The sequence below is a fragment of the Streptomyces sp. LHD-70 genome (genome assembly GCF_031157275.1).
In the GTDB taxonomy this organism is placed as follows: domain Bacteria; phylum Actinomycetota; class Actinomycetes; order Streptomycetales; family Streptomycetaceae; genus Streptomyces.
On record NZ_JAVIFW010000015.1, the window covers coordinates 1 to 55455 of the forward strand.

The 55455-nt window shown below is 70.1% G+C and carries 54 protein-coding genes and 3 pseudogenes (1 of these 57 only partly in view); 20 read left to right on the forward strand and 37 right to left on the reverse strand.

The features are described 5' to 3' along the window. Nucleotides 1–345: 345 nt before the first annotated feature. Nucleotides 346–531, reverse strand: a complete 186-nt coding sequence (locus RCO28_RS26575) for a hypothetical protein (protein WP_308943799.1) — start codon at nt 529–531, stop codon at nt 346–348. Here RCO28_RS26575 and RCO28_RS26580 point away from each other — a divergent pair. Continuing rightward, nucleotides 530–901 (forward strand): hypothetical protein, encoded by a 372-nt coding sequence (locus tag RCO28_RS26580; protein WP_308943800.1) that lies wholly within the window; start codon nt 530–532, stop codon nt 899–901. The two genes, RCO28_RS26575 and RCO28_RS26580, sit on opposite strands and share 2 nt — an antisense overlap. A gap of 168 nt (nt 902–1069) precedes the next feature. Here the strand turns inward: RCO28_RS26580 and RCO28_RS26585 are convergent, their stop codons facing one another. After that, entirely contained in the window at nt 1070–1939 is an 870-nt protein-coding gene (locus RCO28_RS26585) for an alpha/beta fold hydrolase (protein ID WP_308943801.1), read from the reverse strand. A 366-nt stretch (nt 1940–2305) separates the two neighbouring features. Between RCO28_RS26585 and RCO28_RS26590 the strand changes: the two genes are divergently transcribed. The 3 genes from RCO28_RS26590 (at nt 2306) to RCO28_RS26600 (ending at nt 4555) form a co-directional block, all read left to right on the forward strand. Beyond that, nucleotides 2306–2803, forward strand: a complete 498-nt coding sequence (locus RCO28_RS26590) for a nuclear transport factor 2 family protein (RefSeq protein WP_308943802.1) — start codon at nt 2306–2308, stop codon at nt 2801–2803. A gap of 117 nt (nt 2804–2920) precedes the next feature. Continuing rightward, a complete protein-coding gene (locus tag RCO28_RS26595) occupies nt 2921–3289 on the forward strand; it encodes a hypothetical protein (RefSeq protein ID WP_308943803.1) in 369 nt (122 codons plus the stop codon). Nucleotides 3290–3373: 84 nt separating this feature from the next. Then, nucleotides 3374–4555, forward strand: coding sequence for an acyl-CoA dehydrogenase family protein (locus tag RCO28_RS26600; RefSeq protein ID WP_308943804.1), 1182 nt, complete (start codon nt 3374–3376; stop codon nt 4553–4555). 777 nt (nt 4556–5332) lie between these two features. Here the strand turns inward: RCO28_RS26600 and RCO28_RS26610 are convergent. From RCO28_RS26610 to RCO28_RS26620, 3 genes are all read right to left on the reverse strand, one after another. Then, a complete protein-coding gene (locus tag RCO28_RS26610; protein WP_308943805.1) occupies nt 5333–6925 on the reverse strand; it encodes a FadD3 family acyl-CoA ligase in 1593 nt (530 codons plus the stop codon). Between the two features lie 144 nt (nt 6926–7069). After that, a complete protein-coding gene (locus RCO28_RS26615; protein ID WP_308943806.1) occupies nt 7070–7336 on the reverse strand; it encodes a hypothetical protein in 267 nt (88 codons plus the stop codon). A gap of 227 nt (nt 7337–7563) precedes the next feature. Continuing rightward, nucleotides 7564–8484, reverse strand: a complete 921-nt coding sequence (locus tag RCO28_RS26620) for an NAD(P)-dependent oxidoreductase (RefSeq protein WP_308943807.1) — start codon at nt 8482–8484, stop codon at nt 7564–7566. 591 nt (nt 8485–9075) lie between these two features. Here RCO28_RS26620 and RCO28_RS26625 point away from each other — a divergent pair. Next, nucleotides 9076–9228, forward strand: a complete 153-nt coding sequence (locus RCO28_RS26625; RefSeq protein ID WP_308943808.1) for a hypothetical protein — start codon at nt 9076–9078, stop codon at nt 9226–9228. A gap of 1046 nt (nt 9229–10274) precedes the next feature. Here RCO28_RS26625 and RCO28_RS26630 read toward each other — a convergent pair. The 16 genes and pseudogenes from RCO28_RS26630 to RCO28_RS26705 form a co-directional block, all read right to left on the reverse strand. Beyond that, nucleotides 10275–11057 carry an SDR family NAD(P)-dependent oxidoreductase gene (locus tag RCO28_RS26630; RefSeq protein WP_308943809.1) on the reverse strand — a complete coding sequence of 261 codons (783 nt, stop codon included), beginning with the start codon at nt 11055–11057 and terminating at the stop codon, nt 10275–10277. 21 nt (nt 11058–11078) lie between these two features. Next, a complete protein-coding gene (locus RCO28_RS26635; protein ID WP_308943810.1) occupies nt 11079–12758 on the reverse strand; it encodes an FAD-dependent oxidoreductase in 1680 nt (559 codons plus the stop codon). Nucleotides 12759–12792: 34 nt separating this feature from the next. Continuing rightward, on the reverse strand, nt 12793–13668 hold the full coding sequence (locus RCO28_RS26640) for a MaoC/PaaZ C-terminal domain-containing protein (RefSeq protein WP_308943811.1): 876 nt from the start codon (nt 13666–13668) through the stop codon (nt 12793–12795). Between the two features lie 38 nt (nt 13669–13706). Continuing rightward, nucleotides 13707–14183, reverse strand: a complete 477-nt coding sequence (locus RCO28_RS26645; RefSeq protein ID WP_308943812.1) for a flavin reductase family protein — start codon at nt 14181–14183, stop codon at nt 13707–13709. A gap of 11 nt (nt 14184–14194) precedes the next feature. Beyond that, a complete protein-coding gene (locus tag RCO28_RS26650; RefSeq protein ID WP_308943813.1) occupies nt 14195–15088 on the reverse strand; it encodes a VOC family protein in 894 nt (297 codons plus the stop codon). 39 nt (nt 15089–15127) lie between these two features. After that, nucleotides 15128–16012, reverse strand: a complete 885-nt coding sequence (gene hsaD, locus RCO28_RS26655) for a 4,5:9,10-diseco-3-hydroxy-5,9,17-trioxoandrosta-1(10),2-diene-4-oate hydrolase (protein WP_308943814.1) — start codon at nt 16010–16012, stop codon at nt 15128–15130. 12 nt (nt 16013–16024) lie between these two features. After that, on the reverse strand, nt 16025–16198 hold the full coding sequence (locus tag RCO28_RS26660; RefSeq protein ID WP_308943815.1) for a hypothetical protein: 174 nt from the start codon (nt 16196–16198) through the stop codon (nt 16025–16027). A 32-nt stretch (nt 16199–16230) separates the two neighbouring features. Further along, nucleotides 16231–16359: a hypothetical protein gene (locus tag RCO28_RS26665; protein WP_308943816.1), complete on the reverse strand. Its 129-nt coding sequence runs from the start codon at nt 16357–16359 to the stop codon at nt 16231–16233. Nucleotides 16360–16655: 296 nt separating this feature from the next. Next, nucleotides 16656–17459, reverse strand: coding sequence for an SDR family oxidoreductase (locus RCO28_RS26670; RefSeq protein WP_308943817.1), 804 nt, complete (start codon nt 17457–17459; stop codon nt 16656–16658). Nucleotides 17460–17494: 35 nt separating this feature from the next. Further along, a complete protein-coding gene (locus tag RCO28_RS26675) occupies nt 17495–18961 on the reverse strand; it encodes an MFS transporter (protein ID WP_308943818.1) in 1467 nt (488 codons plus the stop codon). A 257-nt stretch (nt 18962–19218) separates the two neighbouring features. Beyond that, nucleotides 19219–20103: a glucose 1-dehydrogenase gene (locus RCO28_RS26680; RefSeq protein WP_308943819.1), complete on the reverse strand. Its 885-nt coding sequence runs from the start codon at nt 20101–20103 to the stop codon at nt 19219–19221. Further along, nucleotides 20100–20984 (reverse strand): LLM class F420-dependent oxidoreductase, encoded by an 885-nt coding sequence (locus RCO28_RS26685; protein WP_308943820.1) that lies wholly within the window; start codon nt 20982–20984, stop codon nt 20100–20102. Before RCO28_RS26685 ends, RCO28_RS26680 begins: the two co-directional genes overlap by 4 nt. A 10-nt stretch (nt 20985–20994) precedes the next feature. After that, a complete protein-coding gene (locus RCO28_RS26690) occupies nt 20995–21777 on the reverse strand; it encodes an SDR family oxidoreductase (RefSeq protein WP_308943821.1) in 783 nt (260 codons plus the stop codon). Continuing rightward, nucleotides 21774–23336, reverse strand: a complete 1563-nt coding sequence (locus RCO28_RS26695; RefSeq protein ID WP_308943822.1) for an FAD-dependent oxidoreductase — start codon at nt 23334–23336, stop codon at nt 21774–21776. The genes RCO28_RS26690 and RCO28_RS26695 overlap by 4 nt, the downstream gene beginning before the upstream one ends. A 126-nt stretch (nt 23337–23462) precedes the next feature. Further along, nucleotides 23463–23609, reverse strand: a pseudogene (locus RCO28_RS26700) (nuclear transport factor 2 family protein); the annotation flags it as partial. Between the two features lie 30 nt (nt 23610–23639). Then, the gene (locus tag RCO28_RS26705; protein WP_308943823.1) at nt 23640–23810 is read right to left on the reverse strand and encodes a hypothetical protein; all 171 of its coding nucleotides are present in this window, start codon (nt 23808–23810) and stop codon (nt 23640–23642) included. A 122-nt stretch (nt 23811–23932) separates the two neighbouring features. Between RCO28_RS26705 and RCO28_RS39430 the strand changes: the two are divergent. Together RCO28_RS39430 and RCO28_RS26715 are read left to right on the forward strand one after the other, a co-directional pair. After that, nucleotides 23933–24472: pseudogene (locus RCO28_RS39430) on the forward strand (IS5/IS1182 family transposase); the annotation flags it as partial. Nucleotides 24473–24890: 418 nt separating this feature from the next. Next, the gene (locus RCO28_RS26715) at nt 24891–26273 is read left to right on the forward strand and encodes a cation:dicarboxylate symporter family transporter (RefSeq protein WP_308943972.1); all 1383 of its coding nucleotides are present in this window, start codon (nt 24891–24893) and stop codon (nt 26271–26273) included. Between the two features lie 200 nt (nt 26274–26473). Here RCO28_RS26715 and RCO28_RS26725 read toward each other — a convergent pair whose 3' ends face one another. Then, nucleotides 26474–29278: a SpoIIE family protein phosphatase gene (locus RCO28_RS26725; protein ID WP_374991255.1), complete on the reverse strand. Its 2805-nt coding sequence runs from the start codon at nt 29276–29278 to the stop codon at nt 26474–26476. Between the two features lie 193 nt (nt 29279–29471). On the opposite strand from RCO28_RS26725, the pseudogene RCO28_RS39435 reads away from it, so the two are divergent. Further along, nucleotides 29472–29669: pseudogene (locus RCO28_RS39435) on the forward strand (transposase); the annotation flags it as partial. Between the two features lie 151 nt (nt 29670–29820). On the opposite strand, the gene hsaA reads toward RCO28_RS39435, so the two are convergent. Further along, nucleotides 29821–30990 carry a 3-hydroxy-9,10-secoandrosta-1,3,5(10)-triene-9,17-dione monooxygenase oxygenase subunit gene (hsaA, locus tag RCO28_RS26735; protein WP_308943825.1) on the reverse strand — a complete coding sequence of 390 codons (1170 nt, stop codon included), beginning with the start codon at nt 30988–30990 and terminating at the stop codon, nt 29821–29823. A gap of 184 nt (nt 30991–31174) precedes the next feature. Between hsaA and RCO28_RS26740 the strand changes: the two genes are divergently transcribed. Next, complete coding sequence (locus RCO28_RS26740; protein WP_308943826.1) at nt 31175–32044, forward strand: IclR family transcriptional regulator; 870 nt, start codon at nt 31175–31177, stop codon at nt 32042–32044. Nucleotides 32045–32213: 169 nt separating this feature from the next. Here the strand turns inward: RCO28_RS26740 and RCO28_RS26745 are convergent, their stop codons facing one another. The 10 genes from RCO28_RS26745 to RCO28_RS26790 all read right to left on the reverse strand — a co-directional run bounded on the left by RCO28_RS26745 (nt 32214) and on the right by RCO28_RS26790 (nt 40533). Continuing rightward, the gene (locus RCO28_RS26745) at nt 32214–32474 is read right to left on the reverse strand and encodes a hypothetical protein (RefSeq protein WP_308943827.1); all 261 of its coding nucleotides are present in this window, start codon (nt 32472–32474) and stop codon (nt 32214–32216) included. Further along, nucleotides 32471–33247: an SDR family oxidoreductase gene (locus tag RCO28_RS26750; protein ID WP_308943828.1), complete on the reverse strand. Its 777-nt coding sequence runs from the start codon at nt 33245–33247 to the stop codon at nt 32471–32473. The genes RCO28_RS26745 and RCO28_RS26750 overlap by 4 nt, the downstream gene beginning before the upstream one ends. Nucleotides 33248–33328: 81 nt before the next feature. Further along, a complete protein-coding gene (locus RCO28_RS26755; RefSeq protein WP_308943829.1) occupies nt 33329–34399 on the reverse strand; it encodes a ferredoxin--NADP reductase in 1071 nt (356 codons plus the stop codon). Continuing rightward, nucleotides 34392–34619: a hypothetical protein gene (locus RCO28_RS26760; RefSeq protein ID WP_308943830.1), complete on the reverse strand. Its 228-nt coding sequence runs from the start codon at nt 34617–34619 to the stop codon at nt 34392–34394. Before RCO28_RS26760 ends, RCO28_RS26755 begins: the two co-directional genes overlap by 8 nt. Before the next feature lies 1 nt (nt 34620). Next, a complete protein-coding gene (locus RCO28_RS26765) occupies nt 34621–35781 on the reverse strand; it encodes a Rieske 2Fe-2S domain-containing protein (RefSeq protein WP_308943831.1) in 1161 nt (386 codons plus the stop codon). Between the two features lie 38 nt (nt 35782–35819). Further along, the gene (gene dmpG, locus RCO28_RS26770; protein ID WP_308943832.1) at nt 35820–36842 is read right to left on the reverse strand and encodes a 4-hydroxy-2-oxovalerate aldolase; all 1023 of its coding nucleotides are present in this window, start codon (nt 36840–36842) and stop codon (nt 35820–35822) included. An 11-nt stretch (nt 36843–36853) separates the two neighbouring features. Beyond that, nucleotides 36854–37765, reverse strand: a complete 912-nt coding sequence (locus RCO28_RS26775) for an acetaldehyde dehydrogenase (acetylating) (protein ID WP_308943974.1) — start codon at nt 37763–37765, stop codon at nt 36854–36856. Nucleotides 37766–37772: 7 nt separating this feature from the next. Next, nucleotides 37773–38555 (reverse strand): 2-keto-4-pentenoate hydratase, encoded by a 783-nt coding sequence (locus RCO28_RS26780; protein WP_308943833.1) that lies wholly within the window; start codon nt 38553–38555, stop codon nt 37773–37775. Nucleotides 38556–38731: 176 nt separating this feature from the next. Continuing rightward, a complete protein-coding gene (locus RCO28_RS26785) occupies nt 38732–39646 on the reverse strand; it encodes an SDR family oxidoreductase (RefSeq protein WP_308943834.1) in 915 nt (304 codons plus the stop codon). Nucleotides 39647–39753: 107 nt separating this feature from the next. Next, the gene (locus tag RCO28_RS26790; RefSeq protein WP_308943835.1) at nt 39754–40533 is read right to left on the reverse strand and encodes an SDR family oxidoreductase; all 780 of its coding nucleotides are present in this window, start codon (nt 40531–40533) and stop codon (nt 39754–39756) included. A gap of 77 nt (nt 40534–40610) precedes the next feature. On the opposite strand from RCO28_RS26790, the gene RCO28_RS26795 reads away from it, so the two are divergent. The 6 genes from RCO28_RS26795 to RCO28_RS39440 all read left to right on the forward strand — a co-directional run bounded on the left by RCO28_RS26795 (nt 40611) and on the right by RCO28_RS39440 (nt 45915). Further along, nucleotides 40611–41375, forward strand: a complete 765-nt coding sequence (locus RCO28_RS26795; RefSeq protein WP_308943836.1) for an enoyl-CoA hydratase family protein — start codon at nt 40611–40613, stop codon at nt 41373–41375. After that, nucleotides 41372–42238: a CoA-transferase gene (locus RCO28_RS26800; RefSeq protein ID WP_308943837.1), complete on the forward strand. Its 867-nt coding sequence runs from the start codon at nt 41372–41374 to the stop codon at nt 42236–42238. The genes RCO28_RS26795 and RCO28_RS26800 overlap by 4 nt, the downstream gene beginning before the upstream one ends. Continuing rightward, nucleotides 42235–43005, forward strand: a complete 771-nt coding sequence (locus RCO28_RS26805; RefSeq protein WP_308943838.1) for a CoA-transferase — start codon at nt 42235–42237, stop codon at nt 43003–43005. Before RCO28_RS26800 ends, RCO28_RS26805 begins: the two co-directional genes overlap by 4 nt. Then, on the forward strand, nt 43002–44066 hold the full coding sequence (locus RCO28_RS26810; protein WP_308943839.1) for a nitronate monooxygenase: 1065 nt from the start codon (nt 43002–43004) through the stop codon (nt 44064–44066). Before RCO28_RS26805 ends, RCO28_RS26810 begins: the two co-directional genes overlap by 4 nt. Nucleotides 44067–44119: 53 nt before the next feature. Further along, complete coding sequence (locus RCO28_RS26815; protein ID WP_308943840.1) at nt 44120–45052, forward strand: tyrosine-protein phosphatase; 933 nt, start codon at nt 44120–44122, stop codon at nt 45050–45052. Nucleotides 45053–45345: 293 nt separating this feature from the next. Next, a complete protein-coding gene (locus RCO28_RS39440) occupies nt 45346–45915 on the forward strand; it encodes a VOC family protein (RefSeq protein WP_374991260.1) in 570 nt (189 codons plus the stop codon). A gap of 581 nt (nt 45916–46496) precedes the next feature. On the opposite strand, the gene RCO28_RS26825 is transcribed toward RCO28_RS39440, so the two are convergent. Genes RCO28_RS26825 through RCO28_RS26840 form a run of 4 tightly spaced genes read right to left on the reverse strand, consistent with a single transcriptional unit; the run spans nt 46497 to nt 50265 of the window. Then, the gene (locus RCO28_RS26825; protein ID WP_308943842.1) at nt 46497–47654 is read right to left on the reverse strand and encodes an acetyl-CoA C-acetyltransferase; all 1158 of its coding nucleotides are present in this window, start codon (nt 47652–47654) and stop codon (nt 46497–46499) included. A 29-nt stretch (nt 47655–47683) separates the two neighbouring features. Beyond that, entirely contained in the window at nt 47684–48271 is a 588-nt protein-coding gene (locus RCO28_RS26830; RefSeq protein WP_308943843.1) for a TetR/AcrR family transcriptional regulator, read from the reverse strand. Nucleotides 48272–48316: 45 nt separating this feature from the next. Then, on the reverse strand, nt 48317–49102 hold the full coding sequence (locus RCO28_RS26835; RefSeq protein WP_308943844.1) for an SDR family oxidoreductase: 786 nt from the start codon (nt 49100–49102) through the stop codon (nt 48317–48319). After that, complete coding sequence (locus tag RCO28_RS26840) at nt 49099–50265, reverse strand: acyl-CoA dehydrogenase family protein (protein ID WP_308943845.1); 1167 nt, start codon at nt 50263–50265, stop codon at nt 49099–49101. Before RCO28_RS26840 ends, RCO28_RS26835 begins: the two co-directional genes overlap by 4 nt. A gap of 101 nt (nt 50266–50366) precedes the next feature. Between RCO28_RS26840 and RCO28_RS26845 the strand changes: the two genes are divergently transcribed. The 5 genes from RCO28_RS26845 to RCO28_RS26865 all read left to right on the forward strand — a co-directional run. Beyond that, on the forward strand, nt 50367–51224 hold the full coding sequence (locus RCO28_RS26845) for an enoyl-CoA hydratase (RefSeq protein WP_308943846.1): 858 nt from the start codon (nt 50367–50369) through the stop codon (nt 51222–51224). Further along, nucleotides 51224–52393, forward strand: coding sequence for an acyl-CoA dehydrogenase family protein (locus RCO28_RS26850; protein WP_308943847.1), 1170 nt, complete (start codon nt 51224–51226; stop codon nt 52391–52393). The genes RCO28_RS26845 and RCO28_RS26850 overlap by 1 nt, the downstream gene beginning before the upstream one ends. Further along, a complete protein-coding gene (locus RCO28_RS26855; protein ID WP_308943848.1) occupies nt 52393–53382 on the forward strand; it encodes an acyl-CoA dehydrogenase family protein in 990 nt (329 codons plus the stop codon). Before RCO28_RS26850 ends, RCO28_RS26855 begins: the two co-directional genes overlap by 1 nt. A 127-nt stretch (nt 53383–53509) precedes the next feature. Next, on the forward strand, nt 53510–54940 hold the full coding sequence (locus RCO28_RS26860; protein WP_308943849.1) for an MFS transporter: 1431 nt from the start codon (nt 53510–53512) through the stop codon (nt 54938–54940). Continuing rightward, a protein-coding gene (locus RCO28_RS26865) for an acyl-CoA dehydrogenase family protein (protein WP_308943850.1) crosses the window boundary here: on the forward strand, nt 54937–55455 show its beginning. The gene runs 555 nt beyond the window's last position; only the first 519 of its 1074 coding nucleotides appear in the window; the start codon lies at nt 54937–54939; its stop codon lies off the right edge, out of view. Before RCO28_RS26860 ends, RCO28_RS26865 begins: the two co-directional genes overlap by 4 nt.

Consider the following 55455-nt stretch of genomic DNA (forward strand, 5'->3'; position numbering starts at 1 on the left):
TCGATGAACACGTACAGTGCCGCCAGAAGGGCGTCCAGGTCGGAAGTCACACTCAGGCCAACGGGCGCCCTTCGCCATGGTCGCGACCAGCCCAGACATCGGACTCAATCATCTAGGGGGCGTCTCCCCGATCTTCGTGGGCCCGCGACGCCTGGTGCCAAGACGTCACCTTCAACGAGGACGAGTCGGGCACGGAACTGGCCCTCGTAGACAGCCTCTTGCCCAAGCATGTCCTCGTCGCCGCGCTGATGTCGCCGGGCAGCGAGTTCGTCGACCACCGCGATCCGACCATCGCTGTCAGCGACGCCACAATCCCCCGGTAGACCCGGCGTCTGGCCGGGGGCTTCAGGCTGCCCCGGCGAGGGGTTCGAGAATTTCGTGCCGGTGCACCGAGTGGGTCAGTCGGGAGAGGTGGTGGCGGCCGTCGCCCAGGAGGTGGTCGAGGGCGGTGAGGCGGGTCATGTACTCACCCGACCGTTGAGTGCCTGCCCCGGTGCGGGCCCCGCCCGCGCGGGCCACAGTGGCTGACATGACCACACCCGAACCGCAGCCCGCCCCGATCACCGCACCGGCGCTGACCGAAGCGGCCGTCCTGGTCGACCCGTTCGCGCCCTCGACCAAGGCCGTGCGGGTCTTCGCGGGCATAGGCCTGCTGCTACTCCCGGTCGTCGTCGTGGTGTTCGTCATCATCGTCCTCAACCAGTCCTACAGCGGCGACGGGGTCGCCGGACCGCTGGTGGGCATGGCCCCGTGGGCGATGGGAGTGTCCGGCGTCCTGGGTCTGCTCGCGCTCATCCTGCCGAGCGACATGCTGACCCACCCAGCGCGCAGCGCCACCGTCAAGGTGCAGTACGCCCTGGCCGTCGCCGCCCCGATCCTTGCGGCCGTCGACTTCGGCTAGGTCCCACTTACGTCGAAGTCCTAGACGTACCAGGCGGCTCGGAGTCCCGTCGTACCTGCTCGTGCCCTGCCGGGTCCGGCGACTCGAACGGGCCAGGACCAGTACAGCTGCCTGACCTGCGGCCACCGGTGCTGAGAACGATGGCGTCTTACCGCGGGACCCGACCTGTCACGTCTCGTCCTTGTGGATCAGGAAGGCCAGGACGACGCTCTCCCAGGCCGCCTTCTGCTCGATCATCGCCCAGTGGCCGCAATTCGGGAACACGTGCAGCTCTACGTCCGGAATGGTCCGCATCGGCAAGATCGCCATGTCGAGCGGGCTCACCCGGTCGTCACGGCCCCAGGTCATGAGGGTCCTGGCCTTGATCTTGTGCAGCATCGCCCAGTCCGGCGGATTGTCCGAGGCCGCGACCGCGGCGGCTCGTGCCTCGAGCGCTCCTCTGCCGTACATTCTGCGGGCGCTGGCCAGCGTGTCCGGATCGGTGGCCTGAGCCCAGCGCTCCTCGATCAGCTCCTCGGTGATCAGCGCGGGGTCGTACACCATCGAATGCAGCCACTGGACGAGCTTCTCGCGGGTGGGGTTCTCGGTGAACTCCACCAGAAGATTGATGCCCTCACCGCCGAAGCCCGGGTAGAACAGGTTCCGCCCGATGCCGCCGATAGTCACCAGCCTGCGCACCCGGTCCCGGTGACCGATGGCGATCTGGGTGGCAATGATGCCGCCCATCGAGTTGCCGATCACGTCGACCTGCTGCAGTCCGAGTCCGTCGAGGAAGCGCATAACAGCTTCGGGCGCGGCCACCATCGGATGCTGGTCGGCCGGGTGGCTGACCCCGAAGCCGGGAAATTCGAGGACCAAGCAGCGGAATTCCCGGGCGAAGAGCGGGAGAATTCCATGGTAGTTGCGCCACCCGGTCACGCCCGGGCCCGAGCCGTGCAGCATTAGCAAGGGCGGGCCGTCGCCGGCCTCGTGGTAGCGCAGCACTCCGTGATCGGTCTGGAGCTCACGCAACGTGGATTCGTAGGTCAGTTCTGTCATGTTCGCCCTCAGCTCGTTACAGACGCGTGCAGGGATTGTTGCGGCGAATCTAGTCATCCACGGCCAGGGCCCGAAGGACTCTTCCCGGTCAGCGGGAACATGTTCGCCGCCGGACATGCCCGGCTATCCCCCGCCCACCCGTCAAGGTCTAGCACCACCCGTCCACGGTCGTGCAGCCCGTCGAGCGTGGCCGCCGACGCGGCGCTGCCCCGGCCCCTGCCTGCGTACGAGCCTGCGGCGTTGTACCAGGGGCCCCTCTTCGTCGACCAAGCCGATCGCTTTCCCGCTGACCGGGATCGGGCCTTGTCGTGCCCGCCTCAGTGGTCGCTAGCCTCCGGAAGCATCCGCTTCGAAAGGAGATTCAAGATGACGGGCATCGTGCGGGACCGTTCACTGGAGCAGCGGATGGCCGACCTGGAACAGATCGAGTCCATCAAGGCCCCCATGTACCGGTGCTGGGGCGTATGCGGCACGAAGGATCCTGCAGCCTTCCGGGACTGCTTCATCAAGGTGGGTGCTTCGAACGGTCCGCTCGGTACGTTCGACGACGCGGACGGGATCATCGAGGTGTTCGCCGAGACCCCGCTGAAGAAGGTTGAGGGCCGCTGTGCGGTGCTGGACATGCACCACGGCTTCCACCCCTGCACCACCCCGCTGAGCGACACCGAGGCGTCGGGCACCTGGACCTTGCTCATCAGGCGAGTGAACCGGCTCGACAACACCGGGATGCTCGGAGCCGGTGAGTACGACGCATATGTCGTCGAGGACGGGCGGGGGAAGGTGTCGAAGTCGAACCACCAGCCAGTGGGGATCCAGCGTCCGCTGCTCCCGAACACCGTGGTGGAGCAGGTGAGTTGGGCATGAGCGGCAAGGTTGCGGTGGTGGCCGGCACCAGCCGAGGTATCGGAAAGGGTATCGCGACGGCGCTGGCTGCGGACCGCTGGACCGTCTACCTCACCGGTGAGCAGTGGGAGTCCGCTGTTGGAGGCGGCAGAGCAAATCGGCGCACGGGGTGGCACCGCGATCGCGGTGCATGGCGACCACCGCCGCGACGAGGAGATCGCGACGCTGTTCGACCGGGTCAAGGCCATCGCCGAGGCCGAAACTCCCGAGTTCGTCGGCCGGGTCGTCATCGCGCTTGCTAACGATCCGTCGACGAGCGGGCAGACGGCCAATCTTCGCGGAGATCGCGGTGGAAGACGGCATCACGGAGGTGGACGGTCGCCAACCACCGTCGCACCGTGGCGCATTCGGTGGCGGACCCGTCTCCGGAAACGTCGCGTCGGCTGCGGCCCGCGGTCTACGGCCGATCACCGTATCCCGCTGCAGTCCCTCCGCCAGTCCCTGTGAACGCCCCCGCCAGGTCCCCGATCACACTGCCTCCCCCCAGCTGTCTACATGTTCACGCCCATCTCAACCTCTAGGAGCACACGGATGCCCAAGCAGATCGCCGAACGGATCGCCGGCATGGCAGAGCAGCTTCGCAGCCAGGCCGACGAGGCCGAGCGGCTCGGCAAGCTTCCCGACGACACGGCCAAGAAACTCAAGGAGTCCGGTGTCATCCGGATGTTGCAGCCCGCCGAGCACGGTGGCTACGAATCCCATCCTCGGGATTTCGCCGAGGCCGTGATGGCAGTGGCCCGGTACTGCGGCGCCAGCGGATGGGTTTCGGGCATCGTGGGGGTGCACCCGTGGGAGATGGCATTCTGCGACCCGAAACTGCAGGAGGAGGTGTGGGGACGCAACCAGGACACATGGATCGCCTCGCCCTACGCACCCACCGGCGTCGCTCGTCCAGTGGACGGCGGCTATGTCTTCTCCGGCCGTTGGCAGTTCTCGTCAGGCACCGACCACTGCGACTGGATCTTCCTGGGCGGCCTGCTCGGCGACGCCGACGGTCGGCCCGTCGCCCCTCAGAGGATGCTGCACCTCGTCCTTCCCCGCTCCGACTACGAGATCGTCGAGGACTCCTGGAACGTCGTCGGTCTTCGCGGGACTGGCAGCAAGGACATTGTCGTACGGGAGGCCTTCGTGCCCGACTACCGCGTACTGGACGCCGCCAAAGTCATCGAGGGGCAAGCCGCGGCCGAGGCCGGGCGGGACGAGACGGTCTTCCGCATGCCCTGGTCGACCATCTTCCCTCTGGGAATCACCGCGGCCGTCATCGGCATCGCCGAGGGAGCACTCGACGCACACGTGGCCTACCAGCGGGACAGGACGGCGGCCGTCGGCGGAGTCATAAAGGAGAATCCCTACGTCATGCGCGCGATCGGTGAGGCGGCTGCCGAGATCGCGGGGGCACGGGCACAGCTGCTGGACAACGTCAGCCGCATCTTTGACATCGTCGACGGCGGCAGCACCGTGTCGTTCGAGCGACGGGCTGCGGGCCGACGTGATCAGGTGCGGGCCGCCTGGCGAGCGGTGGCCGCAGTCGACGAGATCTTCACTCGGTCGGGCGGGAACGCGCTACGGCTCGACCAGCCGATACAGCGCTTCTGGCGCGACGCGCACGCCGGCCTAAGTCACGCGATCCACGTCGAGGGAACCGTCTACCACGCGGCCGCGATGACAGCGATGGGCCAAGACGTGCCCGAAGCATTGCGCATGATGATCTGAGTCGATCGGCCGAAGCGTCACCGGGGCCGCCGAATGGAGGCCGCACCTCGGGACGAGCCATGCCCCTCGTGTCTCCGGCTGGAGCTCGTCAGCCGGAGACACCTTCGTCACGGCAACACCGCGCCCATGCACCGTGGAACTTCCGCGGCCCTCCGGCCGGAACCGCGCCGACGCAGCCGTCTTCCCGTCGACCCCCATGCCACCGTCGCCGGCATTTCGCAGACGTGCACGTGAACTCAACCTTCGACGTTTTCGTTGATCGTCGTGGGTCGGTCGGGCGGGTGACCGTGCCCCGATGCGTGGCCGGTCTGTCCGGCGGTGAGGACGAAGGCCAGGGGACGGCAGCGAGTGTCGGCGGCGAGGTGGATCTTCGTAGTCAGCCAGCCGCGGGACCGTCCGACGGCGTGGTCGTCCGACTCGCCGGTTGGGGCCCTTTCTTGCGAGTCTCGACGGCGTGCTGGTGGGCCCGCACGATGGTGGAGTCCACCGAGACAGCCCAATTCAGGTCATCTTCGGCGTCCGCCTGGGCCATTCAGCGTCGTGAACACCCGGTCCCAGGTGCCGCCGATGGCCCACATCCGCAGCCGGTTGTAGACGCCTCGCCGATTGCCGTACTTCTCCGGGAGGTGGACCCAATGCGCCGGTCTGGAACTCGAAGGCCCATGGCGTAAAAGCAGCCCCGGTGCGCCAGGATCGGACCACGGCGCACCACCGCCGGGCGATCGCTCCACCGAACGATCGCCGCAGAGAGGCTGGTCAAGCTGCACAGCGGCCGGTTCAGCGGATGGACTGCGCCGACTCATCGCGGAGTTCGAACTTGAGTACCTTGCCGGACGCATTGCGGGGCAGGGTGTCGACGATACGGACCGAGCGAGGCACCTTGAAGTTCGCCAGCCGCGTGCGGCAGAACGCGATGATCTCCTCCTCGGTCACGGTGGCACCGGGACGCGGGATCACATAGGCCCGCCCCACCTCGCCGAGCCGCTCGTCGGGAACGCCGATCACCGCTGCTTCGGAAATCTTCTCGTATCGTGCGAGGGTCTGCTCGATCTCCGCCGGGTAGGCATTGAACCCTCCGACCATGAACACGTCTTTGAGCCGGTCGGTGATGCGCAGGTTTCCGTCGGCGTCGAGCACCCCGACATCGCCGGTGTGCAACCAGCCCTTCGCGTCGATCGCGTTGTCCGTGGCCTCCCGATCGTTGAAGTAGCCGCGCATGACGTTGTAGCCGCGGACCAGCACTTCACCACTCTCGCCCGCCGGTACCGGCTCGCCGTCCCGACCGGCGACGATCACCTCGGTGCCCTCGATGGCCTTGCCGACCGTGTGCGAGACCGTCTCCGGGGCTGCGTCCGGATCGCCGACAGTCACCGTGCCGCACGACTCGGTGAGCCCGTAAGCGACGATCACCTGCGGAAACAGCTCTGCGCGCATGCGCTCGACGAGGGCCGCCGGCACCACGGACGCGCCGGTGATGGCCAGCCTGAGCGAGCCGAGGTCGAGGCCGGCGCGGTCGGGATGGTCAAGCAGGGACGCATAGAGCGTCGGAGCGCCCGGCACGACCGTCAATCGTTCCGAGCTGATCAGCCGCAACGTCTCAGTGACGTCAAACACCGGCTGGGACACGAGCGTCGCGCCCTGCATCAGGCAGGCCAGCGCGCCGGCCTTGTAACCGAAAACGTGGAACATGGGATTGACCACAAGGTACCGGTCCCCGGGACGCAGGCCCGTGCGCGCGATCCACGCTTCGTAGACCCGTAGGTTCTGGCCATGAGTGGTCGTTGCTCCCTTGGGCCGACCGGTCGTCCCGGAAGTGAAGAACATGTCCGAAGGGTCTTCTTCGACGACCGTCGCGGCGCGGGCCAGCACGTCGGTACTCGGTACCCGGCCCGCCCGGTCGAGGAAGCGTTCCCAGGGAAGCTCTCCGCCGCCGTCCAGGCGCACCACCTCACGGAGGTCCGGCAGCCCGGCGACGGGCCGACCGCTGCCCGCCGGTTCGCCCTCGCGGAGCATCGCCAGGTAGTCATTGCCGAGGAACCCGTTGTCGACCACGAGCAGCCGCGCACCGCTCTTGCCCAGGATCCACCGCGCCTCGTCGCCCTTGTAACGCGTGCTGATGGGCACGAGCACCGCACCTGCGGTCACCGCGCCGAGTGCCGCGGTGATGAAGCGGTGCCCGTTCGGCGCCCACACCGCCACCCGGTCGCCGCGCTGCACGCCCGATGCGATCATCGCCGCAGCGCTGCGGCGAATCTGCTCACCCAGTTCGGCGAACGTCCATCGGACGCCGCCGTCGACCATGGCCTCGCGCTCAGGGAAGGACTCAACGGCGTGTGCGAGTACTGCGGGAATGGTGCGTATGGCTGGCATCGCTGGTCCCTGTTCTCCATTCGGGGCTCTCGCCCACCTTGGTATTCCGACAAGCGCTTGGCAGGCTTCTGCTCGAGAGCCTGCACAGTCGAACCCGTAGAGGCCGCGGCGATAGCGACGTGACGCGCCGGTACGGCGCAGCTGTCACAGGTGCGTCAACGGTTGTTCGATCCAGATGGTCTTGCCCTGCCGGCCGTACCGCCGCAGTCCGATCGGGCCTCCCTCGTACCGGGTGGCGTTGGTCACCAGCTCGCTGACCACCAACTCGATGGCAAGGCCAAGTCGGAAGCCCTGGTCCACAAGTTGACAGACCGTGAGGTGGCGGGCGTACGCGACCGCGGCAGGGTTGGCGGGAAACTCCCATCGGGCGGTGTCACGGGCCGACCGGGTGCGGGGGCGCGCGAGCAGCACGGGAGCGAGACGTCCCGAACCTGTGGAGCCCCTCACGCACGGCCATACCGGGGTCAATTCCAGCTTCCTGCGCCACACCGCAGACACCGCAGACACCGCAGACACCGCAGACACCGCTACAGGCTCGATGCGCGGGCAACCCTGCTCGACGTCGGCAGGCGCCGCCTGGTCGGCGGTCAGGAGCCGCTCTGAGGCAGCTGGTGGCGGGGCCTCAACGGTTTTCCTGGCTAGGCTTGGCCGGGAACGGCGAGCGAGGCGACCATCTCCTCGATCATCGGCCGCACGTCGTTGCGCCGGTATCCCAGGAACTCCTCCTCCAACGCCTCGGGCTCGTAGCTAACGACCTCACCCCGGCCCGGCACGATGAAGGCGTCCGGCATGAACGGGTGCTCAGCGTCGCGCTCCTCGAGCTTGCGTCCGGAGCCGGACGCGTCGAAGACCAGCTGGAAGTACTCCGTGAACGTCAGGTTCTCGTCGCCGACCAGATATGCCGCGCCGGAGCGGGCGTTGACCAGGGCGCCGGCGATCGCCTCGGCCAGCGAGCGAACCGTCATGTAGTTGGTGCCCCCTGCAGGGGCGAAGTCGGGCACCTTCCCCACCAGCTCCCCGCGCGCCCAAGCCAGCTGCTTGGCGAAGTAGCGGGTGGTGGCTCCGGGGACCATGCCCACGATCGAGGGCGGGTTGAGCGTCGACACGTTGAACTCGTCGGTCGCCAGGGCCCGGGACGCCGCGTCGGCGTCCCTGCGGGCTCGCACGTAAGGGTTCGTCTCGGCAAGCTCGGGACGCACCTGGTGGTAGTAGCTGCCGACCTGCACGACACGGCGTACGCCGGCCCGCTTGGCCCGTTCGACGAAGCGGGGAACACCCACGCCCTGGACCTTGTCCCAGAACTCCTGGTCGGCGTCCTCGGGGGCGACGTGGCGGATGTCGTTGCCGGCGACGAACACGACCGCTTCGAACGGCTCGAGCTGCTTCTCGCGAATCTCGTCCTCGGCATAGTCGCCGATGAGCACCGGATAGTCGGCAACCAGTGAGTCGGACTTGGGGGGGCGTCGGGCCGCGACGGTGACGTCATGGCCCACATCGGTGAGCTTGCGTGCGGTGTGGCCACCGATCATGCCGGTGCCACCGACAACCAGGGTCTTCACGTTCTTCTTCACCTTCCTCAGGGGCGGATGGGGGCTCACGCGAACTGCGTGACACCTCCGTCGATAACCATGCCGCGGCCCGCGTGCACCTCGAACCGGCCAGCTCCCAGCCGTAGACCTCGAGGGCCTCGCAGGGGAACACCGGAGCCGCGAAGCGGTCCCCGAGCCAGCGGAGGTCGGCCGGATGGGCATCGAGCGCGACTTACGTGACAAGCGGCGGGGACGCCAGGGTGGCCAGCCTGTGCAGGACAGGCACTCGAGGGGCGGCTCCCCCTCTGCCGCCTCCCTCGCACAGCTCCAGAGCACACATGCTTTCAAGAATCGTCGGCCGTGGAGCATCCCCTCGGACCGTCGTGCGGAGGTGGTAGGACCGTAGGTTTCGACGCCCCGAAAAGGAATACGGTCATCCCGCTGAGTGGGAGCGACGGGGCTCGGTGAACATGGGTGAAGCCGTTCCACGTTGCCCCGGGACCTCGCCGCACCACGTCTTGATCTGCTGACGCAACTGGACGGCAAGACCGTCGCCACAGCGGAGCCGGCCGCGGCCAAGGAGCGGCCCGGGCGCGGCTGTTCGCGCAGCACGGCGCCCTTGTGGTGCTCACCGACGTGCGCGATGCCGAGGGCCGGGCGGTCGCCAAGAGCCTCGGCGACCATGGGCTGTTCGTTGCCCACGACGTGACGGCGGCCCTGGACCTGGCCCGTCACCGCATCCGGGTCAACTCAGTCCACCCCCAGCGCGGTTGACACCTCCATGGTCGCCTTCGAGCTTGGTGTGGACGCCGGACAGCGGGAATGGCCGCACGTACTTCTGCGCGGGATGGGCCGGGCCCCGGGGAGGCTGCGGAGAGGGTGCTCTACCTGCTCTCGGAGGCCGCGGTGTATGTCAACGGTGCCGAGTTCGCACCGACCGCGGGCTTCCCCGATCCGGCCCTCCGCGATTCACCCGGCGCCTCTTCGATGTCGACCGGAGCACCGACTCCCCTGTCACCACCCACCTTCAAACCCTGTGCGAGCCATGAACCGACGCACACCGCAGTTGACAGAGCCGGGCGGTACGAGGTGTTGCCGGCATCCACCGCATCCCACTGCCCATGCCCGACGACGGGCTGTGCGGTGAACGTCTACGCCATCACCGATGGCGAACGCGTCGTGCTGATCGACTCCGGCTGGGCGCTGGCCGAGAGCCAGGAGCAGCTCGCCCGCGCGCCGCCCGGCGGCGCTCGACGCGATCGGCTACGGGCTCGAGCACGTGTCGCAAATTCCTCGTCACGCACATGACGAGCGATCACCACACGCAGACGGTCGCGCTGCGGCGCACGTTCAGCACACCGATCGGCCTCGGCGCCGACGAGCGTCCGCGCCGATCTGCTTCGAGGCGAGCCCGGCCGCTCGGCGACTGCCTGGTCTCCCTGCTGCTGGTGCGGACGATGCCCAACGTGCGGCTACTACCCACGCACGGACCGGTCGCTGACAGCGTGCCCGCCCGGGTGGACGAGCTGCTCGACCACCGCCCCGCACGGCTGGACGCCATGCTCGCCGCCGTGACGGCGGACGCGCACACTCCCGGAAGGTGGCCGACCGGCTCGGCTGGACGCTCCGGCACCGCCCGTTCGCCGGGTCGGACCCGTTCAACCAGATGCTCCGTGCTGGAAACGCGGGCGCACCTGGACGTGCTGGCCGAGCGCGGCCTGCTCCACGCGACCGACGTGGACGGCATCACCCTCTACCACCCGTGCCAACGGAAACGGGTCCCGGTCCGGCTCGGCGCCGGACCGGGACCCTGTCGACGATCACATGTGGGTGCCGCCGTCAATACGGATCTCGGTGCCTGTGATGAACGCGCCGTCCTCGGAGGCCAGCATCGCGATGACGCCCGCCACGGCCTCCGGGCCGACGAAGCCCGTCTCTGGGTCGGCGAAGCCCTCCCCCAACAGAGCTGGCCTCAGCTTGGCGTACAGGCTCCAGTCGGTGTCCTCGGGCAAGCCCGGGTCACGGGTCATCCCGCTGTTGATGCTGCCCGGCGCCACGCACACCGCCCGCAGCCCCTGCTTGGCGTACTCCGCGGCGATCGCGTGCGTAAAGGACTGGATGCCACCCTTGGTCGCCGCGTACGCCGCCATGTAGGGGTGGGCGAAGGACGCCGAGGTGGAGCTGAAGTTGACGACCACGCCCTTGCCGGTGACCAGCAGCGCGGGCAGCGCCTCCCGGGTCACCAGGAAGGTGCCGGTGAGGTTTACCGCAATGATCTGGTTCCAGAACTCCAGCGTGGTGTCGTGCGTGTGCGCCGAGCGCAGGATGCCGGCCGCGTTGACCAGCACGTCCAGCCCGCCGAGGTCGGCTATCGCGCCGCCGACCGCCTCCCGTACGGATGCTTCGTCCGCTATGTCCACGACCACGGTCGTCAGCCGGCCCGCGTGCTCAGTGGCCAGGGCGGTCGTTTCCTTCAGTCCGGACTCCGAGACATCGGCGGCCACGACGTCCGCACCCTCCCGGAGGAGCCGTACAACGGTCGCCCGGCCGATGCCCGATCCTGCGCCGGTGATCAGGACCCGGCGTCCCTCATAGCGTTGCATGTGTCTTCTCCTTCTCCTCGGTCACTGCGTGGCAGGGGGGCACGTGCGTGCGATGTGGTTGACCGCGAGCCAGCTGAAGGTCATCGCCGGGCCGATGGTCGCGCCGGGCCCCGGGTAGGTCTCGCCCATCACCGCGGCGGAGACGTTGCCGGAGGCGTACAGGCCCTCGATCACCATCCCGTCCTCCCGCAGCACCCGGCCCGTGGCGTCGGTGACCAGACCGCCCTTGGTGCCGATGTCGCCCGGGTGCACCGGGACGGCGTAGAACGGCCCCTTCTCCAGCGGCGCCAGATTGGGGTTGGGCAAGGTCGGGTCGCCGTAGTAGCGGTCGTAGACACTGTCGCCACGGTGGAAGTCCTCGTCGCGGCCGGCGCGGGCGAAGCCGTTGAAGCGGTCCACGGTTGTCCGCAGCCGCTCCGGAGCAGCACCGATCTGCCCGGCCAGCTCCTCGACGGTCCTAGCCTTCTTGACGAAGCCGTTCTCCAGCCACGGCTTGGGGAAGGCCTGCCCCGGGAACAGCCCCATGATGATGTAGCGGGACTTGGAGGGGGCATCGAGGATCAGCCAGGAAGGGACGGTGGTCGCCTCGGGCCTGTCGGCCGCATACATCGCGTCGACGAACTGGTGGTACGGGGCGGCCTCGTTGGCGTAGCGCTCGCCCGCCGCGTTGACGATCACCATGCCGGGGATGCCGCGGTCGGCGACGAGGAAGAGCGGCTTGCTCCCGGGCGGCACCGCGGACGGTGCGCCCCACACCCGGTCCATCAGGTCGACCGCGGCGCCCGCGGCCATGGCCTGCTCCAGCGCGTCGCCGGTCTGGCCCTCGGGGGCGGAGCTCCACTCGGCAGAGGTCGGTGCCGGCAGATACTTCTCCCGCAGTTGCTGGTGGTGCGAGAAGCCGCCGGCGGCGAGGACCACGCCGCCGGTCGCCCGGATCGCGAGCTCCCGGCCGTCGCAGGTGATCCGGATGCCGGTGATCCGGCCGTTCTCCTCCACCAGATCTGTCAGCGGAGCGGACAGCCACAGCTCGCCGCCGAGGGCGTCCAGCGAGTGCCGCATCCGGGCGATCAGCGCTTCGCCGAGGGAGAGCAGCTTCCGGCCGGAGAGCAGGGCCTTGACCGCGCGGGCGCCGACCCTGGCCGAGGTCCGCCTGCCGGCCCAGGTGCGCCCGACCATGTTCAGGCGGCGGAAGTCCTTGGAGGTGATGGTGAGCCCGTAGGTGGGCAGCCCGGCCCGGCGCAGGGTGGCGCGCTGCTCGGGCGGGAGCTTCTTGAAGTCGAAGATCCGCGGTTCGATGGAGCGGCCCTGCGGGTAGCCGCCGATCCGCTCGGGGTAGTAGTCGGAGTAGCCCGGGGTGTAGACAAACTTCACGGCCGTGCGGTCGTGGAACTCCCGTACCATCCGCGGTCCGTGCTCGATGTAGGCGTCCTTGCGGGCGGCGGGCACCCGGTCGCCGACAGTGGAGTCCAGGTAGGCGCGGGCCTTCTCGGGGGTGTCGCCGAGTCCGGCGGCGTCCAGGTGGAAGTTGTTCGGCACCCAGATGGCGCCGCCGGACAGGGCGGTCGTGCCGCCGTAGATGTCGGTCTTCTCCACCACGAGGACAGTCAGTCCGCGCAGCCGGGCGGTGATGGCCGCGGCCATCCCGGCGGCGCCGGAGCCGACCACCACGACGTCGTAGGTGTGGTCCCACTCGGTTCTCATGCGGGTGTGCGGTCCTCTCTGGTTTAGCGGGGGTTCAGCGGGCGGTGAGTCGGGCGTCGGTGAGGACCGGCGCGTCGTCGCGGTCCGCCGCGGTGACCCGCAGCCGGTAGGTGCGCCTGGCGGGATCGGACCAGACCCTGATCCGCAGGGGCTCACCGGGGAAGAACACCCCCGCGAAGCGAGTACGGCACTCCGTGATGCGGGCGGCGTCCCCGTCCAGCAGGCGGTCGGTGACGGCCTTGACCGCCATCCCGAAGGAGCACAGCCCGTGCAGGATGGGGCGGTCGTAGCCTGCGCGGCGGGCGGTGGCGGGATCGGCGTGCAACGGGTTCCAGTCCCCGGTGAGCCGGTAGAGCAGCGCCTGCTGACGGAGCGTCGGGATCTCGAGCACCAGGTCGGGCTCCCGGTCCGGTGTGGGGAGACGCTCGGAGGGGCCGCGGTCCCCTCCGAAGCCGCCCTCACCGTGGACGAAGATCTGATTGCGTTGGGTGATCAGTGGTTCGCCGTCCTCGCCGAGGAGGGTGGACTCCTGCACTATGACGGCGGCCTTGCCCTTGTCGTACACCGCCGGCACCCGGGTGACCGTAGTCGCCCGAGCAGCGGCGGGCAGCGGGCGGTGCACGGTGATCTCCTGGCCGCCGTGCAGCACCGCAGCCAGGTCGATGTCCACTCCCGGCAGGTCGAAGACCTGGAAGCCCACTCCCCCGCTGCCGCCGGCCACCACACCGAAGGTGGGCAGCACTTGCAGGCCTCGCTCGTGCCCTTCGTAGACGTAGCGCAGTTCAGCTGGGTCGGTCTCGGGGACGCCCGCGCCCAGCGCCAGGTGGTACAGCCGCACCTCGCGGTCGTCCCAGACCGCTGTGGCGCGCACCGGGGGGGCGGAGGTCACCTTCTCGACGTCGATCGGCATGGGGTGTGGGTTCCTTTGCGGTCGATGCGAGGCTGTAGTCAGTTCGAAAAGGCGCCGGCGGCGTAACGGCTGCGGAAGTACAGCAGCGGCCGCCCGTTCTCCCGGGCGGCAAGGTCGACGACCTCGCCGGTGACGATGTGGTGGTCGCCGGCTTCGTGGACTGCCGCCAGGCGGCAGTCCACCGTGGCCAGGGCTCCGTCGATCACCACGGTGCCGTGCGCCGAGGTCCGCCAGGGAACGGCGGCGAACTTCTGCCTGCCGCTGGCGCCAAGTGCCGCACATACCTCCTGCTGGTCCTCAGCGAGGATGCTGACGCAGAAGCGGCCGGCCCGTTCGATTCTCGGCCAGCTGGTGGACGTCTTGCCGACGGCCAGCATGACCAGCGGGGGGTCGATGGAGAGTGAGGCGAAGGACTGGCAGGCAAACCCGACCGGCTCGGCGCCGTCGAGTCCCGCGACCACCGTGATGCCGCTGGCGAAGCGGCCGAGGACGTCCCGGAAGACGGCTGCGTCCACCTCACTACCCGTCAGCCGTTCCACTGGTGGCCCCAGAAGCTGTCCGAGGTGATCTCCTTCGCGACCCAGGTGGCGGGGTCGACGACCAGGCCGTCCCAGCCGTACTCGACCTGGAAACCGCCCGGCGCCTGCGCGTAGAAGGACACCATGTGGTCGTTGGAGTGCCGGCCCAAGGTGGAGGCGATCGGTATACCCGCGTTGTTCATCCGGTCCAGACAGAAGCCGACGTCGTCCAGGGTCTCCAGCTCGACCATGAAGTGCACGATGCCGGGCGGCAGCGCGCCCGGGTACAGGCCCAGGCTGTGGTGACGGCGGTTTGGGCTGAGGAAGTGCATCCAGTAGCAGTCCTGGCCGGGGGCGCCGGTGGGCACGGCGACCGGCGGCAGCTTCATCGAGTCACGCAGCTGGAAGCCGAGCAGGTTCTCATAGAAGTCCAGCGCGGCCTCGATGTCCGGGGCCGGCAGCACGACGTGGCCCAGTCCGAGGTCGCCGGTGACGAAGCGGTTGCCGTACGGGGTGCCGAGCGGGGTGTGGTCCTGCGCCTGGCCCCAGAAGAACTCCAGCGGGTTGCCGCAAGGGTCCGAGGTGTGGATCAGGCCCTGGACGCGGCGTTCGGCGAGGGTGGCCGCGTCGCCCTGCTTGACGACGACTCCGGCCGCTTCCAGTTCGGCGGCGGTATTGGCGAGTGCGGCGGCGTTCGCGACCTCGAAGCCCGCGGCCAGGAGGCGGTCCTGCTCGCCGGTGACGAACTGGAAGCGGTGGGCGCGGTCGTCGATACGGACGTTCAGCTGCCTCTCGTCCGAGCCCTGCGCCTCGACCATCCCGAGGATGTCGAGGGTGTAGGTGCGCCACTCGGCGAGCTTGGTGGTCTCCAGGCGCAAGTAGCCAAGAGCACGGATGTCCATGGTTGAGCACCTTTCCGTCATGGTGCAGTAGCGGGTCGGTCAGTGGGAGAAGAAGTCGATGGCCAGGCGGTTGAACTCGTCGGCCTGCTCGGTCTGGGCCCAGTGGCCGCAGTGCGGGAAGACGTGCAGGCGGGCGTCCGGGATGGTCTTGAGTGCCACCAGCGCGCCGTCGAGCGGGTTGACGCGGTCCTCGCGGCCCCAGGTGAGCAGCACCGGATGGGTGATGCGGTGGGCTTCGCGCCAGAGCATCCAGTCCTCGGCCCAGGCCGGGTTGGCGAAGGAGGCCGCCATCCGGGCGCTGCCCACCTTGTTGTCGGGGTCGGTGGCCGAGGCCCAGCGTTCCTCGACCAGTTCGTCGGTGACGATCGACTGGTCGTACGCCATGACGCTGAGGAAGGCGCGCAGCTGCTCTTTGGTCGCCTCCGGCGCGGCGTTGAACTCGAGCAGCCGCTTGATGCCCTCGGTCGGGTCCGGGGCGAAGAGGTTGACGGAGACCCCGCCGGGGCCCATCAGAAGGAGCTTGGCGACCTTGTCCGGGTGGTTCAGGGCCATCCGGACGGCGGTGCCGCCGCCAAGCGAGTTGCCGATGAAGTGAGCCTGGGCGATGTCCAGTTCGTCCATCAGCGCGGCGACAGCATCCGCGCTGTAGCTGAAGTAGTCCTTGTCGAGCTCAGGCCTATCCGAGCGGCCGTAGCAGGGCTGGTCGACCAGCAGGGTGCGGAAGAGTTGCGCAAAGACAGGGAGGTTGCGGCCGAAGTTGCTCCAGGCGGAGGCACCCGGGCCGCCACCGTGCAGCATGATCACGACCGGGCCCGCGGCGCCAGCCGCTGATGTCTCCGTCTCGGGGCCCGCCTCGTGGTAGTGGAGGGTGAGTCCCGCCGCCTTGGCGGTGCGGGAGCTCGACTCGTAGGTGAGCGCTGTCATGTGCGGCACCTTTCAGGCCATGGTGTCTTGGATGTCGATGCCGAGCGCGCACAGCCCGAACATGACCAGCACCGGCTCCGGGTAGTTGGCAGCGTGGCCGCGGCCGGTGTGGGCGTCGGGCCAGGCGCGCTGGACCGGGCTGGGGCAGGTACGCGTGGCGTTGCCGCCGGCGTTCTCCCTCAGCAAGTCGATCGCCGCGCCCGCGCACTCCGGGGCGATTACCTGGTCCGACGGGTGTGGGTGCGCCGCTTTATCGGGATCTCCTCGCCGCGCTGGGCGAAGGCGTACATCTCGCCGATGTTGCGGCTCAGCTGCAGCCTGCTCGCGTCGATGTGGCCATGGAGCATCCCCTCTCCGGTCGTCGTGCGAAGGTGGCAGGACCGTACGACTTGCTGTTCCGAAGCGAAATGGGCTCTTCCCGGTGAGTGGGAAGGAGCGGCGGCTCCGGTGCACCAGGGGGCGGCCGCGTTCACGGGTCGCCCGAGCCGGAGGTGCCGGAGTCCGGGCGCAAAGTCGTGGGTGGTGCCCTTCCCGGAGGGGCACCACCCATGGGGCGTCACGTCGCGCTCATGCCACCCCGGCGCACCTCCCCGGCCCTCTGGGACGGTCGGTGGCGGACGAGGGACGCGCCTGCGTGGCTGTGTTATGCGCTGAGTGGATCGTCGGGGCCGGTGGGGTTGAGCGTCAGCCTCCTGCTGCCCGGGCGGTCACGGAGCCGGGTACACAGGTCGTCGAGGTCGTCCATTACGTGGACGAAGTGCCCGTGCAGCTCGTCGTAACAGCCGGACAACAGCGCCTCGACCTTCTCGGCCGCTGCCGACGGCAGGGACCAGATCTCGTCCGGCAACTCCTCGACCCCGGGGATCTGCGCGCTCATCGCCGTCCGCACCATGCCGGGGCTGAGATCGAACACCGACACGCCGGTGCCCGCCAACTCCCCGGCCAGGATGCCGCTCAGCCGGAGCAGAGCGGCCTTGGAGACCCCGTAGGCGCTGAACGGCATGCCCGGGTCTGCATCGAAGGCCATCCGGGTGCCGAGGTTGACCACCCGGCCCCGGCCGGCCTTGATCATGGTGGGGAGCAGACGGTGCAGCAGCAGGGCCGGCCCGTGCAGGTTCGTCTCCAGTACCCGCCACCACACCTCGGGGTCACAGTCGACGAACCGCTCGTACTGGCCGTAGAAACCCGCGCAGTTGACCAGTGCATGGACCGGCCCGAAGGCCTCCTCCACCGCGGTGCAGATCCGCTCCGCGCCATCCGGCCGGGTCACGTCGGCGGGCACGGCGACCGCCCGGCCGCCGGCCTCGGTGACCAGACGCTCCGTGACGGACAGCTCCGCGCCGGTCCTGGCCGTCAGGCCGAGGCGATATCCGGCCGCGCCCAGGCGGACCGCGATCTCTCGGCCGATTCCCCGACCCGCGCCCGTGATCAGTACGACGTCGGCCACAGCGTCCCCTCCTCCTTCTTCTTCTGTCCGCCGCATCAGACCACCGCCTCCGCCACCAGGTCGTCCTTCCGCTGCTCAGTACGCCGCACCGGCGACAGGGCGACGAGCGCCACCAACAGGCCCGCGAGGGAGGCGCCGGCGGCCACCAGGAAGCCGGACCGGATGCCGCCGTCGGTGTAGAAGACGAAGCCCTGCGCCACGGTCGCGATGTGCGAGTTGAGGACAGCGAACGCGACGACCGGAAGGATGGCGGGGAGCACGCCCTGGAACACCTGGACCATGCTCGACATGGATGCCTGCAGCTCACGGGGGACCGCGCCGATGATCAGGTTCGGGACGGCGGCGTAGGACACGCCCAGGCCCAGGCCCTGGATGAGTGCCCAGGTGATGAGCGGGGCCTTGGCGTCATGCGACACGGCGGTCAGCACGGCGCCGGCCGTCAGCAGCAGTTGGCCCGCGACCATCAGCAGCGCGGGCCGGATACGGCGGACCAGCAGGCCCACGACGAGCCCGCCGACCACCGCCCCGATCCCCACCGGGGCCTGGAACAGCGCGAACCCCTTGGCGTCGACGCCGAAGCCGTACCCCAGCCCCAGGGCAGTCGGCGTCATGCACACCATCGGCAGCAGCGCGGTGAAGACGGCGGTGTTCCCGTACGACAGACCGGCCGTCATCGCGGTCAGGATCACCGGGCGACGCTTGAAGAACCGCAGGTCGACCAGTGGTTCGCGGCTGGCGAGGGCCTGCCTGCCCCACGCGGCGAGCAGGACCGCGCCACCTGCGAGGCAACCGAGCGTCCGCCCCGTACCCCATCCCCAGGCCGGGCCGAAGCTGACGCCGACCATGACGCCGGCGAGACCGGAGCCGAGCAGCAGCGCGCCGAGGAAGTCGAGCCGCGAGCGGGCCCGGACCGAACTCTCCTCGGTTGTCACGACGATGAGCACCAGCAGCACGGCCAGGCAGATTACGAAGAACCAGAAGATGCCGCGGAACCCCCAACTGCCCATCAGCCACCCGGTGAGCCACGGCGACGGGATGGCGATCAGGCCCATGCCGCTGGTCACGATGGAGACCGACATGGCGAGGGTGCGCGGCGGATAGACGTCACGCATCAGCGAGTACGTCAGGAACATGCACGGGATCAGCAGTCCCTGCAGTGCCCGGCCGGCGATAAGCACGCCGTAATTGGGTGCCAGCGCGGAGAGCAGCGCGCCGAGGGCAGCGCCGGCGACCGCAATGAGCAGCATCCGACGCTTGCCGTGCATGTCGGCGAGCTTGCCGAGCAGCGGGCTGAGCACCGCCCCGGCGAGGAGGAAGGCGGTGAGCAGCCATGCTCCCTGGGTGGTCCGGAAGTGAGCGCTGATCTGCGGCAGGGCCGTCGAGATCATCTGATAGTTGACGGCGAGGAGCTCCAGGACTCCGACCATCGAGACGAGGGAGAGGACGAGACGCAGCGACCAGCCTTCGTTCTGTCGTGCCACATCAGTGGATTGACTGCTCATCGGCAGACCTTTCGGCGAACGGTGAATGAGAGGGCGGCGGCCGCAGTGGTGGGAGCCGGACATGTTCGACCGACCAACCATTTGCTTGGCCAGGCCACGGCGGGCATCGCCGCCTGGTGGTACGCAAACGGCGCGTCGCTCGAGCGCGGCAGCTTCTTCGGCCGCAGGGCCGGCCGCAGCGCGGCGCTGAACCGCTCACAGGCGTGGGCGGGCCGCAGAACGCGGTCCGCCCACACGGTCAGCACTGGCGCGGCAGGTCAGCGGAGCGGGCGGGGCAGGTTGGTGAAGCGCTGCTCGTCACGCCGGAACCAGCCCGGCGCCGCGAGGGTCCCGCCATCCACCCGCAGGGTCGTCCCGGTGATGAACCCGGACTGCTCCGACAGCAGAAACACCACCGCGTCACCGTGGTCGGACGGGTGGCCGAACCGCCCGGTCGGCACCCATCGCCCGACCTGGTCGGCGTACTTCGCCGGCGTGCCGGCCCACATCGGAGTCTGCGGGGTGTCGGTCAGGTCGGGGGCGATGGCGTTGACCCGGACGCCGTACTGCCCGACCTCCGCCGCCAGCGAGGCGGTGAAGTTGATGACGGCGGCCTTCAAGGCGCCGTAGACGGCGCTGCCCGGAATGCCGCGCATCCCCTCGACCGAGGTGAGGTTGACGATGCCGCCTCCTCCCCGTTCCACCATCCGCGGCAGGAACGCCCGGGTCACCCGCAGGATGTGCAGCAGGTTCAGCTCGTACATCCGCTGCCAGTCGGCTTCGCCGCTGGTGAGGAAGGGCCCGGAGGGCCGGTAGTCCCCCACGTTGTTCACCAGGAAGTCCGCCTGCCCCGCTGCCTCGGTGAGCTCGGTGACCGTGCCCGGGTCACGGATGTCGCCGATCACGACGACCGGCTTGACTCCGCTCTCCTCGGCGGTCTGCTCGGCCGTTCGACGGGCCGCCTCGGCGTCGATGTCGGCCAGCACCACCTGCGCCCCGTGGAAGGCAAGAGCCCGGATGATGCCCGCCCCGATGCCGGCGCCCCCGCCGGTGACGACGGCCGTACGGCCCGCGAACAGCGGCCGGTCGGCGCAGCGCGGCAGTGCGGAGGGGGCGGGCGGCTCCAGCGGTACGGGCAACCCCTCGAACGGGAAGGACGTCACGGCTTCAACTCCAGCTTCTTCGCGGCCTCGGACATCTCCTCCAGCAGCGCCTCGACGGTGGTGGCGTGCCGGGAGCCGGAGAGCAACAGCCGGTCTGCGCCCAGCCCCTCCGCCCACTCGACCTTGTCGGCGGCGCTCGGCAGGACCGCCCCTAGGGTCAACTTCACCTTCTCCACGTCGCGCCCGGCTGCCCGCGCCTCCTCGCGCATCAGGGAGACCACGGCCTGAAGCTCCTCGCCGGCCAGGCCCAGCGGCTGGAACCCGTCACCGCGCCTACCCGCACGGCGGGCCGCGGCGGCCGAGTGCCCGCCGATGTGCAGCGGAACCCCGGAGGCCCGGTGCGGCTTGGGGTAACTGTGTGCGCCGCGGAGAGTGAAGAACTCCCCGTCGAATGTGACGCCTTGTTCGTCCCGGCCGCGCCACAGCTCGCGCACCAGGTCGATCGCCTCATCGGCGATCCGCCCGCGCCGGCGGAAGTCCCCGCCGCACGCCTCGATCTCCTCGCCCATCCAGCCCAGGCCCAGGCAGATCCGCAGCCGACCCCGGCTGAGCCGGTCCAGGGTGGCCAGCCGCTTGGCGAGCACCACGGGGTTGTGGTTGGGCAGCACCAGGACGCCGGTGGACAGGCCGATGCGGTCGGTCGCGCCCGCCAGGAAGGCAAGCAGCTCCAGCGGATCGGGGTACGGGCAGTCGTCGGGCAGCTGCAGCTTGCCGTCGGGGGCATACCGGTAGTGGCTCTCCGTATCCCTGTTGACCACGGCGTGCTCGACCGCGCTCAGGGACTCGAAGCCAAGCTCCTCGGCGTGCCGGGCGAACCGGACCACCTCGTCGGGTTCGGCAGTGACGCCGAGCGCGACGGGGAGCACCACAGCGAATTCCATCAACCTCTCCTCACAGATCAGGGATGCCGAGATCGAGCACGGGTGTTTCGGCACCGCCGTCCACCTCGAGCACCTTGCCCGTCAGATAGGCGCCCGCCGGCGAGGCCAGGTAGAGAACCGCCGCGGCGATCTCCCAGGGCTCGCCGATCCGGCGCAGCGGTGTGGCCTGCTCCAGGCGAGTGCGCAAGGCCTCGTCGGTCAGGACGCCGTCCAGGGCTGAGGTGGCCACCGCGCCGCAGGCGATCGCGTTGACCCGTATGCGCGGCGCGAGATCCGTCGCCGCCAGCCGGGTGTAATGCGAAAGCCCGGCCTTGGCAGTGGCGTAGGCGATATACCCCCGGCCTGCCAGCCGGCCCATCGCGGAGGTGATGTTGACCACCGTGCCTGTCTTCATCAGGGGCACGGCCGCGCGGGTGAGCGTGTGCGCGGTCCCGACGTCGAAGGCGTATGCCTGAGCTATGTCCTCGACCGTGGTGTCCAAGAACGCCTTCGGCGGCATGCCCCCGACGTTGTTCACCACGATGTCCAGCCGGCCGAACTCCTCGGCGGCGGCCTGCGCGAGCCCGGCCGCGGCCGTGTGGTCGCTCAGATCGGCCGGAACGACCAGCGCACGCCGGCCGGCGTCCTCGATCCGCGCGGCGACCTTGCGGAGTTGCTCCTCCGTCCGGGCTGATATGACGACATCAGCTCCGGCTTCGGCCAGTGCGATCGCGGTGGCCGCCCCGATGCCGCGCCCGGCACCGGTGACGACCGCCACTTGGTCGGTCACCCGGAAACGCTCCAGAATGTTCACTTCTGCTCCTCTCCCGCCATATCGGCGGCGGCGATGTGCCCGAAGACCATGGCGGAGCCGATCGGCACGCCGGGGCCCGGGTAGTGGGGGCCGGACACCGAGGCAGTGGTGTTGCCGGCCGCGTACAGGTTGGGGATCGGGGTGCCGTCCTCACGTAGCACCCGGGCACGGGTGTCGGTTCTCACGCCGCCCTTGGTCCCCAGGTCGCCGAGGACGATCTGTACGGCGTGGATCGGACCGGCCTCGATCGGCACCAGGCAGGGGTTGGCGCCCTCGCCTTGGGCGAAGAAGCGGTCGTAGGGGTCCTCGCCACGGTGGAATTCGGCGTCCACGCCGTCGGCCGCGTAGCCGTTGAAGGTCCGCACGGTGGTCCGCAGCGCCCCGGCGTCGACGCCGATCCGCTCGGCCAGGCCGTCCAGGGTGTCGGCGGTGCGCCACAGCCCGGCCTCGGTGAAGGCCTTGCGGTCGGCGGGGACCACGGTGATCCCGGGCAGTTCGTCGCCGAACCGGCCGTCGAAGATCCACCAGACCGGGTTGTCGGGGGTGATTCCGGCCTTGGCCGCGAGCATCCGGCGGCCCATCCGGTCGTAAGGCAGCGACTCGTTGGCGAACCGGCGGCCGGTGCCGTCGACGAAGATGCCGCCGTGCAGGCCCAGGGTGAAGGCGGCGGTTCCATCGGGGAAGCGCACTGAGGGGCACCACCAGGCCTGGTCGAGCAGGTCGGTGGCGGCTCCGGCAGCGGTGGCGGCGGTGATTGCGTCTCCGGTGTTGCCTCCGGGTGCGCCCATCGTCCAATCCGCGCCGGGCAGGTCCTGCCAGTCGCGGCGCAGTGCGGCGTTGGCCTCGAAGCCGCCGGCCGCGAGGAGGACGCCGCGGCGGGCGCGGATCCGCAGGGTGCGGCCGTCCTGCTTTACCTCGGCACCGATGACCGCACCGTCCTCGGTGACGAGCCGGGTGAGGGCGGTGTTCCGCAGGGTGCGGGCGTTGCCGGTGGACTCCAGCGCGAGGAGCAGCCGGCCGATCAGGGCTCGGCCGTCGGTGAGCGGGCCGTCGGGCGCGGGCAGGCCGAGCCGTTCGGCCCACACCGGGGGGCGTACCGCGTCGAGCAGGTCATGCGGGCCGTCGGGCGCGGACAGCTCCACGGGGAAGACGGCGCGGCCGGCTTCGAACCGGCCAGCGGCGGCGTAGTAGTCGGGGAAGGGCCGGTACTCAAAGCGGAGGTGGGGATTGTCCTCGAGGAAGGCGACCGTCTCTCCGGCGTGGCCGATGTAGGCGTCCTGCAACTCGTGCGGGATGGCGTCGCCGACCACCGCGCGGAAATACACGAGCCCGAGGTCGGCGGAGTCCTCCAGGCCGTCACGGGCCTGGGCCTGGTTGCCGGGCAGCCACAAGGCGGCGCCGGCGTATGCGGTGGTACCGCCGAAGCACCCCGTCTTCTCGATGACCAGGGTGTCCAGCCCGCGGGCCGCCGCGCCGTACGCACCGGTGAGCGCGCCTCCACCGGAGCCGACCACCAGCACGTCGCACCCCTGGTCCCATCTGTTCTGTGTTTTCGCCATTTCGTCCTTCGGATGTGGTGGGTTGCCGGTGTGGGTCCTGCGTTGATGGCCGGGAAGGCGCGGCGTTCGTACCAGAGCAGGTGCACGGCGCGGGTGACGATGCGCCAGACGTCCGCGGTGTGCGTGTTAGGTGTCCTCGTAGCGGACCAGAACCACTACGTCGGTGCCGCCGCCGTCGGCCCCGGCGGTGTGGTGGTGGGCGAGGCAGTAATTGATGCCGGTCGCGGTGTCTCCATCCACCTCGGCGAGGTGGATGCCCACCAGGTGGAAGGTGTGGTCGAAGACGGAAAGCTCGTCGAGCGTCTACGCGAGTTCCTGCGGGCCTGTCCGCTTCCACCTCACGGTGCCGTCCGCCCCTTGCACGGCGAGTCGCCCGCCGGGGGTGAAGACGTCCGCCAGGAGCGACGGGTCCCGGCTGCCCAGGACGAGCGCGTAGGTCTCCGCCAGTCGCCGCCGGGCAAGGAGGCTGTTCATCGGATCACCGCTTCCACGCTGTCGGTCGGCGGAAGACGAGTATGGGTGGCGAGGAGGGGCAGCGGCCATCGCGGTTTCCCGATGAGTGGGATTCCCGGCCGGCCGGTGTCATGGGAGGCCCGGCACGCGGCAAATGGGAGAGGATCCTGCGGGCTGTCCAGGCCGACGCCAGCGCGGACGGCCGCATCGACTGGTCGATGGTGAGCGTGGACTCGACCTCATGTCGCGCTCACCAGCACGCCGCCGGAGCACGCAAGAAACCACCGCGGGTGCCGGGAAAAGAACCACGCCGCGGCAGCACCGCCCCGACGAGGGACTCGGACGCTCCCGGGGCGGACTGACCTGCAAGATTCACCTGGCAGGTGAGGGAGACCGCCGTCCGCACGCGTTCCTCATCCCGCCGAAACCGCCGCTGCCTGCGCAGACGCCAGATAAAGCACACCATCCCCGAACCCAAAGACCAGTGGGCCAACCGCCAACGCCGTGGCAGCAAGGACGGTCCGCCCACTGGCTTCGACAAGACGATCTACAAGGGCAGGAACGCAGTCGAGCGGACGATCAACAGGCTCAAGAACTTCCGGGTCGTGGCCACGAGATACGACAAGCGGGCCGATATCTTCCACGGCACCGTCACCGCGATCAGACTCTGGCTCCGCTCGTGATCCGCCGGACAGAACCTAATCCGGTTTCTGGCATACGGGTCCTGCCGTTCCTGGCGTGCAGGCCCTGCCGCGTTCACTCATCCGGCTCGCAGACAAGCCCCCACCCTAGGGCCAGCCATGTGATGAATGTCCTATTTAGTCGAAAATGCTCCCTCGTCGGATCACCCGAAGGCTAACTTCGGGCGATGCGCCGCATCAGCGGCCACGAAGCTCGCGACGACGCAGGCGGGCAGCGGATATCCGACAGATCTGCCGAAATGCCACTAATCCGCGGCGACCCGCTCGAGCAATTTGTGGCAATCTCCAATTTTTCCAGGGAGGCCCCCTCGGCTCTTCCATCAAGGGTTGCGTTCCGCAAGAGTGACGCATCGCGGAATTAGTTTTCCGTATGGCAGAAGTCACCGTTCTAGGAGTGCCCGTGCCGCACGCCGCCCCATCCTTCGCAAGCCGCGCAGGTCGTGTACTGCGCCAGTCTCTGTTCGCGCAAGTTGCCATCGCCCTTGTCCTCGGAGTCGTCGTCGGACGGTCGTGGCCGGATTTCGCCACAGCCGTCCAGCCGCTCGGTGACGGCTTCATCCGACTCATCAAGGCGATGATCGCCCCGCTCGTCTTCTGTGTCGTCGTCGCCGGTATCACCAAGGCGGGTGACCTCAAGGCGTTCGGCCGGATCGGCCTCAAAGCGCTGATCTGGTTCGAGGTCGCGACGACCATCGCGCTGGTCGTCGGCCTGTTCGCGGGCAACGTGTTCGGGCCCGGCGTCGGGATGAACGTCGACCCGAACTCGCTCGACGCCTCCGCCGTCGACGCCAAGACGGGCGGCGGAGAGCTGCCCTCGACCAGTGAGTTCATCCTGCATTCGCTGCCGGACAGCGCCATCGGGGCGTTCGCCGAGAATTCGCTCCTCCAGGTCCTGGTGCTGTCCTGCCTGGTGGGTGCCGCGCTGCTGCACCTCGGCAACACCAAGGTGCCCGCGATCCTGCCCGCCATCGAGCAGGCGCAGGAGATCGTCTTCGCGATCGTCGGCTTCATCATGAAGCTCGCCCCGCTCGCCGTGTTCGGCGCGACGGCCCACCTCGTCGGCGAGTACGGCCTCGGCGCGATGGCCACCTACGGAAAGCTCATCGCGGTTTGCTACGGCGTCGCCCTGACCTTCCTCTGCCTGCTGGCCGTCGCGCTGAAGCTCGTCACCGGGCTCAGCCTGTGGAAGTTCGTCCGCTACACCCGCGAGGAGATGCTGCTCGCGCTCGGCACCGCCTCCAGCGAGACCGTGATGCCACGCATGATGCAGAAGCTGCGCGCTGCCGGCTGCCGTGACGACGCGGTGGGTCTCGTCCTGCCGACGGGTTACTCCTTCAATCTCGACGGTGCCTCGATCTACCTCTCCATCGGCACGCTGTTCATCGCGCAGGCTGTCGGTGTCGACCTGTCCCTGGGGCAGCAGATTACGGTCGTACTGGTCCTGATGCTGACCAGCAAGGGCATGGCGGGCGTGCCCGGGTCGGCGTTCCTCGCCCTCTCCGCGACCGCTGCCGCGCTCGGAGTGATTCCGGCCGGCGCTGTCGCCCTACTGCTCGGGGTCGACCGGATCATGGACGCGATGCGCGTCGCCACGAACCTTCTCGGCAACTGTGTCGCCGTCTTCGCCGTCTCGCGCTGGGAGGGCGCGCTGGACACTGTGCGCGCCAAGAGGATGCTCTCCGGTGAAGAGACCTTCGTCCCGGAGGAGGAGAGGGCCGAGCGGGCCGAGCCGGAGGTGGAGCAGGCTCAGGCGCTGAAGCCGGCCCTAAAGGACCATGCCTAGGCGAACACCACGCCACCGCCGTCACGCCGGGGGAAGAAGGCGTTCGACAGTCGGCTGCCCGACAGCGAACCCGAACTCCTCGAGGTCTTTGGCATGCTGCAGGCCGAGCACGGGATCGTGCTCGTGGTGGTCGATCAGCAGGCATCCATGGGCCCTGCCTATGGCGGAGGCCTGAATTCGGCAGTGGAGTCGGCGCCGCCTCAAAGCTCTGTGTCAGTCCATTGGTCCAGCAAGATGTCGCCGAGGTCCGTACCGGGTTCCGCCGCGCCATCGTGCAAGGGCTGTTCGGTCCAGATGACCTTGCCGCGGGGGGTGTAGCGGGTGCCCCACCGCTCGGCGAATTGGGCCACCAGGAACAGACCCCGGCCGCCCTCGTCGGTGGCCGCGGCCCGGCGCAGGTGCGGGGAGGTGCTGGAGCCGTCGGATACCTCGCAGACCAGGGCGCGGTCGTGCAGCAGCCGGACGCTGATGGGCTCGCCCCCGTAGCGGATGGCGTTGGTGATCAGCTCGGAGAGGATCAGCTCGGTGGTGAAGCCGATCGCCTCCAGCCCCCACGCCTCCAGGCGGCGGCCGCAGGCGGCCCGGACCGGGGCCACGGCCGCAGGGTCGGCGGGCACTTCCCACTCGGCGACCCGGTCCGGGCCCAGCAGGTGAGTGCGGGCCACCAGCAGAGCGATGTCGTCGCTGGGGCTGGGCGGCAGCAGGGCCTCGACGACTGCCTGGCAGGTCTGCTCCGGGGTGCGGTCCGCCCCGGTCAGGGCGTCGCGCAGCAGCTGCAGGCCGGCATCGAGGTCGCGGCTGCGGTCCTCGACGAGCCCGTCGGTGAACAGGACGAGCCGGCTGCCCTCGGGCAGCTCGAGCTCGGCGGTCTCGAAGGGCAGGCTGCCGCCCAGCCCCAGCGGCGGGGAGACCGGCACGTCGGGGAAGGTTACGGTGCCGTCGGGGTGGACGAGGGCCGGGCCCACGTGTCCAGCCCGGGCCACCGTGGCCCGCCCGGTGACCGGGTCGTAGATGGCGTACAGGCAGGTAGCGCCCGTGACGCCTTCGCTCTCGTCCCCTGCGGCTTCGGCGGTGTCGAGGTCGGCGACCAGTTCGTCCAGGTGGGCGAGGAGTTCGTCCGGGGGGAGGTCGAGGGCGGAGAAGTTGTGCACCGCGGTGCGCAGCCGGCCCATGGTGGCCGCGGCGTGCAGGCCGTGGCCGACCACGTCCCCCACCACCAGCGCCACCCGGGCGCCAGGCAGCGGGATGACGTCGAACCAGTCCCCGCCCACCCCGGCCTGGGCGGGCAGGTAGCGGTGGGCCACCTCCACGGCGGACTGCTCGGGCAGGTCGTGGGGCAGCAGGCTGCGCTGCAGGGTCACGGCCGTGGCGTGCTCGCGGGTGTAGCGGCGGGCGTTGTCCAGGCACACCGCGGCCCGGGCCGCCAGCTCCTCGGCGAAGGCCAGATCCTCCTCACCGAACGGCTCGGAGGGCTCCGCGCGGTAGAAGTTGGTCACCCCGAGCACCACCCCGCGGGCCAGCAGCGGCACGGTGATCAGGGAGTGGAGGCCGTGGTCCAGGGCCCTCTGGGTGCGCTGGGGGTCCTGGGCGCGCCAGCCGTCGGAGGCGGCCAGGTCGGCCTCGAGCACGGTGTGGCCACGCTCGACGACGGCGGCCTGCGGGGTGGAGGGAAGGAATCGGATCAGCTCACCGACGGGGTAGAGGGGGTGGTCGGTGTGGATGCCGCTCATCGCCGTGCGGCGCAGTTCGGTGCTGGGCCCGGCCGGCTCGTCGCCGCGCAGGACCGGCTCCTGCAGGTCGACGGTGACGACGTCGGCAAATCGGGGAACGGCCACCTGCGCCAGCTCCTCGGCGGTGCGCACCACATCGAGGGTGGTGCCGATCCGTACCCCGGCGTCGTACAGCAGCGTCAGCCGCGCCCGGGCCACCTCCGCCCGCCCCGCCAGCGCCCGCAGCTCGGTGGAGTCCCGCAGCGTGGCCACACTGCCAGCCGGGCCGCCGTACGGTGGGGTGGGCCGCACGTTGACCGCCAGCAACCGCTCCCCGGCCTGGCACACCTCGTCGCTGACCGCCCTCCCCGAGACAAGCAGCTCGGCCATCCCCGCCTCCAACCCCAGCTCGCTGACCAGCCGCCGCTCCGCGTCCGCCGGCAGCTCAAGCAGCCGCCGCGCCTCGTCGTTGGCCAGCAGCAGCCGGTCGTCCCCGTCGAGGATCAGCACCCCCTCCCGCACCGCGTGCAGCACCGCGTCGTGGTGCTCGTACATGCGGGTCATCTCGGCCGGCCCCAGACCGCGGGTCTGCCGCCGCAGCCGCCGGCTCACCAGCCCCGACCCGCCCACGGCCAGAACGAGCGCGCCTACGGCCGCTCCGATCAGCACCGGCATCTGCCGCTCCACCACGTCGTCCACGTTCTCGACCGTGACCGAGGACGTGACGATGGCGACGACCGTGCCGTCGACGTCGAAGACGGGGACCAACGAGATCACGGATGGGCCCTGGCTTGCTGTGAACGTGTCCGTGTAGGCCTCACCGGCTGCCGCCCTCTCGAAGGGGCCGACGACGTGCTTGCCGATTCGATCCGGGTCGGGGTGGGTGAGGGTGATCCCGTCCAGCTTGTACATGACGAGGGCGTCGACGCCGCTCCCCTTCCGGGCCGCTTCGGCTCGTGGCTGTAGCACTTCGGACGGGTCGGGGCTGTCCAGTGCGTCCAGGAATCCCGGGGAGTTCGCGAACGCCTGGGCGACGCCAAACGACAGGTGGCGGGCGTCCTGCGTGCTGTCGCGCCGGGCCTGCAGCACCAGCGCCACCACGGCGGCGGCCACCAGCAGCACCACGACCGCCAGCTGCAGGATGAACACCTGGGCCGCGACGCTGCGCACGCCCAGCAGGGAACGCGTCCGCCGCACCGACGAGCCCCATGACGCCTTCTGCTCACCCACAGGCCGGTCCTGCCGCTCGTTTCGCGCGCCGGGAGGCTCGCGCCGTCCGCCGGGGCGTCGGCCCATGGACGGGTAGAACAAAGAGGCTGAGAATCGCCCAAAAACTCCCAATCATTCCCTATTCTTACCACCCGCGTGGAACGGGTCTAAAGGAACAGTCGGACAGGGGGTGACGGGGGCTGCGCGCCCGGCTGACTAGCTAGGACTTGTCCGGCGGACCATGTGACTGTCTCGGGTGGCCCAGGTCGTTGTTCTGGGCATGGGGCGGGGTGATCAGACAGATGCCCAGTGGGAACGGCTGCGGCCGTTCCTGCCGGTGAGCAATAGGCGTTGTGGTCGGTGGCGGGATCACCGGCAGGTGATCGACGGGATTCTGTACCGGGTGCGGACTGGGGTGCAGTGGCGTGACCTGCCCGAACGGTTCGGCCGCTGGGAGGTCCCCCATCCGCGGTGGAATCGAGGCAGGCGGCGGTGCGGGAATGCGAAGGCCGCGCCCGCAGGCGTAGACGTACGCACGGAGCGCAGCCCTCGACGTCGTACAGAGTGGGCGCGCCTGCCTTCTCGATACGCGGCGTTCGCTAAACGCAGCGCGGACGCGCCGTCGAGGATCACAACATGGGGTCGTGAATGGCGATGCCGAGCGCGTCCTGGCCGAAGAGGATGAGCGCCCGCTCCACGTCGTTGGCCGCCTGGCCGCGGCCCGTGTGCACGTCCCGCCAGGCGCGCTGCAGGGCGTTGCCGCCCTTGCGCATGATGCCGCCGCCGGCGTTCTCCATCAGCAGGTCGATCGCCGCGACCGCACGTTCGGTGGCGATCACCTGGTCCCGGCGGGCCCGTGCGCGTAGGGAGATTGACGGTGTCTCGCCGCTCCGGGCGATCGCATACAGGTCGGCGATGTTGCGGGTCAGCTGCAGCCAAGCTGCGTCGATGTCGCAGGCCGCACGGGCGATGCGCACCTGCGCGAAGGGGTCCTCGGCGACCTTCTGTCCATAGGAGACGCCGATGCGCTCGCGGGTCGCCGCGATGTAGTCCTCGTACGCGCCCTCGGCTATGCCGACGATCGAGGTCGAAATGGTGGTGGTGAAGACGGCGGGGTACGGCAGCCGGTACAGCGGCTCGGCGTTGACCTCGTGTCCCGGGCATGTCAGTGCGGCCATGGTGCCGTAGCCGAGGATGCGGTGGTTGGGGACGAAGGCGTCGTCGACGACGATGTCATTGCTGCCGGTGCCGCACAGACCGACGGTGTCCCACACGTCGTCGACACGGTAGTCGGTGCACGGCACCAGGAAGGTGCGCATGTCCACCGGCCGTCCTTCACCGTCCGTGACGAGGCCGCCGAGCAAGGCCCACCGGGCGTGGTCGCAGCCGGCGGAGAAGTGCCAGCGGCCGGAGATGCGGAAGCCGCCGTCCACTGGAGTGACCGCCCCGGTGGGCGCGTAGGAGGAGCAGATCCGGGTGGAGCTGTCCTCACCCCACACCTCCTCCTGGGCCCGTGGGTCGTACAGGGCCACGTGCCAGGGGTGCACACCGACGATGGAGGCGACCCAGCCGGTCGAGCCGCACGCCTTGGCGATCTCCTTCACCGCGGCGTAGAAGACGGCCGGGTCGGCGGCGAGTCCGCCGTAAGCCCTGGGCTGGAGCAGTCGGAAGAAGCCCGCCTGCTCGAGCTCCTTGACGGAGGCGTCGGGCACGCGGCGCTGCTCCTCGGACACAGCCGCTCGCTCGCGCAGGACGGGGGCGAGTTCGCGGACCGCTGCGAGTACGTCGTCGTCGCGCATGCACATCCCTCTCAGGTCCTCGGGCCCTCAGGTAATCCTGGGTGACGGGAGGGAACCTACGCGTTACTGTTTCGAAACGGAACACCCTCTTCCCAGTAGGTGGGATCCGCTGACAATCTCCCCACATTGTCGGAAATTACGGCCGCCGCCTGAGGTGTGTCGGCTGTCCGTATGGGAGGTGCCGATGACGACGCATGCTGTCGAGGCCGGACATCCGCCGCCGTCCCTGCTGGAGAAGGCGGCGAAGGTGCTGAGCGCTTTCCAGAGCGCGGGGCCCCGGCTCACACTGACCGAGGTCGTGCAGCGCTCCGGCCTTCCTCGCTCCTCCGCACACCGCATACTCGATCAGCTGGTGCAGCTGCGCTGGCTGGAGCGCGAGGGCCGCGACTACCGGCTGGGCATGGGCATGCTGGAACTCGGCGCCTTGGCCTCACACCACAACCGGCTTCGGCGGGCGGCGCTGCCCCATCTGCACGCGCTGCACGAGTCCACCGGTCATCTGGTGCACCTCACGGTGCTCGACGGCGCCGAGGTGGTCTACCTGGAGCGGATCGGCGGGGCGGAAGACTCCGGCTTGCCGTCGCGGGTGGGCGGGCGGCAACCGGCGTACTGCACGGCGGCGGGCAAGGCGATCCTGGCCTTCAGCGACGGCCCGCTGGTGGAGCAGGTAATCCGGCATGGGCTGCGGCCGCGGACGCCGCGTACCATCACCCGCCCCATGTCCCTCCGCGGCGAGCTGGCGATGGTGCGGGAGCGCGGGGTGGCGTTCGACTACGAGGAGGGGTATCGGGGGGTCTTCTGCGTGGCCGCACCGCTGCGCGGTGCGGGCAGGGCGGTCGCCGCCATCTCGGTGTGCGGCAACGGCGCCCACCGGGAGCTGGAGCGGATCGCACCCGCCGTGCTCGGCTGCTCGCGGTCGGTGTGGCAGGCGATGTTCGGGCCGGGGCGGCACACGAAGAAGCCCGCGAATACGGCCGAGGTGTCCGCGCCCGGTGTTCCGCAGCCCGCGATGGACAACATGATGTCCTGGCTGCGCTTCAGCGACTGGATGTGACGGCAGCGGCTCACCGTGAGCTGAAGAGCACTCACCGGGGTGTGAGCGTGACCTGCGGGTCGCGCTCACACCCCGGTGAGCTGGAGCGATCGGATCAGCCTCGGGCGAAGCGCGTCCGCAGAGCGTCGAGACCGGTGCCGTAGGTGCCGTCGCCGAAGAGCGACGGCACCTACAGCACCACCTCGTCCGGGCCCTGGTATGCGGCGGGCCACCGGACCTCGGCACCGTCGGCGTGCGGGTGTACGGCGAGCGTCGCCCCGTAGACGCCGACCGGCAGCACCATCGGATCGAGGAGGATGCAGCGGTACCAGCGGGCGTCGGCATCGCGGTCCAGCAGGTGTTCGCGGGCGACGACCTTGCCGTCGATCGCGAAGGCCCGCACGGCACCGGGGACTTCGGGGTCGGCGTCGTCCTCGATGGGTGTCGTCACCAGGTGCGGTCGCCGCGCAGGACGGCGTCGGCACCGCCGTCGACGAAGACGACCTGTCCGGTTACATGAGTGTTCTCGGGGGAGGTCAGCCAGGCGATCAGCGGGCCGATCTGCTCGGGGCGGGCGTGACCGTGCAGCGGCATCGGCGCGCTCTGCTCAACGAGCTTGCGCATCTCGGGGTCGTCCAGCAGGGGCTGGGTCATCGGCGTGATGATCACGCCGGGGCCGATGGCGTTGAGCGGGATACCCGCACCGGCCCAGTTGTCAGTGACGGCAGAGCGGCGGATCCAGCGGGAGATCGCGGCCTTGGAGGAGGAGTAGACGAGGTGCCCTTCACCTCGGTCGACGGCTGCCCGGGAAGCGGCCACCGCCGCCTCCTCGTCGTCGGCGAGCGCGGCGTCCACGATCGCGGCGTCGGTCGGGTGCACGGAGTCTATCGAGCCGATGACCAGGGCCCGAGGGTCAGTGCCGGCGGCCAGCAGCGGGCGCAGACCGTCGAGGGTGGCAACGGCGCCGAAGTGGTTGACCTTGATGGTGAGCGGGTCGAAGTGCGCGATGCCCGCGCAGGAGATGACGGCGTCGAGGAGGCCACCGGTCAGCTCGCGGGCGCGGGTAACGAGTTCGGCCCGGCCCTCGGCGGTGGACAGGTCGGCGGAGATGTCGCTGTCCTTGAGGTCGGCCCCGATGACGGTGTGCCCCTGCGAGCGCAGGAGGGTAAGGGTGGCCCTGCCGATGCCGGAGGCCGCTCCGGTGATGAGATAGGTGCGGGACATGTGTTCCTCCAGAGACGGGCGGTTGGGGTGGCCGATCCGGCGCCTTTCACGGGACGTGCCGCTTCGTTCGCCTCTTCACCTTCAGGAATAAGTGATCTCGACCTGGTCGGTGAGGGGCAGGGCCTGGCAGGCCAGCACATATCCCTCGGCGATGTCCTGGTCGTCCAGGACCTCGTTGCGGAGCATCTTCACCTCACCCGCCACGACCCGGCAGGTGCAGGCGCTGCACGCGCCCTCCCGGCAGGAATAGGGGGCCTCGACCCCCGCTGCCAGGAGTACGTCGAGGAGCGGGGTTGCCGACGGCCAGACGACCGTGCGCATCTCCCCGTCGAGTTCCACGTACGCCGTGCTGCTTCCCTCGACGGGCGGGCCCTCACCGGCTGCGGCTGCCGGTGCCGGTACGTCGAAGACGTCCCCGCTCAGCGAGAAGAATCGCTCGCGGTGAATCCGATCGCCCGGCGCGCCGAGCGCAAGCAGCGCCTGCTCGGCGGCATCCATCATCGGCCCCGGACCGCAGACGAACGCCTCGCGGTCGGCGTACGGCGCAAGCGCGGCGGCCAGCCGGTCCGCGACGGGCAGACCCTGGAGCGACTCCAGCCAGTGGATCACCAGCAGCCGGTCCGGGTGGTCCTCGGTCAGCTCCCGCAGCTCGTCGCGGAAGATGACCGCAGACTCGTCGCGGTTGGCGTATAGGAGCACCACCCGGCCCTGCCCCCTCACCAGGGCCGACTTGGCGATCGACAGCACCGGCGTGATGCCGCTGCCCCCGGCGACGAGCAGCAGGTCCGTGTCGAGATCGGAGGGGGTGAAGGTGCCGGCCGGCGGCAGCACCTCCAGCTCGTCCCCCGCCACCACCTGGTCGCACACCCAGTTGGAGCCGTATCCGCCGGCCACCCGCTTGACGGTGACCTTCAGCGGCTCGCCGGTGTGCGGTGAACTGGCGAGGGAGTAGCAGCGGGCGGCCGCCCTTCCGTCCGCCCCGGGCAGCTTCAGGGTGAGGAACTGCCCAGGGCGGTAGGCGAATCGGCCAGTGCTCTCCGGCGGTGCCTGGAGTACCAGGGAGTGCGCGTCGGCCGTCTCGGCGATCACCTCGACAACGCACAGCCGGTGCGTACGCGACCCGGTCGCCTGCCCGGCACTCGGCTCAGGCATCGGCGACCTCCAGGGTGCCTTCCTCGACCGCACGGTCGATACTCCCGCGCAGCGCCAGGCAGGTCCGGATGCGGGCGGTGGTCCCGCCCTCGGCCACCCGGCCGCGGAACTCCGCGCAGACGACGGCCGCCTCGGCGGTCCATTGCACCGAGGTGTGGGCCATGCTGAACTTCTCACACAGGACCTGGTTGCCGCAGGTCACGCACTCCACCGGCTGCATGTCAGGATCCGGTTTCCTTCCCCGTCTCCGCCTTCTTCTCCGCCGCGTGGCGTGCGAGGTTCTCCTTGACCTCCGCCCGCCATGCCGCGGTGGCGCGGGTGACATCGATCTCGAACTCGAAGCGCTGCACCATCTCGTCCTTGACGTCCTCGACGTCGACGTAGAACTGCTCGTACCAGCGCCGCAGTTGGTAGACCGGGCCGTCTTCCTCGCAGAGCAGGGGGTTGTCGATCCGGCTCTTGTTCCGCCAGATCTCGATGTCCTGCTCGAAGCCGACCGTGAGGCCCTCCGAGGTGAGCCGAGCCGCTTCGGCGGCCTCCTCGTCCGACATCCCGGGCAGCTTCTTGACGATGGCCCCGTACTGGAGCATGAAGCTGTTCTCGTCGATCGGGTAATGGCAGTTGATCAGGGCCATCTCCATCTCGGCTCCCTCGGCCACCGGCGAGAAGAGGTAGTCGATCATGTATGAGGGGCCGAAGTACGAGGCGTCGGAGCGCAGCGTGGCGCTCAGCGTGCCCAGGTTGTAGTCCTCGCGCGGCACGGTCTCCTGGTACTGGGTGGCGACGTGGCCCTCGAAGACGTTCTTGAAGTACGTGGGCATCGAGTAATGCACATAGAAGAAGTGCGCCATGTCCACGACGTTGTCCACGATTTCGCGGCAGTTGGAGCTCTCGACCCGCACGGTCTTCCAGGTCCACTCGCTCCACTCGTCGCTGAAGGCGCCCTCGATCCGCGGGATGGTCACCTCGGGCGGCGGCGGGTTGCCCTGTGGGTCGTGCCAGACGAAGAGCTGCTTGTTCTCCTCGAGCGTGGTCCACGCGCGGGTGCGGGCGCGCGGCGGCACGCGGCGCGCGTAGGGGATGCCGGCGCAGCGGCCGTTGCCCGACCAGCGCCAGTCGTGGAAGGGACAGGCCACCGCGTCGCCCTTGACGGTGCCGTGGGCGAGGTTGCCGCCCATGTGCGGGCAGTAGGCGTTCAGGACGTGCAGTTGTCCGTCGTCTTGGCCCTGGAATACCACCAGCTTGGTGCCGAACGCCTCGATCTCGTGCGGCTCGCCGTCCTTGAAGCCGTCGGCCAGGCCGAGGCAGTGCCAGCCCCGGGCGAAGCGGGTGGGCGGCCTGCCCGCCTCGATGACCCGGACCTCGTCGTTGAGAGCAGTCATCTTGTCCCTCCAGTGTCGGCTGCCTTGGGCAGGCGGACTCAGTTCTGTGCGGCGAGTTCCACTGCGATGTCGATGAGCTGGTCCTCCTGGCCGCCGACGAGGCGCCGTTCGCCCGCGCGCAGGAGGATTTCGGCGCCGGAGACGCCGTAGCGCTCGGCCTGCCGGTAGGCGTGCTTGAGGAAGCTGGAGTAGACCCCGGCGTGGCCCATCAGCAGGGCGAGCCGGTCGAGTTGGCACTCGTCGTCCATCACCGGGCGGACCACGTCCTCCGCCGCGTCGATGATCTTCAGTACGTCGACGCCGGTGCGGATGCCCATCTTGGCGCAGACCGCGACCAGCGCCTCGACGGCGGTGTTGCCCGCGCCCGCGCCCAGGCGGCGGGTGGAGCCGTCGATCTGCAGGGCGCCGGCCTTGATGGCCGCGATGGAGTTCCCTGTACCGAGGGCCAGGTTCTCGTGTCCGTGGAAGCCGACCTCGGCGTCGTCTCCGAGTTCGGCCACCAGTGCCTCGACCCGGGCGGTGACGTCGTCCATGACCATGGCGCCGGCCGAGTCGACGACGTACACGCACTGGCAGCCCGCGTCGGCCATGATCCGGCCCTGCTGCGCCAGCTTCTCCGGTGTGGTCGAGTGGGCCATCATCAGGAAGCCGACGGTCTCCAGGCCCATCTCACGGGCGAGCCCGAAGTGCTGAATCGCGATGTCGGCCTCGGTGCAGTGGGTGGCGATGCGGCAGATGCTCGCGCCGAGCTCGCGTGCGGCCCGGATGTCGTCCTTCACCCCCAGTCCTGGGAGCATCAGGAAGGCGATCTTCGCCTCCTTCGCCGTGTCCACCGCGATCTTGATCAGCTGCTGTTCGGGGGTCTTGGAGAAGCCGTAGTTGAAGGACGAGCCGCCGAGCCCGTCGCCGTGCGTCACCTCGATCACGGGCACGCCGGCGTGGTCGAGCGCGCCGACGATGTTCCGTACGTCCTCTGCCGTGAACTGGTGCCGCTTGGCGTGCGAGCCGTCGCGCAGCGAGGAGTCGGTGATCCGGATGTCGAGGGTTTCCGAGTAGGGCATGCGGGTGCTCCTTACGCGCCCGGGGCGAGGAGCGCCTTGGCGAACTCCTCGCCGACCTTGGTGGCGGCGGCGGTCATGATGTCGAGGTTTCCGGCGTACGGCGGCAGGTAGTCGCCCGCGCCCTCGACCTCCAGGAAGATCGCGACGCGCGCCATCCCGTCGTTCTCGGGGCGCGGATCGTCGAACTGCGGCTCGGTGCGCAGCCGGTAGCCGGGCACGTAGGCGGCGACCTGCTCGGCGATCTCCTTCACGGACAGGGCGATCGCGTCGCGGTCGGCGTCCTCGGGGATGGCGCAGAAGACGGTGTCGCGCATGATGACGGGTGGCTCGGCGGGGTTGAGGATGATGATCGCCTTGCCGCGTTCGGCGCCGCCGATGGTCTCGATGCCGCGTGAGGTGGTGCGGGTGAACTCGTCGATGTTGGCGCGGGTTCCGGGTCCGGCCGAGACGGAGGCCACCGAGGCGACGATCTCCGCGTAGGCCACGGGGACCACGCGGGAGACCGCGTACACCATGGGGATGGTGGCCTGTCCTCCGCAGGTGATCATGTTGACGTTGGGCTTGTCGAGGTGCTCGCGCAGATTGGCGGGCGGGACGACGGCGGGGCCGACGGCGGCCGGGGTGAGGTCGATGGCTTTGATGCCGAGCTCCGCGTAGCGCGGGGCGTTGGCCCGGTGGACGTAGGCTGACGTGGCCTCGAAGACGATGTCGGGGAGCTCGTCCTGAGCGAGCAGCCAGTCCACGCCGTCGTGACTGGTCTCCAGGCCAGCCCGGCGGGCGCGGGCGAGGCCCTCGCTGTCGGGGTCGACGCCGATCATCCAGCGTGGTTCGACGAGTTCAGAGCGCTGCAGCTTGTAGAGCAGGTCGGTGCCGATGTTGCCTGATCCGACGATCGCGGCACTCGCCTTGGTCTTGCTGGTCATCATCACCTCAGGTGAACGAGAGGGAGACCGGGCCCAGCCCGGTGAACTCGGCGGTGAAGGTCGCTCCCGCCGTCACGTCGACGGCCCGGGTGCACGACCCGGGCAGCACCACGTGCCCCTTCCTCAGGGGCACGCCGAAGCGGGCCACGGTGCGGGCGAGCCAGGCGACGGAGACGGCCGGGTCGCCGAGCACCGCGTCGCTGCGGCCCTCGGCCAGCAGCTCACCGCCGTGTGTGAGCCGCGCGTCGATCGCCTTGAGGTCCAGTTCGCGCGGGTCCCGGCCCTCGCCGATGACGTATCCGGCGGAGGAGGCGTTGTCCGCGATGGTGTCGGCGATGGAGATCCGCCAGTCGCGGATCCTGCTGTCGATCAACTCCAGGGCGGGCACGACGCGTTCGGTGGCGGCGAGTACATCTGCGGGGGTGCAGTTCTCGCCCGGCAGGTCGTCGCCGAGGACGAAGCCGACCTCGACCTCGATGCGCGGGGCGCAGTAGCGAGAGACGGGAACGGGGCGGTGCGGGCTCAGTTCCATGTCGTCGAGCAGGTGGCCGTAGTCCGGCTCGTCCACGCCCATCATCTGCTGCATGACGTGCGACGACAGGCCGACCTTGTGACCGCGTACCTCGGCCCCTGCGCCGACGCGGTGCCGGATGTTGATGAGCTGAATCTCGTACGCGTCCTCGGTGCCGATCTCCGGGAAGGCCTCGGTCAGCGGGGCGACCGGCGTACGGCGGTGCTCGGCGGAGCGCAGGATCTGTGCCGCGTGCTGCCTCTGGGGGTCCGTGAGCATGGGGATCCTCTGCGGTGCGTTGGGCTGTTCCGGGAGGCTAAGCGGGGTGCTCTCCGGGCGGGGAGCGCGAATTCCCGCTGACCGGGAAAGGCGCGACGCGAGACGCGAACGGCCCCGAGGGCCGCGGTCGGCGGCTCTCGGGGCCGTTGAAGAGGACTCCGCCCCGACGGGGGCTGCTACCGCGCGCCGTACACCGGCTGGGGGGTCTCGGCCTCGGCCAGCAGCTTGAGGGCGCTCTCGCCCGCCAGCGCCGGGGTCCAGCGCGCACCCTTGTCCGCGGTGGGTCCCGGACGCCAGCCCTCCATGACGGTGATCCGGCCGGCCTCGGCCTCGAAGACCCGGCCCGTCACTCCGGCAGAGGCGCCGGAGCCCAGCCAGACGACAAGGGGGGAGACGTTCTCCGGGGCCATGGTGTCGAACGCGCCGTCCTCGGGGGCGGCCATGGCGTCGGCGAAGGTCTGCTCGGTCATCCGGGTGCGGGCGGCCGGGGCGATCGCGTTGACCTGGACGCCGTAGTGCGCCATCTCCGCCGAGGCGACAAGCGTCAGGCCGACGATCCCGGCCTTGGCGGCGGCGTAGTTGCCCTGGCCGACGCTGCCGAGCAGACCGGCCCCGGAGCTGGTGTTGATCACGCGGGCCTCGGGCGTACGGCCGGCCTTCGCCTCGGCCCGCCAGTGCGCGGCGGCGTGCTTGAGCGGCAGGAAGTGGCCCTTGAGGTGGACTCGCATGACGGCGTCCCAGTCGTCCTCGTCGAGATTGACGAGCATGCGGTCGCGCAGGAATCCGGCGTTGTTGACCAGGGTGTCGAGGCGGCCGAAGGTGTCCACCGCGGCGGCGATGAGCGAGACAGCGCCCTCGGCGGTGGTGATGTCCCCGCCGTGGGCGACCGCCTCCCCGCCGAGCTCGCGGATCTCGTCGACGACCTGTTGGGCAGGCTGGTCCGTCCCTCCCGTGCCGTCGAGGCCGACGCCGAGGTCGTTGACGACGACTTTCGCTCCCTCGGCGGCGAAGGCGAGGGCGTGCGCGCGGCCGAGCCCGCGGCCGGCGCCGGTGACGACGGTGACGCGTCCGGTGCAGATTCCCGTGGTCATGGCTGTGTGTCCTTTCGGTGAGCGGATGTCTTCCGGCAGCCGCCCGGGGCAGGTATCCCTCGACACTGCGTCGGCAGCGGGCGAGCGTCTTCACACCCGTCAGGCGGTCAGTTGTTGTTGACGGTGGCGGCGTTGAGGAAGGCGGGGCGTTCTCCTCCGCCGTGGACGTGCAGGGCGGCGCCGCTGATGTACGCGGCGCGGTCGGAGGCGAGGAAGACGCAGGCGTCGCCGATGTCGGAGGGATCGGCGAGCCGGCCGAGCGGCACGGTGCGGCCGACGGCGGCGATGCCGTCCTCGTCCCCGTAGTGCAGGTGGGACGATTCGGTGCGGACCATGCCGAGGACGAGCGTATTGACCCGTACCCGGGGCGCGAATTCCACGGCCATGGAGCGCGCCAGGTTCTCCAGGCCCGCCTTGGCGGCACCGTACGCCGCGGTCCCTGGGGACGGGCGGGTCCCACTGACGCTGCCGACCATCACGATCGATCCACCGCCGCTCTGATGGCGCATCACCTCGTACGCGGCGAGGGAGGCGGTCAGCGGCGCGACGAGGTTCAGCTCGACAACCCGGGCATGGCGTTCGGCTGCGCCCTCGTCGAGCATCCGAAAGGGAGTTCCCCCGGCGTTGTTGACCAGGGTGTCAAGGCGCCCGTACTCACTCTGTACCCGTTCGAAGAATCCCCCGATCGCCTCCGGATCGCGGAGGTCGACCGGGAGGAAGCGGGCCGTGCGCCCGGCTGCCTCGACGGGCTTGTCCGGAGCCCGTCGTGCACAGGTCACGACCTGCGCACCGGCTTCGAGCAGGGTGCGGGTGATCCCCGCACCGACGCCCCGGGTTCCGCCGGTGACGACGGCGACGGAACCGGACAGGTCGATGATCGCTGCCAATTGGCACCTCCCATAGCGAGGGATCCACTGCTACCTTCACCTAACAAACGTTTGGTGGAAAGGTAGCTGATCTGCTCATGGGTGTCTCCACCTCCGCCCCGCAAGAGGGCATCGCCGTCGTCACCGTGGACGTTCCCCCGGTCAACGCCCTCCCCGTACAGGGCTGGTACGACCTGGCCGCCGCGGTGCGCGCCGCCGGGGCCGACCCGAAGGTGCGCTGCGTGGTGCTCACCGCCGCGGGCCGCGGTTTCAACGCCGGCGTGGACATCAAGGAAATGCAGCGCACGGCCGGGCACGACGCCCTGATCGGCGCCAACCGCGGCTGCTACGAGGCGTTCGCCGCGGTCTACGAATGCGAGGTGCCGGTGGTCGCCGCCGTGCACGGCTTCTGCCTGGGCGGCGGCATCGGCCTCGTCGGCAACGCCGACGCCATCGTCGCCGCCGATGACGCGACCTTCGGGCTGCCCGAGTTGGACCGGGGCGCGCTCGGCGCGGCAACCCACCTCGCCCGGCTGGTCCCCCAGCATCTGATGCGGCCGCTGTACTACACCTCCCGCACCGCCACCGCCCAAGAGCTGCACCAGCACGGCTCGGTGTGGCGGGTCGTCCCCCGCGAGCAGCTCCAAGACGCCGCGCTGGAGCTGGCGCGGGAGATCGCCGCCAAGGACGGCGGTCTGATCCGCCTGGCCAAGGCCGCGATCAACGGTATCGACCCGGTGGACGTCCGCCGCAGCTACCGCTTCGAGCAGGGCTTCACCTTTGAGGCCAACCTCAGCGGCGTCGCCGACCAGCACCGCGACGCGTTCGTATCGTCCAAGTCGTCCAAGGAGGACCGCCGGTGAGCGACAAGAAGATGACCGCCGAGGAGGTGGTCGGCCGCCTGGAGAGCGGGATGACGATCGGCATCGGCGGATGGGGCTCGCGGCGCAAGCCGATGGCATTGGTGCGCGCGCTCCTGCGCTCGGACCTCACCGATCTGACCGTCGTCTCGTACGGCGGCCCGGACGTCGGGTTGCTCTCCGCCGCCGGGAAGATCCGCAAGCTGGTCGCGGCGTTCGCCACACTCGACTCCATCCCCCTCGAGCCGAACTTCGGGGCGGCCCGGCAGCGCGCCGCGTTCGAGATGGTGGAGCTGGACGAGGCCATGGTCATGTGGGGCCTGACCGCGGCCGCGCACCGGCTGCCGTTCATGCCGATCCGCGCCGGTCTCGCCTCGGACGTGATGCGCGTCAACCCGTCGTTGCGCACGGTCGTCTCCCCGTACGGGGACGGCGAGGAGCTGGTCGCGGTCCCGGCCCTGCGGCTGGACGCCGCGCTCGTCCACCTGAACCGGGCCGACGCGCAGGGCAACGCCCAGTACCTCGGCCCGGACCCGTACTTCGACGATCTGTTCTGCGAGGCCGCCGACGCGGCGTACGTCTCCTGCGAACGGATCGTGGAGACCGCCGACCTGCTCAAGGACTCCGGTCCGCAGTCCCTGCTGGTCAAGCGCGCGTTCGTGAACGGCGTCGTCGAGACCCCGAACGGCGCGCACTTCACCTCCTGCGCCCCCGACCACGACCGCGACGAGGCGTTCCAGCGCGCCTACGCCCAGGCCGCCCGCGACCCCGAGGCCTGGCGGGCCTTCGGCGAGCGGTTCCTGTCGGGCGACGAGGACGCGTACCAGGCCGCGGTGGCGGCGTTCCACAAGGAGGAGGAAGCATGAGCGGCGGTACGACGACAGCGACGCGGGCCGAGTACTGCGCCGTGGCGTGCGCCGAGGCCTGGCGGGGCGCGGGCGAGGTGCTGGCCAGCCCCATGGGCACCGTCCCGACGATCGGGGCCCGGCTGGCGAAGCTCACTTTCTCCCCCGACCTGCTGCTCACCGACGGCGAAGCGCTGCTCATCGGCGACGTACCGGCCGTCGGCGCCAGGCCACAGGTGGTGGAGGGCTGGCTGCCGTACCGCCAGCACCTGGCCTTGGTCGCCACCGGGCGGCGGCACGTGATGATGGGCGCGAGCCAGCTCGACCGGCACGGCAACCAGAACATCTCCTGCATCGGGGCGTGGGCCCGGCCCGAGCGACAGTTGCTGGGCGTGCGGGGTGCACCGGCCAACACGCTCAACAACCCGACGAGTTACTGGGTGCCGCGGCACTCGACGCGCGTCTTCGTCGAGCGGGTCGACATGGTCTCCGGCGTCGGCTACGACCGCGCCGCCGCAGCCGGCCCCTCCGCCACCCGCTACCACCGCATCCCCGACGTCATCAGCAACCTCGGCGTCTTCGACTTCGAGACCCCCGACCGCACGATGCGGCTGCGCTCCCTGCACCCCGGCGTCACAGTCGAACAGGTCGTCCAGGCCACCGGCTTCGCGCTCACCGTCCCCGACGAGGTGCCGCACACCCGCGAGCCCACCGCCGAGGAGCTGCGGCTGATCCGGGAGGTCATCGACCCGAAGGCGCTGCGCGACCGCGAGGTGCCGGCCCCATGAGCGACGTCACGATCAACACGCCGCTCACCGAACTGGTCGGCGTCCGGCACCCGATCGTGCAGACCGGCATGGGCTGGGTGGCCGGCCCCCGCCTGGTCTCGGCCGCCGCCCATGCGGGCGCGCTCGGCATCCTCGCCTCCGCCACCATGACCACAGACCAGCTCCGCTCCGCGGTGCGCGAGGTCAAATCCCGTACGGACGCGCCGTTCGGCGCCAACCTGCGCGCGGACGCGGGGGACGCGGCCGAGCGGGTACGGATCATCATCGACGAGGGCGTGAAGGTCGCCTCGTTCGCGCTCGCACCCTCCCGGGAGTTGATCGCCCGGCTGAAGGACGCCGGGGTCGTCGTCATCCCGTCCATCGGCGCGAGGCGGCACGCCGAGAAGGTCGCCGCATGGGGCGCCGACGCGGTGTTGGTGCAGGGTGGCGAGGGCGGCGGCCACACCGGCGACGTCGCCACCACCGTCCTGCTCCCGCAGGTCGTGGACGCCGTCGACATCCCGGTCATCGCGGCGGGCGGCTTCCACGACGGGCGCGGCCTGGTCGCCGCGCTCGCCTACGGCGCCGCCGGAATCGCCATGGGCACCCGCTTCCTGCTCACCTCCGACAGCACCGTCCCCGACACGGTCAAGGCGAAATACCTGACCGCGTCGGTCAACGACGTCACCGTCACCACCAAGGTGGACGGCCTCCCGCACCGCATGCTCCGCACCGAACTGGTCGACGCGCTGGAACGCTCCGGCCGGACCGCCTCTCTGCTGCGGGCGGTCCGCCACGCCGCGGCCTTCCGGCGCGAGAGCGGCATGAGCTGGGCGCAGATGATCCGCGACGGCCTGGCGATGAAACACGGCAAGGAACTGACCTGGAGCCAGGTCCTGCTGGCCGCCAACACCCCCATGCTGCTCAAGGCCTCGATGGTCGACGGGCGACCGGATCTCGGAGTGATGGCCGCCGGCCAGGTCGCAGGCCTGATCGACGACCTGCCGTCCTGCGCCGAACTCGTCGACCGCGTCATGGCCGAAGCACACGCCGCGCTCGGGGCCCTCCCCCGTACCGACTGAACCGCGTCACATCCAACACCCCGAACATCCCCTCGCCCCAGGGAGTTGATCCCATGCGCACTGTTCTCATCCGCCTGGCGACCGGAGTCGCGCTCTCTGCCGCAACCCTCGGCTGTCTCCCCGCGTCCGCGGTGGCCGATGCCCCGGCCCAGGCCGCCGTCGTCACCGCCTCACCCGACCGCCGTTCCGCCACCGACACCGTCCGCCAGATCGCGCTCCAAGGCGCGGTGAACGTCCGCGATCTGGGCGGCTACCGAACCGACAGGGGCCGCACGGTGCGCTATGGCCAGGTGTTCCGGGCCGACGCGCTCGGCAAGCTGACCGACGCGGACGTCTCGAAGCTCGCCGCGCTGGAACTTCGCACCGTGGTGGACTTCCGCGTCCCGCTGGAGGTCCAGCGCGACGGTGCGGACCGTCTCCCAGCCGGTGTCGCCGCGACCTCCCGGTCCGTGGACGACCTCGGGACGTCCGCCAGGGTCCGGGAGGTCATCGGATCCAAGGACCCGGTCCAGCAGCAGGAGTTGCTCGGCGACGGGAAGGCGGAGGAGCTGATGCGCTCCATCTACCGCACCTTCGTCACCAGCCCAGAGACCCGCAGTCAGTTCGCTGAGACTCTGCGGAACATCGCCGACAAGCGGTCCCCGCTGCTGTACCACTGCACCTCGGGCAAGGACCGCACCGGCTGGATGAGCTATCTCCTGCTGCGCACCGTCGGCGTCCCGGCAGCGACTGCCGAAAAGGACTACCTGCTCTCCAACGACTTCCGCGCGGAGGCGGACCGCAGGGCCCGCGAAGGACTGAAGCAGGCCGGCTACATGGAGAACCCAGACCTGCTCATCCCGCTCCTGGAGGTCCGCGAGGACTATCTGCGGGCGGCTCTCGACCAGGCCGAGCAGGACTACGGAAGCCTCGACGGCTATCTCACCGACGGCCTCGGCCTGGACACCGCGACGCTGGCCCGGCTCCGCGCCCGACTGTTGCGGTGAGGGGCCTCGCATGCTGCGCCCGGGAATGATGGCGCCGTTCAGCGACGGCTTGATCACCCCGGGCGGCTTCCTCCGCGACCTCGCGGGCACGATGGAGGAGTGCTGCGTCGAGTCTCTGTGGACGGTCGAGCACGTCGCCGCCGCCGACCGGTGCGAACCGCTCTATCCCTACTCCACCGACGGCCGGATACCGGGCAGTTCCGCTGGCCGTGCCCATACCCGACCCGCTGGAGACCATCGCCTTCCTCGCGGGAGCGTGGGACACGATCGACCGGCACTCCGGCGGCCGGCTGATGCTGGGCCTCGGTTCGGCCGGCAGAAGGCGGAGTACGCCGCCGTCGGCGTGCCCTACCAGGACGGGGACGGCGGCTGCAGGAAGTTCCCGCCGAATACCACGGCACCGCCCCGCTCGCCCGCCGCGGCAGCGAGTGCAGGCCCTCGAAGGAGACGTAGCGCCCCTCGTACGAGGCTGGGGCGTCGGCCCACAGGGCACGCATCGCGCCGACGCACATTCGTGGGCAACCCGGGTGCCTGACCACGTACGTCCCGCCGGTCGACGAGACCGGCGGGACGTACGGCCCCTTCCGAACCGACCGTCAACGGCCTCCTCCCCATGCCGATCCGCTGGGCTGAACCACGCCGTGCTCTTCCTCTCCGACCTGGAGCGCAGCACCGCCTTCTACTGCGACGTCCTCGGCTTCCGGCCGCCGCAGGCATTTCCCGGGGCTGTCTTCCTCCAGGCGGCCGACTCCGCCAACGACCACGACCTCGGCCTGTTCCAGTCTCCGCGGCCGGGCTCCGGGCCCCGCACCGGACAGGGGGAGCAACCACGCCTCCACCAAGCCATCTACGGGCGACCCTGACGGCCTCGACTTCGAGGTGTGCTGGCTGGTCCCCGACCACGCCGTGGCGGGGGAACTCGCCGCCATGACCGCTCCGACCCTGCCCCTCGACCTAGAGGCCGAGATCGCCAGGTACGGTGCGGACACTCCGGGCGGTCCTCGCACCGATCACGCCGTTTGGCAAGCGGTCTGCCGCAGCGCGGCCCGACGGACCGCGCTCCCGCTGACAGTCCTCCTGCGGCCGGCCTGTCGGCCGCAGGAGGCCGTCACACGTCGGAAGCGCTCGATGATGGTGACGTCGTCCTGGCTGACGCCCTCGCACATCCCCCCAACGGCCCCCTCGCACCACTCGGCCCCAGGGGCCTCCCGGGCTTCGGGAGCGTCGCTGATCGGCGTAGCGATTCCGAGTTGCCCTCCGGATTCATGCACGGCACCTTGCCGGACATTCGCCACATCGTCTTCGTGCCCTGGCGCCGAGAGACAAGCCGTCAGCCTGTGTGAGCACGTCCCTCCGGACGCTGGTTGACCCAGTCTGCACGGCTATCGGGCCAAGGAGGGTGCCTTGCGTCGGCCTCCGGCCGCCGAGTGGGTGGTGGCGTCGGCTACAACCGCTCGATGATCGTCACGTTCGCCTGCCCGCCGCCCTCGCACATGGTCTGGAGGCCGTAACGGCCGCCCGTGCGCTCCAGTTCGTGCAGCAGGCTGGTCATCAGCTTGGTGCCGGTGGCGCCGAGGGGGTGGCCGAGGGCGATGGCGCCGCCGTTGACGTTGACCCGCTCCGGGTCGGCCCCGGTCTCCTTCAGCCACGCCAGCACCACGGACGCGAACGCCTCGTTGATCTCGACCAGGTCGATGTCGTCGAGCGTCATCCCGGACTTCTTCAGCGCGTACGCCGTGGCCGGGATCGGCGCGGACAGCATGCGGATCGGGTCCTCGCCGCGCACCGAGAGGTGATGGATGCGGGCGCGCGGGGTCAGCCCGTGCTCCCGTACGGCCCGCTCGCTCGCGAGCAGCATCGCGGAGGCGCCGTCGGACACCTGCGAGGACACCGCCGGGGTCAGCCGGCCGTCCTCGACCAGCGGTTTGAGGCCCGCCATCTTCTCCAGGGTGGTGTCGCGGCGCGGGCCCTCGTCGGTGGTGACATCGCCATAGGGGACGAGCTCGCGGGCGAAGCGGCCCTCGTCGATGGCGCGGATCGCCCGCTGGTGGGAGCGCAGCGCGAACTCCTCCATCTCCCGGCGGGAGATGTCCCACTTGTGCGCGATCAGCTCGGCGCCGTGGAACTGGTTGACCGGCCGGTCGCCGTAGCGGGCCCGCCAGCCCTCGGATCCGGCGTACGGGCCCTCGGTCAGTCCGAGCGGCTCGGCGGCCTGGCGGCTCGCGAAGGCGATCGGCACCTGCGACATGTTCTGGGTGCCACCCGCGACCACCAGGTCGCTGGTGCCGGACAGCACCGCCTGCGCGGCGAAGTGCACCGCCTGCTGGGAGGAGCCGCACTGGCGGTCCACGGTCACACCGGGCACCTCTTCCGGCAGTCCCGCGGCCAGCCAGCAGGTGCGGGCTATGTCGCCGGCCTGGGGACCGACGGTGTCCAGGCAGCCGAAGACGACGTCCTCGACGGCCGCCGGGTCGGCGCCCGAGCGTGCCATCAGTGCCTTGAGCACGTGTGCGCCGAGGTCGGCCGGGTGCACGGCGGACAGTCCGCCGTTCCGCTTCCCGACGGGGGTACGGACCGCTTCGACGATGTATGCCTCGGCCATGGCCACTCCTTTTTCCGATGTCTGCCGTGTCATGCGCGGAGGGCGATCCCCTCCAGCACCATCGACAAGTACTGGCGGGCGATCTCCTCCGGGCTGTGCTGTCCCTCCGGCCGGTACCAGGACGCGGCGACCCATACGGTGTCGCGCACGAAGCGGTAGGTGAGCCGGACGTCGAGGTCGGCGCGGAAGACCTTGGCGGCCACTCCGCGCTCGAGGGTGCCGAGCCACGCCTTCTCGAACTTCTGCTGTGAGCCGGCGAGATAGCCGAAGCGCGGCTGGGTCCCGAGGTACTTGGACTCCTTCTGGTAGATGGCGACCGCGGCGCGGTGCCGGTCAATCTCCCGGAAGGACTCGGTGACGAGGGCCTCGATCGTCTCCCTGGGTCCGAGTCCGGCGGCGAGTACGGCGTCGTACCGGGCCCACAGGTCGTCCAGGAAGGTGGAGAGGATCTCGTCGAGCATCGACTCCTTGGAGTCGAAGTGGTAGTAGAGGCTGCCCGCGAGCATCCCGGCCGCGTCGGCGATCTTGCGGACGGTGGTGGCGTTGTACCCCTGTGCGGCGAACACCTCGGCCGCGGTGGCGAGGAGTTCCTCGCGCCGCTCGGGCGACGGGCTCATTGTGGTCTTCCTGCTGCTGCTTTTCGGCACGCGGCCATTCTCGCCTCACGCGTGCTGGCTGCTGACGGACAGGATCTCTCCGGTCATGTACGAGGAGTATCCGCTGGCCAGGAACACGATGGCGTTGGCCACTTCCCACGGCTCGGCGTAGCGGCCGAAAGCCTCGCGGGCGGTCAGCTCCTGCAACAGTTCGGGGGTGGTGACCTTCACCAGGTGAGGATGCATGGCGAGGCTGGGCGAGACGGCGTTGACGCGTACGCCGTACTCGGCGGCCTCCAGCGCGGCGCAGCGGGTGAGCGCCATGACCCCGGCCTTGGCGGCGGCGTAGTGCGACTGGCCCTTCTGCGCCCGCCAGCCGATCACCGAGGCGTTGTTGACGATGACGCCGCCGCCCACGGCTTTCATACGGCGCAGAGCGGCGCGGGTGCAACGGAAGGTGCCGTTCAAGGTGACGTCGAGGACCTTGTCCCACTGCTCGTCGGGCATGTCGACGAGATCGGCCGTGCCACCCAGCCCGGCGTTGTTGACCACGATGTCGAGGCGGCCGTGCCGCTCCTCTGCGAGGTCGAAGAGTGCGGTGACCTGGGCCTCGTCGGTCACGTCGCAGGGCAGCGACGTCACGCGGTCCGCACCGAACTCGGCGGCCAGCTCGGCCTCGGACTCCTTCAGCCTGCGGGCGTGCGCGTCGGAGACGACGACGCTCGCCCCCTCCTCCAGCAGCCGCTTGGCGGTCGCGCCACCGATGCCGGCGCCCGCCGCGGCGGTGACGACGGCGGTACGGCCGGCGAGCAGGCCGTGGCCTGGCACGTACGGCGGCGGGGCCGAGGTCATGGGCGAACCTCCTTGGGCAGGCCGAGCACGCGCTCGGCGATGATGTTGCGCTGGATCTCGTTCGATCCGGCGTAGATGGTGTCGGACCGGGAGAAGAGGAACAGCCGCTGGAAGTCGTCGAGGTCGTAGGGCTCGCCGGCCGCCAGCATTCCGTCGGCGCCGCAGACGTCCATGGCGAGCTCGCCCAGCTCCCGGTGCCAGGTCGCCCAGAAGATCTTGCCGATGGACGCCTCGGGTCCCGGTGCGCCGGCCGCGACGCCGTCGAGCATCCGCAGCGCATTGCCCCGGATGATCTCCAGGCCGATCCAGGCCTGGGCGATCCGGTCGCGGATCAGCGGGTCCTCGGCCGCGCGGTTGCGCTTGGCAAGCTCGATGACGACCTCCAACTCGCGCCGGAAGCCGACCTGCTGGCCGAGGGTGGACACACCGCGCTCGAAGCCGAGCGTGGCCATGGCGACCTTCCAGCCCTCGCCCGGCGCTCCCACGATGTTCCCCGCCGCCGTGCGGGCGCCGTCGAAGAACACCTCGTTGAACTCGCAGGTGCCGGTCAGCTGCGCGATCGGCCGCACCTCCACACCGGGCTGGTCCAGGGGCACCAGCAGATAGGACAGACCCTGGTGGCGGGTGGAACCTTGCTCGGTGCGGGCGACGACGAAGCACCAGTCGGACTCGTGCGCTAGTGACGTCCAGGTCTTCTGGCCGGTGACCGCCCACTCCTCGCCGTCGAGTTCGGCCCGCGTCCGTAGGTTCGCCAGGTCCGATCCGGCGTCCGGCTCGCTGTACCCCTGGCACCACAGCTCCTCGACCGCGACGATCCGGGGGAGGAAGCGCTCGCGCTGCTCGGGTGTACCGAAGGCGATCAGGGTGGGGCCGAGCAGCTGCTCCCCGATGTGATTGACGCGGGCCGGGGCATCCGCGAGGGCGTACTCCTCATGGAAGGCGACCTGCTGCTCGAGGGTGGCGCCGCGGCCGCCGTACTCCTTCGGCCACCCGACGCACGTCCAGCCCGCGGCAGCCATGTGCCGCTCCCAGGCGAGGCGTTCGGCGAAGGCCTCGTGCTCCCGGCCGGGTCCTCCGCGCCCGCGCAGGCTCGCGAACTCCCCGGTGAGATTGCCCCGCAGCCAGCCGCGGACCTCGGCGCGGAACTCCTCGACACTGCTCATGGGCGGCTCCGGATGACTCTCGACGAATGGGCGACTCGACTTCTCGACGGCCGAGAGCTCGCACGTTAACCTACCAAACACTTGTTAGGGAAGGAGGCCAGATGTCCACTGCCCACACCGCATCCGCTGCGCCGGTCCGGTACGAGCGCCACGGCGCCGTCGCCGTGGTCACCATGGATCGGCCCGACTACCGGAACGCCCAGAACTCCGCAATGACCTACGCGCTGGACCGCGCCCTCTATCGCGCGGCCGACGACAACGAGGTGAAGGCCGTGATCCTCGCCGGAGCGGGGAAGCACTTCTCGGCCGGCCACGACATCGGCACCCCGGAGCGGGACGCGCATCTGCCGTTCGACCGCAGGGCAGGCCTGTGGTGGGACCACTCGGACAAGCAGGGAGCGGAGAGCCGCTACGCCCGCGAGTCCGAGGTCTACCTGGGCATGTGCCGCCGCTGGCGCGAACTGCCCAAGCCTCTGATCGCCTCCGTGCAGGGCGCGTGCGTCGCGGGCGGCCTGATGCTGGCCTGGGTCTGCGACCTGATCGTCGCCTCCGATGACGCGTTCTTCGCCGACCCGGTGGTGCGCATGGGCATCCCGGGCGTGGAGTACTTCGCCCACCCGTGGGTGATGCCGCCACGCATCGCCAAGGAGTTCCTCTTCACCGGCGACCGGATGAGCGCGCAGCGCGCGTACGAGGTCGGGATGGTCAACCGGGTCGTGCCCCGCGCCGAACTGACCGACCGCACCATGGAGTTGGCGAACCGGATCGCCGACATGCCGCGCCTGGGGCTGGCGCTGACCAAGCGGGCTGTCAACCAGGCCGAGGACCTTCAGGGAATGCACGCCGGGATGGACTCGGTCTTCGGGCTGCACCACCTGGCGCACGCGCACAACGCCGAGACCGCGAAGGACTCGCTGGGCGGCATCGACGTCCGCGCGATGAAGGAAGCGGGCGCCTGATGGACCTCGAATTCACCGCCGAGGAGGAGGCGTTCCGCGCCGAGGCCCGCGCCTGGCTCGCCACCCGTGTCCCGGCCGCACCCCTGCCCTCCCTGGAGACCGCCGAGGGCTTCGCAGCCCACCGCGAGTGGGAGCGCACACTGTCCGAGGACCGCTGGTCGGTGGTCTCCTGGCCCGAGGAGTACGGCGGCCGGGGCGCCTCGATCACCGAGTGGCTGATCTTCGAGGAGGAGTACTACGCCGCTGGCGCACCCGGCCGGGTCAGTCAGAACGGCATCAATCTCCTCGCCCCCACCCTCCTGGAGCACGGCACGGCCGAGCAACTGGCCCGGATCCTGCCGCCGATGGCGAGCGGCGAAGTGATCTGGGCGCAGGCCTGGTCCGAGCCGGAGTCCGGCTCGGATCTCGCGAGTTTGCGCTCTACGGCCGTACGGACCGACGGCGGCTGGCTCCTGAGCGGCCAGAAGACCTGGTCGTCCCGGGCGGCCTTCGCCGACCGCGCGTTCGGCCTCTTCCGCAGCGACCTCGGGGCGGACAAGCCCCACCGGGGTCTGACGTACCTCATGTTCCCTCTGGACGCGGACGGGGTGACCGTGCGCCCCATCGGCCGGCTCGACGGCAAGCCCGCCTTCGCCGAACTCTTCCTCGACAACGTCTTCGTGCCCGACGAGGACGTCATCGGCGAGCCGGGCCAGGGGTGGCGGGTCGCGATGAGCACCGCGGGCAACGAGCGCGGGCTGACCCTGCGCAGCCCCGGACGGTTCACCGCGGCCGTCGACCGCCTGGTGGCGCTGTGGCGCTCGAACGCGGACCCGAGCGACACCGCCCTGCGCGACCGGGTCGCAGACGCCGTGATCGGCGCCCGCGCGTACCGGCTCTTCACCTACGCGGGCGCCTCGCGGATCGCCGCCGGAGGGGCGATCGGCGCCGAGTCGAGTCTCAACAAGGTCTTCTGGTCCGAGCTGGACATCGCCCTGCACGAGACCGCGCTGGACCTGCTGGGCCCGTACGGCGAACTGTCGGACACGGCCGGGGAGGCGCCCGCGCACGGCAGCTGGGCCGAGGGGTACACCTTCTCCCTCGCCGGCCCCATCTACGCCGGCACCAACGAGATCCAGCGCGACATCATCGCCGAGCGGCTGCTCGGTCTGCCGAAGGGACGCCGGTGATGCGTTTCCTCCTCGACGACGAGCAGCAGGCGTTCGCCCGCTCCCTGGACAGCATGCTGACGGCGGCTGACACCCCTGCCGTCGTACGGGCCTGGGCCGCCGGGGACACCGCGCCCGGGCGCGACGTGTGGGCGAAGCTGGCCGAGGCCGGCGTCTTCGCCCTCGCCGTGCCGGAGCACCACGAGGGTCTCGGCCCGCTGCCCGTCGAACTCACCGTCGCCTTCACGGAAATGGGCCGCCACGCGGTGCCGGGCCCGCTGGTGGAGACGGTGGCCGCGGCGGCATTCCTCAATCGCCTGGGGGACGACACGGCGGCCGCCGCATGGCTGCCGGGCATCGCGTCCGGCAAGACGGCCGCCTCACTCTGTCTGCTCTCCGACGACAGCCCCTACGCCCTGGACGCCCACGCCGCCGACGCGGTCTTCGTCGTGGACGGCGACGTCATACGCCTGGCGGAGGCGGCCGGACCCGTCCAGCCGTCCGCCGACCCGGCGCGCCGACTGGCCCGCCCGCTCGGCGGCACCGTCCTGGTGCGGGGGCCGGAGGTGGCAGCCGCGGCCGCGCACGCCGCCGACGTCGCGGCGCTGACCACAGCGGCCCAGGCCCTCGGTCTGGGCCGCACCCTGCTCGCACGAACCGTCGAATACGCCCGGCAGCGCACCCAGTTCGGGGTGGCCATCGGCTCGTTCCAGACGGTCAAGCACCGGCTGGCCGACACGTTGATCGCCCTGGAGTTCGCCCAGCCCCTGATCCAGGCCGCTGCCGTGGCCCTCGCCGCGGGGGATCCGGCGTCCGGCCGCGAGATCGCGGCGGCGAAGGTCGCGGCGTGCGAGGCGGCCTGCGCCGCTGCCCGTACCGCCCTGCAGATCCACGGCGCCCTCGGCTACACCGAGGAGCTCGACCTCTCCCTGTGGATCCGCAAGGCCCGCGCCCTGCGCGACGCCTGGGGCACACCGGCCGCCTGCCGCGCCCGCGTGCTCGCCCCCTGAGCCCTGGACCCACCCCCCTGCCCGTTCTCCCGGGACCACCCCGCCCGGGGAGAGCGAACTGTGCGGCACCCACAAGGCAGATCCCGCTCGTACATCCCCACCTTCCTACCGCACCACGGAGTCAGCCATGCCCACTGCACCGACCCCGCCGAGACCTGAGAGAGCGGCGAGAGCCGAGGGGCCGGCCGCGGCCCCGGACCCTGCTCTGCTGCGCAAAGTGGCTCTGTCCAGCCTGCTCGGCACGGTCATCGAGTACTACGACTTCCTGCTCTACGGCACGATGGCCGCGATCGCGTTCGGCCGGCTGTTCTTCCCCGAGTCCAACCCGACGGTCGGCACCATCGCCGCGTTCGGCACGCTGGCCGCCGGCTACGTCGCGCGTCCCGTCGGCGGCGCCCTCTTCGGGCACTTCGGCGACCGGCTCGGCCGCAAGTCCATGCTCGTCCTCACGATGGTCCTCATGGGCGCGGCGAGCTTCCTGATCGGCGTGCTGCCGACCTACGAGAGCATCGGCATCGCGGCGCCGGTCCTACTGGTCCTGCTCCGTGTCGTCCAGGGCATCGCCATCGGCGGCGAGTGGGCCGGCGCCACGCTGATGGTCGTCGAACACGCCGACGCGCGGCGCCGCGGTCTGTGGACCGGCGTGATGCAGATGGGGTCGCCACTCGGATTCCTGCTGTCCACCCTCGCCGTCACCACGACCACTCTGCTTCCACCGGACCGGTTCCTGGCCTGGGGCTGGCGCATCCCGTTCCTGTTCAGCGCGCTGCTGCTCGGTATCGGCTTGTATGTGCGCATCAGCATCACGGAGAGCCCGCTGTTCCAGCAGGCCGCGCAATCGCAGGACACCGGTACGACGCCCCGCATCCCGCTGGCGGAGGTGCTGCGCGCCCCCCGGACTCTGGTTCGCGCATGCGCCGTCGGTATCGGCCCGTTCGCCCTGACGGCGCTGATCAGCACCTTCATGCTCACCTACGCCACTTCCGTCGGGTACGCGACCTCCGATGTGATGACCGGTCTCCTCTTCACCGCCATCACGGGACTGGTGTCAATCCCGCTCTTCTCCGCGCTCTCCGACCGCGTCGGTCGTCGGCCGGTCGTGCTCGGCGGCGCCGTGGGCATCATGCTGCTCGCCGCCCCCGTCTACGCCCTGGTCGACACGCGATCCACGGCCCTGCTGATCCTCGGCATGGTTCTCGGCCAGGTGGTGCAGTCCGCGATGTACGCGCCGCTGGGGCCACTGCTGTCCGAGATGTTCGGCACCCGGGTCCGCTACACGGGCGCGTCCCTGGGTTACCAACTGGCCGCCCTCCTAGGCAGCGGGTTCACACCGCTGTTGGCCGGCAGCCTGCTCTCCGCCTCGGGCGGCGTCTCGAGCACTCCCCTCGTGATGGTGGCCGTTCTCTGCGGGCTGGTGACCGCGCTGGCCATCTGGCGGACGGCCGAGACCCGCGGCCGGGATCTGGCGGACGACTCCGTCCCGCGGAGGAAGCCCGAATCGTCGCGAGAGCACCACGGCAGGCCGGACGGAGCGGCACAGAGGGGAGCTGGCAAGTGAGACCGACGGAAGAACAGGAGGATTTGCGGTCCACCGTGCGGGCATCACTCGCTCGGCACGAGGGTGCGGCGGCCTGGCTGCCGTTGACCGAGCAGATCGGCGTCGCCGGGCTCGGCGTCCCCGAGGAGTACGGCGGTGCGGGCTGCGGTGCACGTGAAGTCCACGTCGTCATGGAGGAGTTGGGCCGGAGTCTGAGCCCCCTCCCCTACCTCGGCTCCGCGGTGCTCGTGGTGCAGGCCCTGCTCGCCTCCGGTGACGCGAGGGCATGCGCCGGGCTGCTGCCGGGACTCGCCGAGGGCCGGACGGTGGGGGCCCTGGCCTGGGCCGAACGCGGTTCCTGGGACCCGGCGGCCATCCGGACCGACGCCGCCCGTCGCCCGGGGGGCACCTGGCGGCTCACCGGGGCCAAGGAGTTCGTGCTGCACGGGACCGAGGCGGATGTGCTGCTCGTGGTGGCCCGAACGGCGGTTGGGGTCTCCCTCTTCCACATGCCCGTCGACGGCGCCGGTGTGCGC

What these genes read in the sequence shown, in the direction of transcription:
- RCO28_RS26650 (WP_308943813.1), bottom strand. Translation starts at nt 15,088, where the DNA reads ATGGACATCCGTGCTCTTGGCTACTTGCGCCTGGAGACCACCAAGCTC.
- RCO28_RS26765 (WP_308943831.1), bottom strand. Translation starts at nt 35,781, where the DNA reads ATGACTGCTCTCAACGACGAGGTCCGGGTCATCGAGGCGGGCAGGCCG.
- RCO28_RS26780 (WP_308943833.1), bottom strand. Translation starts at nt 38,555, where the DNA reads ATGCTCACGGACCCCCAGAGGCAGCACGCGGCACAGATCCTGCGCTCC.
- RCO28_RS26580 (WP_308943800.1), top strand. Translation starts at nt 530, where the DNA reads ATGACCACACCCGAACCGCAGCCCGCCCCGATCACCGCACCGGCGCTG.
- RCO28_RS26600 (WP_308943804.1), top strand. Translation starts at nt 3,374, where the DNA reads ATGCCCAAGCAGATCGCCGAACGGATCGCCGGCATGGCAGAGCAGCTT.
- RCO28_RS26840 (WP_308943845.1), bottom strand. Translation starts at nt 50,265, where the DNA reads ATGAGCAGTGTCGAGGAGTTCCGCGCCGAGGTCCGCGGCTGGCTGCGG.
- RCO28_RS26575 (WP_308943799.1), bottom strand. Translation starts at nt 531, where the DNA reads ATGTCAGCCACTGTGGCCCGCGCGGGCGGGGCCCGCACCGGGGCAGGC.
- RCO28_RS26630 (WP_308943809.1), bottom strand. Translation starts at nt 11,057, where the DNA reads ATGCAACGCTATGAGGGACGCCGGGTCCTGATCACCGGCGCAGGATCG.
- RCO28_RS26860 (WP_308943849.1), top strand. Translation starts at nt 53,510, where the DNA reads ATGCCCACTGCACCGACCCCGCCGAGACCTGAGAGAGCGGCGAGAGCC.
- RCO28_RS26755 (WP_308943829.1), bottom strand. Translation starts at nt 34,399, where the DNA reads ATGCCTGAGCCGAGTGCCGGGCAGGCGACCGGGTCGCGTACGCACCGG.
- RCO28_RS26640 (WP_308943811.1), bottom strand. Translation starts at nt 13,668, where the DNA reads ATGCCGATCGACGTCGAGAAGGTGACCTCCGCCCCCCCGGTGCGCGCC.
- RCO28_RS26795 (WP_308943836.1), top strand. Translation starts at nt 40,611, where the DNA reads ATGGGTGTCTCCACCTCCGCCCCGCAAGAGGGCATCGCCGTCGTCACC.
- hsaA (WP_308943825.1), bottom strand. Translation starts at nt 30,990, where the DNA reads ATGCGCGACGACGACGTACTCGCAGCGGTCCGCGAACTCGCCCCCGTC.
- RCO28_RS26635 (WP_308943810.1), bottom strand. Translation starts at nt 12,758, where the DNA reads ATGAGAACCGAGTGGGACCACACCTACGACGTCGTGGTGGTCGGCTCC.
- RCO28_RS26610 (WP_308943805.1), bottom strand. Translation starts at nt 6,925, where the DNA reads ATGCCAGCCATACGCACCATTCCCGCAGTACTCGCACACGCCGTTGAG.
- RCO28_RS26590 (WP_308943802.1), top strand. Translation starts at nt 2,306, where the DNA reads ATGACGGGCATCGTGCGGGACCGTTCACTGGAGCAGCGGATGGCCGAC.
- RCO28_RS26845 (WP_308943846.1), top strand. Translation starts at nt 50,367, where the DNA reads ATGTCCACTGCCCACACCGCATCCGCTGCGCCGGTCCGGTACGAGCGC.
- RCO28_RS26695 (WP_308943822.1), bottom strand. Translation starts at nt 23,336, where the DNA reads ATGGCGAAAACACAGAACAGATGGGACCAGGGGTGCGACGTGCTGGTG.
- RCO28_RS26760 (WP_308943830.1), bottom strand. Translation starts at nt 34,619, where the DNA reads ATGCAGCCGGTGGAGTGCGTGACCTGCGGCAACCAGGTCCTGTGTGAG.
- RCO28_RS26665 (WP_308943816.1), bottom strand. Translation starts at nt 16,359, where the DNA reads ATGCTCCATGGCCACATCGACGCGAGCAGGCTGCAGCTGAGCCGCAAC.
- RCO28_RS26810 (WP_308943839.1), top strand. Translation starts at nt 43,002, where the DNA reads ATGAGCGACGTCACGATCAACACGCCGCTCACCGAACTGGTCGGCGTC.
- RCO28_RS26675 (WP_308943818.1), bottom strand. Translation starts at nt 18,961, where the DNA reads ATGAGCAGTCAATCCACTGATGTGGCACGACAGAACGAAGGCTGGTCG.
- hsaD (WP_308943814.1), bottom strand. Translation starts at nt 16,012, where the DNA reads ATGACAGCGCTCACCTACGAGTCGAGCTCCCGCACCGCCAAGGCGGCG.
- RCO28_RS26815 (WP_308943840.1), top strand. Translation starts at nt 44,120, where the DNA reads ATGCGCACTGTTCTCATCCGCCTGGCGACCGGAGTCGCGCTCTCTGCC.
- RCO28_RS26725 (WP_374991255.1), bottom strand. Translation starts at nt 29,278, where the DNA reads ATGGGCCGACGCCCCGGCGGACGGCGCGAGCCTCCCGGCGCGCGAAAC.
- RCO28_RS26775 (WP_308943974.1), bottom strand. Translation starts at nt 37,765, where the DNA reads ATGACCAGCAAGACCAAGGCGAGTGCCGCGATCGTCGGATCAGGCAAC.
- RCO28_RS26850 (WP_308943847.1), top strand. Translation starts at nt 51,224, where the DNA reads ATGGACCTCGAATTCACCGCCGAGGAGGAGGCGTTCCGCGCCGAGGCC.
- RCO28_RS26825 (WP_308943842.1), bottom strand. Translation starts at nt 47,654, where the DNA reads ATGGCCGAGGCATACATCGTCGAAGCGGTCCGTACCCCCGTCGGGAAG.
- RCO28_RS26685 (WP_308943820.1), bottom strand. Translation starts at nt 20,984, where the DNA reads ATGGAATTCGCTGTGGTGCTCCCCGTCGCGCTCGGCGTCACTGCCGAA.
- RCO28_RS26805 (WP_308943838.1), top strand. Translation starts at nt 42,235, where the DNA reads ATGAGCGGCGGTACGACGACAGCGACGCGGGCCGAGTACTGCGCCGTG.
- RCO28_RS26585 (WP_308943801.1), bottom strand. Translation starts at nt 1,939, where the DNA reads ATGACAGAACTGACCTACGAATCCACGTTGCGTGAGCTCCAGACCGAT.
- RCO28_RS26855 (WP_308943848.1), top strand. Translation starts at nt 52,393, where the DNA reads ATGCGTTTCCTCCTCGACGACGAGCAGCAGGCGTTCGCCCGCTCCCTG.
- RCO28_RS26750 (WP_308943828.1), bottom strand. Translation starts at nt 33,247, where the DNA reads ATGTCCCGCACCTATCTCATCACCGGAGCGGCCTCCGGCATCGGCAGG.
- dmpG (WP_308943832.1), bottom strand. Translation starts at nt 36,842, where the DNA reads ATGCCCTACTCGGAAACCCTCGACATCCGGATCACCGACTCCTCGCTG.
- RCO28_RS26705 (WP_308943823.1), bottom strand. Translation starts at nt 23,810, where the DNA reads ATGAACAGCCTCCTTGCCCGGCGGCGACTGGCGGAGACCTACGCGCTC.
- RCO28_RS26830 (WP_308943843.1), bottom strand. Translation starts at nt 48,271, where the DNA reads ATGAGCCCGTCGCCCGAGCGGCGCGAGGAACTCCTCGCCACCGCGGCC.
- RCO28_RS26835 (WP_308943844.1), bottom strand. Translation starts at nt 49,102, where the DNA reads ATGACCTCGGCCCCGCCGCCGTACGTGCCAGGCCACGGCCTGCTCGCC.
- RCO28_RS26785 (WP_308943834.1), bottom strand. Translation starts at nt 39,646, where the DNA reads ATGACCACGGGAATCTGCACCGGACGCGTCACCGTCGTCACCGGCGCC.
- RCO28_RS26740 (WP_308943826.1), top strand. Translation starts at nt 31,175, where the DNA reads ATGACGACGCATGCTGTCGAGGCCGGACATCCGCCGCCGTCCCTGCTG.
- RCO28_RS39440 (WP_374991260.1), top strand. Translation starts at nt 45,346, where the DNA reads ATGCTGGGCCTCGGTTCGGCCGGCAGAAGGCGGAGTACGCCGCCGTCG.